This window comes from Roseburia zhanii (assembly GCF_014287635.1).
GTDB lineage: Bacteria > Bacillota > Clostridia > Lachnospirales > Lachnospiraceae > Roseburia_B > Roseburia_B zhanii.
In genome coordinates this window covers 288,357-346,027 of the sequence record NZ_JACOPH010000001.1, presented here as the reverse complement: position 1 = coordinate 346,027, position 57,671 = coordinate 288,357, and the positions used below count along the sequence as shown (strand labels likewise).

51 protein-coding genes, 1 pseudogene, 1 riboswitch and 1 other annotated feature (2 of these 54 cut by a window edge) are annotated in these 57,671 nt (G+C 40.7%); of the genes and pseudogenes, 5 read left to right on the top strand and 47 right to left on the bottom strand.

Translation table 11 applies throughout. The features are described from left to right. The 22 genes and pseudogenes from tilS to metK all read right to left on the bottom strand — a co-directional run. A protein-coding gene (tilS, locus tag H8S17_RS01615) for a tRNA lysidine(34) synthetase TilS (protein ID WP_186865949.1) crosses the window boundary here: on the bottom strand, positions 1-1,172 show its 5' portion. It extends 280 nt beyond the left edge of the window; only the first 1,172 of its 1,452 coding nucleotides appear in the window; the start codon lies at positions 1,170-1,172; its stop codon lies off the left edge, out of view. A gap of 5 nt (positions 1,173-1,177) precedes the next feature. Next, positions 1,178-3,085, bottom strand: coding sequence for a SpoIIE family protein phosphatase (locus H8S17_RS01610; RefSeq protein ID WP_186865948.1), 1,908 nt, complete (start codon positions 3,083-3,085; stop codon positions 1,178-1,180). A 160-nt stretch (positions 3,086-3,245) separates the two neighbouring features. Continuing rightward, positions 3,246-3,539: a septum formation initiator family protein gene (locus H8S17_RS01605; protein ID WP_186865947.1), complete on the bottom strand. Its 294-nt coding sequence runs from the start codon at positions 3,537-3,539 to the stop codon at positions 3,246-3,248. A 21-nt stretch (positions 3,540-3,560) separates the two neighbouring features. Beyond that, positions 3,561-4,007, bottom strand: coding sequence for a spore cortex biosynthesis protein YabQ (gene yabQ / locus H8S17_RS01600; RefSeq protein ID WP_178052421.1), 447 nt, complete (start codon positions 4,005-4,007; stop codon positions 3,561-3,563). Next, on the bottom strand, positions 4,004-4,291 hold the full coding sequence (gene yabP, locus H8S17_RS01595; RefSeq protein WP_178052420.1) for a sporulation protein YabP: 288 nt from the start codon (positions 4,289-4,291) through the stop codon (positions 4,004-4,006). The genes yabQ and yabP overlap by 4 nt, the downstream gene beginning before the upstream one ends. Before the next feature lie 81 nt (positions 4,292-4,372). Then, positions 4,373-4,612 (bottom strand): RNA-binding S4 domain-containing protein, encoded by a 240-nt coding sequence (locus H8S17_RS01590; protein ID WP_178052419.1) that lies wholly within the window; start codon positions 4,610-4,612, stop codon positions 4,373-4,375. A 126-nt stretch (positions 4,613-4,738) separates the two neighbouring features. After that, positions 4,739-5,014 (bottom strand): HU family DNA-binding protein, encoded by a 276-nt coding sequence (locus H8S17_RS01585; protein ID WP_186865946.1) that lies wholly within the window; start codon positions 5,012-5,014, stop codon positions 4,739-4,741. Between the two features lie 117 nt (positions 5,015-5,131). Continuing rightward, the gene (locus H8S17_RS01580; RefSeq protein ID WP_186865945.1) at positions 5,132-6,868 is read right to left on the bottom strand and encodes a phospho-sugar mutase; all 1,737 of its coding nucleotides are present in this window, start codon (positions 6,866-6,868) and stop codon (positions 5,132-5,134) included. Between the two features lie 18 nt (positions 6,869-6,886). After that, positions 6,887-8,329, bottom strand: a complete 1,443-nt coding sequence (locus tag H8S17_RS01575) for a PEGA domain-containing protein (protein ID WP_186865944.1) — start codon at positions 8,327-8,329, stop codon at positions 6,887-6,889. Between the two features lie 49 nt (positions 8,330-8,378). Next, positions 8,379-9,419: a CotS family spore coat protein gene (locus tag H8S17_RS01570; RefSeq protein ID WP_186865943.1), complete on the bottom strand. Its 1,041-nt coding sequence runs from the start codon at positions 9,417-9,419 to the stop codon at positions 8,379-8,381. A gap of 93 nt (positions 9,420-9,512) precedes the next feature. Further along, positions 9,513-10,850, bottom strand: coding sequence for a CCA tRNA nucleotidyltransferase (locus tag H8S17_RS01565; protein WP_186865942.1), 1,338 nt, complete (start codon positions 10,848-10,850; stop codon positions 9,513-9,515). After that, entirely contained in the window at positions 10,850-12,292 is a 1,443-nt protein-coding gene (gene proS, locus H8S17_RS01560; protein ID WP_186865941.1) for a proline--tRNA ligase, read from the bottom strand. Before proS ends, H8S17_RS01565 begins: the two co-directional genes overlap by 1 nt. 70 nt (positions 12,293-12,362) lie before the next feature. Continuing rightward, positions 12,363-12,589: a binding site (T-box leader), on the bottom strand. An 88-nt stretch (positions 12,590-12,677) separates the two neighbouring features. Further along, positions 12,678-12,914: a cysteine-rich small domain-containing protein gene (locus tag H8S17_RS01555; protein ID WP_186865940.1), complete on the bottom strand. Its 237-nt coding sequence runs from the start codon at positions 12,912-12,914 to the stop codon at positions 12,678-12,680. A 150-nt stretch (positions 12,915-13,064) separates the two neighbouring features. Further along, positions 13,065-13,424, bottom strand: a complete 360-nt coding sequence (locus H8S17_RS01550; protein ID WP_186865939.1) for a nucleoside/nucleotide kinase family protein — start codon at positions 13,422-13,424, stop codon at positions 13,065-13,067. A gap of 13 nt (positions 13,425-13,437) precedes the next feature. Next, positions 13,438-14,614, bottom strand: a pseudogene (locus H8S17_RS01545) (MATE family efflux transporter). A 272-nt stretch (positions 14,615-14,886) separates the two neighbouring features. Next, entirely contained in the window at positions 14,887-15,765 is an 879-nt protein-coding gene (locus H8S17_RS01540; RefSeq protein WP_186865938.1) for an Rpn family recombination-promoting nuclease/putative transposase, read from the bottom strand. Between the two features lie 199 nt (positions 15,766-15,964). Then, positions 15,965-17,332: an MATE family efflux transporter gene (locus H8S17_RS01535; RefSeq protein ID WP_186865937.1), complete on the bottom strand. Its 1,368-nt coding sequence runs from the start codon at positions 17,330-17,332 to the stop codon at positions 15,965-15,967. A 265-nt stretch (positions 17,333-17,597) separates the two neighbouring features. Next, positions 17,598-18,608, bottom strand: a complete 1,011-nt coding sequence (locus H8S17_RS01530) for an AI-2E family transporter (RefSeq protein ID WP_186865936.1) — start codon at positions 18,606-18,608, stop codon at positions 17,598-17,600. Between the two features lie 58 nt (positions 18,609-18,666). Further along, entirely contained in the window at positions 18,667-19,350 is a 684-nt protein-coding gene (locus tag H8S17_RS01525; protein WP_186865935.1) for an RluA family pseudouridine synthase, read from the bottom strand. Further along, complete coding sequence (locus tag H8S17_RS01520; RefSeq protein ID WP_178052416.1) at positions 19,350-20,039, bottom strand: response regulator transcription factor; 690 nt, start codon at positions 20,037-20,039, stop codon at positions 19,350-19,352. Before H8S17_RS01520 ends, H8S17_RS01525 begins: the two co-directional genes overlap by 1 nt. Next, entirely contained in the window at positions 20,032-21,522 is a 1,491-nt protein-coding gene (locus H8S17_RS01515; protein WP_186865934.1) for a sensor histidine kinase, read from the bottom strand. The genes H8S17_RS01520 and H8S17_RS01515 overlap by 8 nt, the downstream gene beginning before the upstream one ends. Before the next feature lie 135 nt (positions 21,523-21,657). Next, positions 21,658-22,848 (bottom strand): methionine adenosyltransferase, encoded by a 1,191-nt coding sequence (gene metK, locus H8S17_RS01510; protein ID WP_186865933.1) that lies wholly within the window; start codon positions 22,846-22,848, stop codon positions 21,658-21,660. Between the two features lie 181 nt (positions 22,849-23,029). Continuing rightward, a riboswitch (SAM riboswitch) is annotated at positions 23,030-23,127 on the bottom strand. A 282-nt stretch (positions 23,128-23,409) separates the two neighbouring features. Between metK and H8S17_RS01505 the strand changes: the two genes are divergently transcribed. After that, positions 23,410-24,516 (top strand): HD-GYP domain-containing protein, encoded by a 1,107-nt coding sequence (locus H8S17_RS01505; protein ID WP_186865932.1) that lies wholly within the window; start codon positions 23,410-23,412, stop codon positions 24,514-24,516. A gap of 110 nt (positions 24,517-24,626) precedes the next feature. Here H8S17_RS01505 and H8S17_RS01500 read toward each other — a convergent pair whose 3' ends face one another. From H8S17_RS01500 to H8S17_RS01440, 13 genes are all read right to left on the bottom strand, one after another. Next, positions 24,627-25,088, bottom strand: coding sequence for a MarR family winged helix-turn-helix transcriptional regulator (locus H8S17_RS01500; RefSeq protein ID WP_178052407.1), 462 nt, complete (start codon positions 25,086-25,088; stop codon positions 24,627-24,629). A gap of 49 nt (positions 25,089-25,137) precedes the next feature. Continuing rightward, positions 25,138-26,103, bottom strand: a complete 966-nt coding sequence (locus H8S17_RS01495) for a beta-ketoacyl-ACP synthase III (RefSeq protein ID WP_178052406.1) — start codon at positions 26,101-26,103, stop codon at positions 25,138-25,140. Positions 26,104-26,124: 21 nt separating this feature from the next. Continuing rightward, entirely contained in the window at positions 26,125-27,798 is a 1,674-nt protein-coding gene (locus H8S17_RS01490) for an acetyl-CoA carboxylase carboxyltransferase subunit alpha (RefSeq protein ID WP_186865931.1), read from the bottom strand. 2 nt (positions 27,799-27,800) lie between these two features. Beyond that, the gene (gene fabZ, locus H8S17_RS01485) at positions 27,801-28,238 is read right to left on the bottom strand and encodes a 3-hydroxyacyl-ACP dehydratase FabZ (protein ID WP_178052404.1); all 438 of its coding nucleotides are present in this window, start codon (positions 28,236-28,238) and stop codon (positions 27,801-27,803) included. Positions 28,239-28,241: 3 nt separating this feature from the next. Beyond that, positions 28,242-29,477, bottom strand: a complete 1,236-nt coding sequence (fabF, locus tag H8S17_RS01480) for a beta-ketoacyl-ACP synthase II (RefSeq protein ID WP_186865930.1) — start codon at positions 29,475-29,477, stop codon at positions 28,242-28,244. Between the two features lie 21 nt (positions 29,478-29,498). After that, positions 29,499-30,239, bottom strand: coding sequence for a 3-oxoacyl-[acyl-carrier-protein] reductase (fabG, locus tag H8S17_RS01475; protein WP_186865929.1), 741 nt, complete (start codon positions 30,237-30,239; stop codon positions 29,499-29,501). Continuing rightward, the gene (gene fabD, locus H8S17_RS01470) at positions 30,226-31,140 is read right to left on the bottom strand and encodes an ACP S-malonyltransferase (RefSeq protein WP_186865928.1); all 915 of its coding nucleotides are present in this window, start codon (positions 31,138-31,140) and stop codon (positions 30,226-30,228) included. The genes fabG and fabD overlap by 14 nt, the downstream gene beginning before the upstream one ends. A gap of 4 nt (positions 31,141-31,144) precedes the next feature. Further along, entirely contained in the window at positions 31,145-32,077 is a 933-nt protein-coding gene (gene fabK, locus H8S17_RS01465; protein ID WP_186865927.1) for an enoyl-[acyl-carrier-protein] reductase FabK, read from the bottom strand. A 2-nt stretch (positions 32,078-32,079) separates the two neighbouring features. Further along, positions 32,080-32,313, bottom strand: coding sequence for an acyl carrier protein (acpP, locus tag H8S17_RS01460; protein ID WP_186865926.1), 234 nt, complete (start codon positions 32,311-32,313; stop codon positions 32,080-32,082). 102 nt (positions 32,314-32,415) lie between these two features. Beyond that, on the bottom strand, positions 32,416-33,333 hold the full coding sequence (locus tag H8S17_RS01455) for a hypothetical protein (RefSeq protein ID WP_186865925.1): 918 nt from the start codon (positions 33,331-33,333) through the stop codon (positions 32,416-32,418). Next, the gene (locus H8S17_RS01450) at positions 33,330-33,887 is read right to left on the bottom strand and encodes an RNA polymerase sigma factor (RefSeq protein WP_186865924.1); all 558 of its coding nucleotides are present in this window, start codon (positions 33,885-33,887) and stop codon (positions 33,330-33,332) included. Before H8S17_RS01450 ends, H8S17_RS01455 begins: the two co-directional genes overlap by 4 nt. 253 nt (positions 33,888-34,140) lie before the next feature. Continuing rightward, positions 34,141-34,797 (bottom strand): hypothetical protein, encoded by a 657-nt coding sequence (locus tag H8S17_RS01445; protein ID WP_186865923.1) that lies wholly within the window; start codon positions 34,795-34,797, stop codon positions 34,141-34,143. A gap of 214 nt (positions 34,798-35,011) precedes the next feature. Further along, a complete protein-coding gene (locus H8S17_RS01440) occupies positions 35,012-35,188 on the bottom strand; it encodes a hypothetical protein (RefSeq protein WP_186865922.1) in 177 nt (58 codons plus the stop codon). Positions 35,189-35,580: 392 nt separating this feature from the next. Between H8S17_RS01440 and H8S17_RS01435 the strand changes: the two genes are divergently transcribed. Beyond that, positions 35,581-35,844: a type II toxin-antitoxin system Phd/YefM family antitoxin gene (locus H8S17_RS01435; RefSeq protein WP_186865921.1), complete on the top strand. Its 264-nt coding sequence runs from the start codon at positions 35,581-35,583 to the stop codon at positions 35,842-35,844. Beyond that, positions 35,841-36,173: a type II toxin-antitoxin system RelE/ParE family toxin gene (locus tag H8S17_RS01430; protein ID WP_186865920.1), complete on the top strand. Its 333-nt coding sequence runs from the start codon at positions 35,841-35,843 to the stop codon at positions 36,171-36,173. The genes H8S17_RS01435 and H8S17_RS01430 overlap by 4 nt, the downstream gene beginning before the upstream one ends. A gap of 869 nt (positions 36,174-37,042) precedes the next feature. Here the strand turns inward: H8S17_RS01430 and H8S17_RS01425 are convergent. The 5 genes from H8S17_RS01425 to H8S17_RS01405 all read right to left on the bottom strand — a co-directional run bounded on the left by H8S17_RS01425 (position 37,043) and on the right by H8S17_RS01405 (position 45,334). Beyond that, positions 37,043-39,910: a leucine-rich repeat domain-containing protein gene (locus H8S17_RS01425; RefSeq protein ID WP_186865919.1), complete on the bottom strand. Its 2,868-nt coding sequence runs from the start codon at positions 39,908-39,910 to the stop codon at positions 37,043-37,045. A gap of 376 nt (positions 39,911-40,286) precedes the next feature. After that, positions 40,287-41,576 carry an ATP-binding protein gene (locus H8S17_RS01420; RefSeq protein WP_186865918.1) on the bottom strand — a complete coding sequence of 430 codons (1,290 nt, stop codon included), beginning with the start codon at positions 41,574-41,576 and terminating at the stop codon, positions 40,287-40,289. Positions 41,577-42,204: 628 nt separating this feature from the next. Beyond that, complete coding sequence (pap, locus tag H8S17_RS01415; RefSeq protein WP_186865917.1) at positions 42,205-43,683, bottom strand: polyphosphate:AMP phosphotransferase; 1,479 nt, start codon at positions 43,681-43,683, stop codon at positions 42,205-42,207. A 30-nt stretch (positions 43,684-43,713) separates the two neighbouring features. After that, the gene (locus H8S17_RS01410) at positions 43,714-44,658 is read right to left on the bottom strand and encodes a hypothetical protein (RefSeq protein WP_186865916.1); all 945 of its coding nucleotides are present in this window, start codon (positions 44,656-44,658) and stop codon (positions 43,714-43,716) included. 61 nt (positions 44,659-44,719) lie between these two features. After that, positions 44,720-45,334: a sugar O-acetyltransferase gene (locus H8S17_RS01405; protein ID WP_186865915.1), complete on the bottom strand. Its 615-nt coding sequence runs from the start codon at positions 45,332-45,334 to the stop codon at positions 44,720-44,722. Positions 45,335-45,637: 303 nt separating this feature from the next. On the opposite strand from H8S17_RS01405, the gene H8S17_RS01400 reads away from it, so the two are divergent. Both H8S17_RS01400 and H8S17_RS01395 read left to right on the top strand, forming a co-directional pair. Then, positions 45,638-46,417, top strand: a complete 780-nt coding sequence (locus tag H8S17_RS01400; RefSeq protein WP_186865914.1) for a tRNA threonylcarbamoyladenosine dehydratase — start codon at positions 45,638-45,640, stop codon at positions 46,415-46,417. Between the two features lie 27 nt (positions 46,418-46,444). Beyond that, a complete protein-coding gene (locus H8S17_RS01395) occupies positions 46,445-47,707 on the top strand; it encodes a DUF4317 domain-containing protein (protein WP_186865913.1) in 1,263 nt (420 codons plus the stop codon). A gap of 129 nt (positions 47,708-47,836) precedes the next feature. Here H8S17_RS01395 and H8S17_RS01390 read toward each other — a convergent pair whose 3' ends face one another. The 7 genes from H8S17_RS01390 to mfd form a co-directional block, all read right to left on the bottom strand. Beyond that, entirely contained in the window at positions 47,837-49,129 is a 1,293-nt protein-coding gene (locus tag H8S17_RS01390) for a UDP-N-acetylglucosamine 1-carboxyvinyltransferase (protein WP_178050897.1), read from the bottom strand. 308 nt (positions 49,130-49,437) lie between these two features. Beyond that, entirely contained in the window at positions 49,438-49,620 is a 183-nt protein-coding gene (locus H8S17_RS01385) for a hypothetical protein (RefSeq protein ID WP_186865912.1), read from the bottom strand. A 75-nt stretch (positions 49,621-49,695) separates the two neighbouring features. Next, positions 49,696-50,196 (bottom strand): shikimate kinase, encoded by a 501-nt coding sequence (locus H8S17_RS01380; protein ID WP_186865911.1) that lies wholly within the window; start codon positions 50,194-50,196, stop codon positions 49,696-49,698. 14 nt (positions 50,197-50,210) lie between these two features. After that, complete coding sequence (locus H8S17_RS01375) at positions 50,211-51,980, bottom strand: ABC transporter ATP-binding protein (RefSeq protein WP_186865910.1); 1,770 nt, start codon at positions 51,978-51,980, stop codon at positions 50,211-50,213. Between the two features lies 1 nt (position 51,981). After that, positions 51,982-53,727: an ABC transporter ATP-binding protein gene (locus H8S17_RS01370; RefSeq protein WP_186865909.1), complete on the bottom strand. Its 1,746-nt coding sequence runs from the start codon at positions 53,725-53,727 to the stop codon at positions 51,982-51,984. 97 nt (positions 53,728-53,824) lie between these two features. Next, positions 53,825-54,907: a peptidyl-prolyl cis-trans isomerase gene (locus tag H8S17_RS01365; protein WP_186865908.1), complete on the bottom strand. Its 1,083-nt coding sequence runs from the start codon at positions 54,905-54,907 to the stop codon at positions 53,825-53,827. A gap of 98 nt (positions 54,908-55,005) precedes the next feature. Then, positions 55,006-57,671, bottom strand: the 3' portion of a protein-coding gene (mfd, locus tag H8S17_RS01360) for a transcription-repair coupling factor (protein WP_186865907.1). 853 nt of this gene lie beyond the right edge of the window; only the last 2,666 of its 3,519 coding nucleotides appear in the window; its start codon lies off the right edge, out of view — the gene reads right to left on this strand; the stop codon is at positions 55,006-55,008.

Genomic DNA, 57,671 nt, shown 5'->3' with positions numbered 1-57,671 from the left:
TACTGATTTTTGGGAATTTCTCTATCTTTTTTCTTCCTTTTAAAGATACGGCAACAGACCTTCCTGCCAAATACAGACAAATTACCTGACGTTTCTCCCTTTGCATTGATCTCTCTGAGTACTTCTTCCATTTCTATCCCCTGCCACAAAAAAACAGGTTCTTTTTTCTGCTGGTCTGCTGCAGATTTGTCTGTAAAAAGCAATGCTCCATATGTTTTTTCCGCTAATATCCCATATGGCAGAAACACTTTTTTCCCTACCTGATTGTTACTCAGCTTAAGCAGTGCTTCTGCATGTTCCCTTCCAAGGTCTTTTCTGCTTCCGGATATTTCCGCAAGCAACAGCAGCATAACCTGTCTTTGTAAAAATAAAGGATTCTTATCAAAGCTGTCCAATGAAAAACAGATACTGCCGGACGGCTCCTTACAAAGCCGTTCTTTTAATATACGTTTCGATTCTTCTGCCAGATAATCTGAAACTTCCCTGATATCTTCTGACAGACAGTTGATATGTGAAACTGCCCGCTCATTGATTCGCTCTAATTCCGGCATGACACAGTTACGAAGCCTGTTTCTGCTGTATGTGATATCTGCATTGGTCGCATCTGTCCGGTATTCCTGCCCGATTTCCGTTAAATAGGCTTTAATCTCACTTCTTGCCACACATAAAAGCGGACGTATGATCTGATCCCGCACCGGACGTATTCCGGCAAGTCCCTCGATCCCACTTCCGCGGCACATATGAAACAGAATGGTTTCTGCATTATCATCTGCATGATGGGCGAGTGCGGTCTTTACCGTCTGATGCTTTCCATATTTTTCTGCTTCTTTAGCAAATGCCTCATAACGCACTTTTCTTCCCGCTTCTTCGACAGACAGCCCTTCTTCTTTTGCGATCTGTTCCACCGGAAATGTATATGCGAAAAAAGGGATCTGATATGCATCTGCTAAATTTTTCACAAATTCCATATCTGATAAACTCTCTTTTCCGCGTATCCCATGCTCAATATGCACTACAGACATCGTAAATCCCATGGACTTTCGCAGATGTTCTAAGATGCGGAACAGACAGACGGAATCTGCCCCTCCTGATACGCCCACACAGATATGCTCTCCTGCGTTTATCATATGCTCTTTTCGGATATACTCTGCTATCTTATCTGTCATGTACATGTATCTTAATTCTCCCAAATAGCGGCAGCTAATACTGTCATATCATCCTGCACTTCTCCTTTTGTATATTCCATTACTTTTTCTAATATCTTTTTTGCAAGAAGTTTCGGATGATTTGTATGAATATCGGAAATGATCTCCTCTAAGACCTCCTCCGGCCGCTCTGTCTGCAGATATTCTAACACACCATCTGTAACCATGACAAGAAAATCTCCATTGGCAAGCTGCTTTTTCGCCTGCTCGATCTCCACTTCCACAGCAGCTCCGACCGGCAGGGACGTAGATACCAGACACTCTACCCTGCGGTCTTCATGGCGGATAAAAGTTGCCGATGCCCCGATCTTATAAAAATCTGTTTCACCGGTATACAGATTTACCGATGTAATATCGACAGTCGAATAGCCCTCATCTTCCCCGCAGATGACCATTGCCGAATTCAGCATTTTGATCGCAGTTTCTTTTGTAAATCCGACTTCAATAAACCGTTCTAACAGATCTAAGACCAGTTCACTTTCCCTGCACGCCCTGACACCGGAACCCATGCCGTCAGAAAGACTTAAGACTAATTCCCCATCCTCTTTTTCCATACATGAAAAATTATCTCCCGAAACTGCTGCTCCGTCTTTTGTAAGCTTGGCAACTCCATGGACCGCATGAAACATCGGCTCTTCTTCATAGATGACTTCTGTGCTGTCTTTTCCTATAAAGGTACGTGAATCTTTATGTGCCATGACAGAAAGATCGAGTGCTCCCGATACGGCTTTCGTCAGATCTTTCATTGCTACACAGTTGCCCCACTTTGATCTTACTTTTAAAACTGCCTGCATATGCCCATCATTTTTTCGATAAAGATGTACTTCCTCTGCCGTAATTCCTGCCTCTTTTGCCCGATAGCGTATCTCTGCGAGTTTCCGTTTTTCCTGACCATCTAAAATCTGTGTTTCATTCGCACAGTCCTGCATGATAAATGCCATCGCATCAAGCTGCTGTGCGATCACTTCCCGGTTTTCTAACAGCCGGTTGTACCATGCCTTATTTAATCTTGCCTGCTCAAAGACCATCATGGCTTCTCTTTCGATATGCCCTGCATAACAGCAGTTTCTCTCTAACTCTTTTCTAGTGATCTCATCTGCCTCTCCATTCTGCAAAAGCCCTGTGATAAGCCTGCCAAACAATTCATACATTGTCGGATCTGCCGGTGCCCAGCAGATCGCACAGGTATCACATCCACTACATATCCTGCCGGTCACTTCCTGCTGTATCCTGCCTAATTCCTCTGTCTGCATTTCAGATTTTTTGCTCATAGATAAAAATGTCTTTGAAAGTCCTTCAAAACTCTTTGCATAATTCAAAAGACGCTGTTCTTTGTATGCCCCCTGCAATCCTTCCTGTTGCAGAGGTTTTTCTTTTTCTTCCAAAAATAAATGGATTCCGCGGGCAGCTAAGACGACAAATCCAAAGATAAAAACAGCTTCGCAGATCGCAGCCCCTATGGAGATCTGGTTTCTAATATCAAATATCCCGCCAAAAATAGAAAGTGCAAAGGTTCCAAGTGATGCTGCGACTGCTCCTAATATGGTACTGCATTTCTTTTCCACCCACTCGGACATACGGACGGTAACTCCGATCACAAGCAATGCCATACCATATTTTGCGATCACCGATATTGGAAGAAATGCGACCATACCTGCTATCATTCCTACAGATAACAGCCATCTTCCATTTTCTTCTAAATAGACTGCTGCAAAAAATGCCGGTACTAATGGATAACAGCCCATGATCCCTATGCGGCATACCATTGCTCCCACAATACTAAGTGCAAATTGTTTCCAACCCATCTTTGTCATACAAACATCCTCCTGATCTGATCTTTCTGTACGCCCGAAATGCTCTAAACAGATCTTTTCGGTCATACACACTTTCCTGCCGGCTGTCTGCCGCAGGACTAAGAGGCATTATACGCATTGTGATCTGATATTTTTGTCAAACCCTTGGATACGATTTGAAAACTTTTCGCCAAAAATGCCCTCGAAATGTAGATTCGAGGGCATTCATCCATTTTAAGTAATTTTATTATTTCTCTTTGAAAACAATCTCATTATCATAAACTAAGCCTAGTTTACTCTTTGCAGTATCTTCCACATATTCCTGACTTCCTATGTATTCTTCATAATCTGCAATCTGATCCCGACGCTCTGTTTCCTGTTCTAACTGCTCATTCAGATCTGCTTCTTTTAGATCATAATCCTGATTTTTATCATACAACCGTACGATCTGTACGGACATAACGGCAAGTAACAGTATCACGATACAGGCTATGCTGAACCTGCCTGCCCGGTTCTTTTTCTTTCTCCGATATCTGCTCATAGTTCTATCCTCTTCCTGCACTTATTGTTTGTCTAATCCTATCTTAATCACTTTTCTTAATTTTTTCAATTCTTTTCGGAAAAATAAAAAAAGTTTTTTCCCCGGTCTTGCTGCAGCGCCGACTACTTTTCCACTGACTTTTAAGGAAAATCGTATGATCTTCACAAAGAACCGGATGATCCATGGACTAAATAAACCATTTTCCACTAACATTCCTATGGCAACACCGCCTAGGACAAACCATCGTAAAAGGCCATCATTTTCCCGATACAGCATGGCAAAGATCCCGATACCGCATATGATCCAATACAAGGCATCTTCCACTGCTAAAAGGATTGTTCTGTGTTTGACAATATGGCGGAATATCCGCAATATATCATAGAGCATCATTAGGGCGATTCCAAACAGAAATGAATAACAGAGCAGTCCTCCTTCCTGTAAGATCGTTTCGCTGACGGCTCCACTCATTTAAACAACCGTCCAAAAAAAGATTCTGCCTGCTTTCCATAATCTTTCACTTCGGAATATGCTAAAGAATCGATCCTGCCTTCAATATCGACCTCACCTTTTTCTAAGCTCAAACGGTTCACATGAAGGTCATTTCCCTTGATCAAAAGCATTCCCTGTTCGGTTTCTAATAAGATCTCTGCTACATCAAATGAAAGTACATCTACGACACCGCTGAAATTTCCCATCTTACGGTTGTTAAGGAGAACCTTATGTGCCTTGTTATTCACTGTTTTTTCTTCCATATTTACCTCCTGATATACAACCGCTCTGTTCTTAGAATGGTTGTCTTTCTTACATTATATTAGGAGGTTCATATATTTAGACTATAAATATTTGAACATCTCTTTCGCATCTTCTTTACGGATAGACTCTGTCAATGATAAGACTTCTACCTTCACCGTCTTTTGTCCGAATGCGATCTCAATGATATCTCCGACTTTGACATTTACGGATGCCTTTGCTGTTTTTCCGTTGACCATCACCCTGCCTGCATCACATGCTTCATTAGCTACGGTACGGCGTTTGATCAGTCTGGATACTTTTAAAAATTTATCTAATCTCATATGTTGTCCTCGTTGCTTTTTTATTATAAAAATAGATATCAAAAAAATACAGAGGACATCTTTCATGCCCTCTGTAAAATACGCTCTCTTCAGTAAACTGTTTCGTTTCTTCTTATCATTCACAAATTAAGCATTGATCAGATCTTTTAATGCTTTACCAGCTTTAAACTTAGGTGCTTTAGAAGCTGGAATCTTCATCTCTGCTCCTGTAGATGGATTTCTTCCGATTCTCTCAGCTCTTTCAGAAACTTCAAATGTTCCGAAACCTACTAACTGAATTTTCTCACCTTTTTTTAATTCTTCTGCTACAACATCTGTAAAAGCCTTTAATGCAGCTTCAGCGTCCTTTTTAGATAATTCAGTTTTTTCGGCCATAGCGGCAACTAATTCTGCTTTGTTCATTTAAAAATTCCTCCTGTGGATTTTCATATAATTAAGGCTCGTTTTCTCGATTACCTATAAAACTATTTATACTTGTTTTACCTATATTTGTCAAGGAAAATCAATGATTTTTGGCAATTAGATCAACTTTTGTACAATATCGAGCATCGTCTGTCCTAAACTCTTTGATTTTTCCAAAGAATCTTCCATGGAAGTACCCTTTACACCGATATAGAATTTTACTTTTGGTTCTGTACCGGATGGGCGGATGCATACCCATGCATCATCATTTAATTCATAATACAATACGTTTGATTTTGGAAGTCCTGTCGGAGTAACTTCTTTTGTCTTAAGGTCAACGATCGTATCTTTCTGGTAATCTCTTGCTTTTAATACGGTATAATCACCGATCTTAGTCAGCGGTTCATTTCTTAAGGTTTCAAGTACATTCTTAATCTTCTCTAAGCCTTCAATACCCTTTAAGGTAATGGATTCTACATGATCCTGATAATATCCGTAACGCTCATACATATCTAACATGGCATCCCATAAGGTCTTGCCCTGTGTCTTATAGAAAGCTGCTGCTTCACATAAGAACATGGTTGCTGCAACTGCGTCTTTATCTCTTGCATAAGTACCCGGCAGGCAGCCATAGCTTTCTTCCATACCAAACAGATAAGTACCTTTGCCTGTTGTTTCAAATTCTAAGATCTTCTGACCGATAAACTTAAATCCTGTCAACACTTCGATCAGATCTACACCATAGTAAGCTGCGATCGCATCTGCCATGTTTGTAGATACGATAGAACGGATAAATGCACCATCTGCCGGCAGACTTCCTTTGACTGCTTTTGTCTGTCCGATAATATAATCCCCGATCAGGCAGCCTGACATATTTCCTGTTAACATATGATATTCTTTTGTTTTCTGATCTTTGACATAAACACCTAAACGGTCAGCATCCGGATCGGTTGCCAATACAAGGTCAGCATCCTCTTTTTCTGCTAATGCAAGTGCAAGTTTGTATGCTGCCGGTGCTTCCGGATTCGGATAATCTACAGTTGGGAAATTGCCATCCGGAAGTTCCTGTTCTTTAACTACAAAAACATTTTTAAATCCTAATTCTTTTAAGATCGTACGCACCGGAATATTTCCTGTTCCATGAAGTGGTGTATAAACGATCTTTAAATCATCTTTTACTGCATCGATCGCATCCTGATGCAATACGAGTTTCTTGATCTCTTCCATATACGGACGGTCGATATCTTCTCCGATCGTCTGATAGAGGTCTTTTGCCTGTGCATCTGCCTTATCCATCGTAAGAACGGTATTATAATCTGTTACAGCCTTTACTTCTGCCATGATCCCTGTATCATGCGGTGGTGTGATCTGTGCACCATCTTCCCAGTATACCTTATATCCGTTATATTCTGCCGGATTGTGGCTGGCTGTCACGTTGATTCCTGCGATACAGTTTAACTTACGGACTGCATAAGATAATTCCGGTGTCGGACGGAGTGACTCAAACACATATGCTTTAATGCCGTTTGCTGCAAGACAGAGTGCTGCTTCGTCAGCAAATTCCGGTGACATTCTTCTTGAATCATAAGCGATCGCAACACCTCTTGACTGCTGATTTACTTTTTTGATGTAATTTGCAAGTCCCTGTGTTGCTTTTCTTACCGTATAGATATTCATACGGTTTGTTCCTGCCCCAATGACACCTCTAAGACCTGCTGTACCAAATTCTAATTCTGTATAGAATCTGTCTTCAATCTCTTTTTCGTCATTTGCAATTCCTTTTAACTCTGCTTTTGTGGCATCATCAAAATATGGGTTTGCAAGCCACGCTTCATAGATCTCTTTGTAACTCATAATTTTCTCCTCCTGCTCTTAGCCATCACTTAAATCATCAAAGTTATTGGCACTGCTGTTGCTGTTGTTACTGCTTGTACTGCTGTTACTTGTACTGCTGTTATTCGTATTATTGATCGACGTAAGTAGATTATACAATGTTGTCAGATAATCTGTCGATGACGAATCGTTATTATTGTTGGCAGAATTACTGCCTGTACCATTAGAGCTGCTATTGTTCGTATTACTGCCTGTATTATTGCCGGCATTGTTATGATTACTGTTAGTATTGTTATTCGTAATAGTGCTATGATTGCTATTGTTGTTATTATTCGAATTATTTGTGTTATTGCTGTTATTGTTATTATTTGTGTTGCTTGTATTATCCACATCAGAGCTGCTGCTGTCTGATTTTGAAGAATCTGATCCAGACGCTGAGGTAAGTGCGATCTCAATCTCTGCTTCTTCGGAATTGACCACTAATTTTTCTGTAATGGCTTCATAACCGTCTGCCTCGGCTATAATAGTATGGATACCATACTTGACTTTTACCGGCTTTGAATAATCTTTTTTCTTACCATCGATCTTAAGAACTGCGCCTTCGACACCTACATCAAAAGTGATCTTGCAGTACTTCGGCCCCTCACCCTTTAATTCATCTAAATTCAGGCTTGTTGTCTGCTCTCTTGTGATCGTTACTTCCTTACTGCCTCCGTAGCCATCATTCGCTACCGTGACAAGATAAGTTCCCTCCGGTACTTCCATCTGCATATTCGGTGTGACTTCCTCAAAAATCTTGTCTCCTACACAGATGAAACTGCCTTCAAACAGCTTTGTATTCGCAAGTGCTAAATATCCATGTCCTTTTGTGATCGCAAGGGAGATCAGCTTCTTATCCAAGCCGACTGCACGTAAGACATCTGCTTTTCCAAGGCTTGAAAAACTCACTCTTGCGTTTCCTGAAAAAATATCCATTTCAGGATCATAGGAATATTTTGTCTGTCCTATCGTAACCGCATGGATACTCTCATCTACTGTATAATTAGAAATATCTTCCTGCACCCAGACATCACCTGAAAGCTGCAGGCTGTTTAATTTCTGTTGATCTCTTGACACTGTGATCTCTGCTACATCTCCCGGAATAAAGGAATCGATCGATTTCGTATTTCCATATTTATCTAAGAAACGTGTACCTGCATCATATGTATATTCAGACTGTCTTGCACTCTTTACCTGCTGAAACGATGCAACCTTGCGGTTCTTATCTATTCCGGTAAGGATATACAGGCTTGAGGACGTACTATTTTCTGTATCTTCTAAGGCTTCTGTATCCTCTTGTACTGCATCTTCTGCTGTTTTCACACCTGTACCACGCCTGCGCTGCTCGATCCCACTGTCTGTACTCTGTGCACAGGCAGAGAGAAAAAGTCCCATAAAAACGGCGAAAAATACTACTTTTCCCAGATGTTTGTGTATCTTCATCGTATATTCTCCAATTTAACTCAAGTAATAACTGTCTAGTACTTCATCGTTACTTTATATCACTGTCCATGCCTATTATATCACACCCTGTTTCTCTTGTGAAATAAAATAACATTTTTAAGAATTGTTTTCTTTCTGTTTCCTGCCGGATCACCTTTTCTAATTTTTCAATGTCCCTGCCGGAAATCCATGATTTTCTGGAACTACAGTAGTGATTTGCTATTTTCCAGTACTTTTTCGGATACGCCAGACGAAGATAAAGCTGTTTTAATTCTTCCGGCAGAAGTTTTCTGACCTGATCATAGGCAGTGATCATTTCTATGCCAAGCCCTGTATTCCAGTTGTATTTTTCCAGGATCTTACGGATAAAATTTGCTAAATCCTGAACCAATACATCATACGACATCTGTTCAAAATTTAAAACCACCCATTCGCCTTGAAAATGAATGATATTATGCTGGTTATAATCGCCATGGCACAATCCCCACATCTGTGAAACAGCGGATCCTTCCATGCCATCAAGCTGCTCCTTTAACTGTGCTGTCACTTCAAATGCCTGTGTTTTATAGCTTTCGTAGACCTTCATAAACAATACTTCAAATTCATTTTTCTTATGCTTATTACGTATATAATTTTTAACTTTATTTAACTCCCGATTGTGTTTTTCATATTCCATCAAAAGACTTTCTTTGTCCATCTTTAAAAATCCGGGAATTTCTTTTTGATAATTTTTTGTCAGATTATGAAGCTGTGCTAATTTTCTGACTGCAAGTAAAATATCGTCACGATTCTTAACATCACATTCCCGTCCTAAATACCAGTTCTTTAAGATATACGTGATGTCTGTCAGTTCATCTTTTACTAAAATTTCCCCATCTTTTGCCGGCATGATCGTTTCCGCCAGAAAATCCTCCTCTGCCAAAAAATCCAGTATATCATGCAGAAAAACTGCTCGCTCTTTCGAGCCGCAAAACTCTTTTAACAAAATCGTCCCCTGATCCGTATCACAGATCAGAGCTCCGCGTCCTTTTGCCGTACTTTTTACTTCTACTTCATATTGTTCTATAATTTCTTCTTCCCGATTATACACAAAAACCCCTCCATACGAATCTTTTTCGTCACAGTTTCCAGATAATACTCTGTGTCTATTTAAGATATGAAAGGGTTTTTAAAAGTATGCAATTTAAACTTGTTTAATTTTTTTCCTGACTTCTTCCAGCAGATATTCCTTTGTATTTTTTGAGGGATCTTCCAGGACAAGTGCGAACAGTTCCTTTAGCTCTGCCCCAAGTGCAGTTCCAGACTTCATGCCTTCTGCGATCAGATCACCGCCATTGACAGCAAGATCTTTTAAGCATAAGCACTGTTTCTTCTCTAAAACCGTATGATAACAGGCTTCATATGCATTGACATAAGCTAACTTTTCTGCACGCTTATAACTGCTCTGTGCTAAAATATCTGCCCGCTTGACTGCAAAAAGGTCCGGATATGCTTCTATTCCAAGTCGTACGATCGCCCTTCGGACATTTTTTTCGCTGACTGGCGGATTATCATCATGTCCGCGTACCAGACGGCTGACTCTGCGTATCGTATCATTATCAAATTTCAGACGGCGTAAAATCTTTTCTGCCATTTCACTTCCCTTTGCGGGATGTCCATGAAAATGGTGGATACCATCTTCCCCCATTGTACGGCAGACCGGTTTTGCAACATCATGCAAAAGCATCGTCAGACGCAAGACTTTATCCTTTGGAATCTGGCAGAGTGCCACGATCGTATGTTCTCCAACTGTATACATATGATGCGGGTTATTCTGCTCTGTCTGCATCATCGCATCAAATTCCGGCAGCATAACGGCTGTGATCCCTGTTTCATAAAGTGTACGCATTTCTTCCGGATGATCGGATTCTAACAGTTTGACAAGTTCTACCTGAATCCGTTCGGCGCTGATATTTTTCAGGGTAGGAGCTAACTTACAGATAGCTTCTTTTGTATCCTCATCGATTGAAAATCCAAGCTGTGCTGCAAAACGGACTGCACGCATCATTCTGAGTGCATCCTCTTTAAAACGCTGCTCTGCTTCTCCCACGCATCGGATCACACCACGTTTTAAATCTCCGATACCGTCAAATTCATCGACAAGTCCGGTATTTTCATTATATGCCATCGCATTGATCGTAAAATCACGCCTTTTCAGGTCTTCTAACAAGTTCGGGGTAAAAGTCACCTCTTTCGGATGTCTGGAATCTTCGTATTTTCCATCAATCCGGTAAGTGGTCACTTCAAATCCCTCACGTCCTGACATGACTGTCACTGTCCCATGTAAGATACCGGTATCGATCGTTTTTGGAAACAGACGCTTGACTTCTTCCGGTTTTGCCGATGTGGTAATGTCCCAGTCTTTTGGTTCTTTTCCTAAAAGACTGTCACGCACACAGCCGCCTACGGCATATGCCTCATAGCCTGCCTGCATCAATGTCTGGATGATACCTTCTACTTTTTCGGGTAATTCGATCCTCATTAGTATGCTTTTCCCCAGTATACTAATTTGTGTGCAGGTTTTCCACAGCAGACACAGGTTGTTGCGATCTGCTCCTGATCGTTAAATGGCATACAACGGGAAGTTGCTGCAAAATCCTCTTTGATCTTATCTTCACATGCCTGATCTCCACACCACATACCACGGATGAATCCCGGTTTTGTATTAACGATCTCTGTAAATTCTGTGTAATTATGTGCATCATAAATATGTGCATCCCGATGTGCTTTTGCACGGGCAAACATTTCTGACTGGATCGTTTCTAATAATTCTGTTGTCTTTGCCTCTAAATCCTCTAATGCAACGACTGTCTTTTCTCTGGTATCACGTCTTACAAGTACACACTGACCTGCCTGTATATCCTTTGGTCCGATCTCGATACGGATTGGGATACCACGCATTTCCTGCTCAGAGAATTTGAATCCCGGACTCTTTTCAGAATTATCTGATTTTACACGGATACCACTTGCAGCTAAACGTGTCTTTAATTCTTCTGCTTTTTCTAATACGCCTTCTTTATGCTGCTGGATCGGAATGACCATTACCTGTGTCGGTGCGATCCTTGGTGGCAGCACTAAGCCGGAATCATCACCATGAACCATGATGACTGCACCGATCAGACGTGTGGTCATACCCCAGGAAGTCTGATGTACATACTGTAACTTATTATCTTTATCTGTATACTGAATACCGAATGCTTTTGCAAAACCATCTCCGAAATTATGACTAGTACCAGACTGCAATGCCTTACCATCATGCATCAGAGCCTCGATCGTGTAAGTTGCTTCGGCACCTGCAAATTTCTCTTTTTCTGTCTTCTGTCCGCGGACAACCGGCATTGCGAGCACTTCTTCGCAGAAATCTGCATACAGGTTTAACATCTGTACAGTTCTTGCTTCTGCTTCTTCTTCGGTTGCATGTGCTGTATGTCCTTCCTGCCATAAAAATTCTCTGGAACGTAAGAATGGTCTGGTTTCTTTCTCCCAGCGGACAACAGAACACCACTGGTTATATACCTTTGGCAGATCCCTGTAGGACTGGATGATATTTTTATAAAAATCACAGAATAAAGTTTCGGATGTCGGACGGACACAAAGACGTTCCTGTAATGGGTTTAAACCGCCATGTGTTACCCATGCAACTTCCGGTGCAAATCCTTCTACATGGTCTTTTTCTTTATTTAAAAGACTTTCCGGTATAAATAATGGCATGTATACATTTTCTACACCGGTTTCTTTAAATCTACGGTCTAACTCATGCTGAATATTCTCCCAGATCGCATATCCGGCTGGTTTTAAGATCATGCATCCTTTGACGGAGGAATAATCGATAAGTTCTGCTTTTTTTACAACATCTGTGTACCATTGTGCAAAATCCTCTTCCATAGAGGTAATGGCTTCTACTAATTTCTTTTCTTTTGCCATGATTGTTTCCTTTCTTCATATCTTATTATGTGAGTATCAAACAAAAACGCCGGATATATTCATCCCTATCTCTAGGGACCGAACTATATCCGGCGGTACCACCCTGATTTATGTATTCTGACCATATCAGTCTTACATACTCTCAATTTCCCATAACGCTGGGATCACGTCATACTTTCATATGAAAGCTCCAAGGCAGGTTCAAACAGGTTCAAACGAAGATCTTTCAGCCTGTAAGTACAGGATCTTCTCTCTTGGGAATGTTACTGTTTTACTAATCCTTTTCTCTGCTTTACTTTCTATTTGATTGCTCTTTGTTCACTTTTTCTATTTTAGACTGTGTCGTTTTCATTTGTCAAGAGGGGAATTTGTGTTATTTCTTTATTTATTCCCGTAAGATCTGCATGATCTTATCGTAATTTTCAGGCTGATGCGGAAAGGTACAATCTGAACAGTTTTTGATCTTCCGTCCGTTTGCTTCTATATACTTTGGGTTTCCGGGACAATGCTCTTTTGTATACATCGGACAATAACAAAACAGGCAGTTGAAATCTTTTAAGCCCTTATGACATGGAAAATATTTACAATCTATGTTCTCAAAATAACGGTATGAGTTTTGCATGATGCCTCCTGCATTTATCTTGTGGAGAAATTTCTCCCGATAACCCTCCACATATTTCTAAAAGATATAATTATCATTATATTTTATCATAAACTTTCCTGCAAGCCCATGAAACCATCTGATTTATTGTAACTAACCTGTCCCTTATCTTTATATTTTTGTACAATCCATTATCACTTTCTGACACATATCATATCCTAACACAGAACTATTCAACGACAACGTATAATTGCCAGCCATTCCCCATTTTTGTTCTGTATAAAAATTATAATTTGTTCTGCATCTTTTATCTGTATCATTGATCATTTTTTCTGCAATACCCAAGATCACTTTTCTCTGTGCCTCATATACCATATCCTCTATTGATCTTCCTGTGATATCACGACCCGAAAAAGCATAGGCAAATAATCCTTTCTTGGGAGATAATTCTGCATTTTCCTGAATATATTCCGGCGAAAATCCTGACTGTTCTGCAATCTCTCTGCTGATTGTAATGATTCTTTTTGCCATTGCCGGCTCCTCCTTAACTTAAACTATCTACTTTGTCTTTTCTGATCTTCTTTAGAAATACATAACCCACCATACAGGCTATAAACTCCGTGATTGGAAATGCCCACCAGATCAATGAAATTCCTGCCTGACCATTTCTTACAAAAATCGAAAATATTCCTGCCAGCGGCAATATGATCACAAATTGTCTGAGCAGTGAGATCACGAGTGACTCGATACCGCCATCTAATGCCTGATGAATTCCCTGATATGCTACATTGATCCCTGCAAAAATAAAACTGACAGATATAATTCTCATTGCTCCGATAAAATACATTCTGGATTCTCCTGCATTAAACAAAGCTGCAAAGAAATTCGGGAAAATTTCTGTAATCGCCACACCAGCAATCATAAGTATCATCGTGTAAAGTAATCCATATTTTATTCCATCTAAAATTCGCTTTTTGCTGTACATTCCATATGCATAAGCAATAATTGGTGTGATCGCATCCCTAAGTTCAAATGCAAGGAACAATACGAACTGCTGTACTTTGTAGAACAATCCATATGCAGTCTGTGCGGAAGGACTAAATTTCAAAATCAGATTCATCACATATACCATGATGGACATCAATGCCTGTGCAATGATCGCCGGAAGACCGATCGCATATATTTCTCTGATAATTTTACTGTCTGGTTTCATGTATTTTATACCATGTTCAAACTCTTTATTTAATTTTACATGGAAAATAAATAGCAATACTGCTGATGCAACCTGCCCGATCACCGTTGCATAGGCGGCTCCCTCCACTCCCATTTCCGGAACAGGACCTATACCATAGATCATGATCGGATCAAGGATAATATTTATCACTGCTCCTACTATCTGACCGATCGTGGAATAGAGGGAACGTCCTGTTGCCTGCAACCTTCGCTGCTTTTTTATTGTTTCCCTGTCTGAGTGTCCTCGCTAAAAGTGCATTTGTTCCCACACCTGTTCCGATTCCTGCTGCTACCATAAGCATTTGAACCGGAAACACAAGTGTAAGAGCATTTAATGCTGCTTCACTTCCCACTCTCATGTTTCCCACAAAGGCACTGTCTACAATATTATAGACCGCCTGCAATGCCATAGATAAGATCATCGGTATTCCCATCTGAACCATAAGCTTATTCACTGGCATTTCCTTCATCTTGTTACTTTCTGCCATTTTGATGAAATCCTCCTTTTCTGCATAAAAAAAGCGTGTGCTCATCTCATAAGTTGGACTTACGCTGATAAGCTACACACTTTTTAACGGTATAATATAAAAGAGCAGCAAAACTGGATTTACGCTGGTTTGCTACTCGTTCGAAAGCTATTATATTTCTCTTTTTCAAAAAAGTCAAACAAAAAATTCTTTTTTGCATACCATAATATGAACCCAGACTACTCCCACAATTTTCGTGATATCCTTCAAAAAATATATTGATCTGTGTGATTCTAAGCGTTGAATTGTTTTAAAAATTCTTCTGCATTCCTGCACGATATCGCAGTATGGCTCATTTTCTTTAATGTTTCCATATCAGATGTATGCTCAAGCAGATACTTTGTCGTGTCTGTCAGCATATTCCGCATATCTAAAACCTCTAAAACAACTGCCTTCAATGCATCCACGCCTGCTGCTATACCTTCTTCTCTTCCCTCTGCTTTTCCAGCTTGATATTCCTCTTGCATCAATTCTTCAATCATCATAAAACGTTCCTCCATTTTACGGCTTTTCTTTGTATCATTGACACTTTTCTGTAACTGCCTGACATAAGGATCACTATAATTTTCCGAAGATACTGATTCCCCTGCTCCGATATAATTTAGTAATTCAACTAATTCTTCTGGCACTTCGGATCGATTCATTCCCTTTGTACTTAAGAATATCGTATGTCTGCCGTTCTGTAAAGGTCTATTTGTTTCTTTACAGATTTCTTCAAAGGTATAACGATACTTTTTATCTCCAAATGGATCAAAGTCACACACAAAAATCACATATGCCTCTGGCAGTGCTTCATACCCTTCCGATGGCTGTAATTCACTCATATCGATCTGATCGTGATAGTAGCGCGTTCTACGTGGCAGGTTATGTTTTGGCTGAATCTGCATTTCGATATTAAATGCTTTTGAATTTCCCTTTGCATAGACATCCAGACGTATCCCATGATAGTCCGGATGATAGATAAGACTTTTCTCTTTGTCTACAACAACATGATCGATCTGCATGTCAAGTGCCCGTTCTAAAAATCTCAGACAGTTGGCTTCATCCATCATAACTGCTGTAAACATAAAATTATCTTTAATTGTAAGCTGCTGTAAAGTTCTTTTCCCCATAGATAGTTTCCTCCATATGAAGGATACCACAAAAGAACTTTATCACAGAGATCTGTTTTTTACAACTGATCCGCAGTACATTTCACAGAAATTTTTCTTTTCATGTTACTGTTCACGCCTAACAGTGTGATCAGCAACGATTACAGCCCATTTAAAATGCCTCTACGAGACAGGGGCTGTAATCACACGATAATTAACACTATGGCGCATAGCTTGACAGCGCGGTATCAAGCTTGCGTATGAACAGTAACCTTTTCATCCACAAGAATGCGATCACGCAGATAACCACCGATAACAACGAGCCTGCCGGTGCAGCCAATCCCATCGGATAGAGCGTGTCTGCAAAATACTTTGATGCGAGAAATGCACCCGGAATACGCACAAGTATAATGGATAAGGCATTATGTAAAAATGAAATCCCCGAAAAGCCATATGCACAAAAATATCCACTGAAACAAAAATGCACGCCTGCGATCATGCAGTCCCAAATATATGCCCGAAGATATTGTGTTCCCGGTAAAATAACTTCCGCATCTTTGGTAAAAATTCCTACAACAGAACTGCCACAAAACTGGACTATAAGTGAAACCACAAGTCCGAATCCTACTGCTATACTGACTGCATAACGCAGTGTAAGAGATGCCCTCTCATGCTTTCCGGCACCGATATTCTGTGCGGAAAGTGCAGAAACTGTCGAAAGCATCGTAGATGGAACAAGAAATACCACGCCGATGATCTTTTCCACAATGCCGACTGCAGCTGCATCATTTAATCCTCTGCGGTTTGCAATGATCGTAATCACGATAAATGCTATCTGGATAAATCCATCCTGTAATGCTACCGGAACTCCGATCTTTAGGATCTGCTCCATGATCTTTGTCTTTAACTTAAAATCCTCTTTTTTTAATGAAAAACCGGTTGTCCGTCTTAAGACTGCCACCAATGCCACGAACACACTGATCGTTTGTGATAAGGTTGTACCAAGTGCTGCTCCCGCTGCCCCAAAATGCAGACCACCGATAAACAGATAATCTAGCAGGATATTTGCCGCACAGGCAACTGCAATAAAATACATGGGACTTTTCGAATCACCTAAGCCGCGAAAAATCGAACTGATAATATTATATGCCGTAATAAAAGGAATCCCGATAAAACAGATCGTTAAATACTGTCTGGTTCCAACAACTGCTTCTGCCGGTGTCGATATCCATGAAACAATCGGATTTACAAGAAGCAGTAATAGCAGTGTCAGCACCATGGAAAGTCCCATAAACAATGTAACGGTATTGCCTACTGTAAGCGAAGCCTGCTTTTTTTGTTTTGCACCGACTGCTTTTCCAATCGTAACTGTAGAACCCATTGCCAGTCCGACGATCATCACTGTGAGCATATGCATGACCTGACTGCCGACAGATACCGCTGTAATACTTTCCACTCCGTTAAACTGCCCAACGATAAACAGATCTGCCATTCCATATAAAGTCTGCAAAAAATAGGATAATAAATATGGTAATGAAAAATATAAAATATTCTTTAAAACACTTCCTGTTGTTAAATCTTTTTCCATAGCACTTCTTAGCTGTCATTGATAAAAATGCCAGACATGACTCCCTTCCCGATCTGTGTAGTTTATTTTTACAGATCGATCCACAGCTATTATAAACGCCACTATAGTTGTGGTGTCAAGAATTATTTATCGTTTTGCTGTGTAAAAGAAAAACTTCAGTTACAGTTCACACAGCAGACAGACATTTACTGTCTGGCTGCGTAAGAAAGTGATTCATGTGGTGATTTTTGCTTCACAAAGCGAACTTTCATGCAAAAATCACGAGTTACTGCTCACGGAGTGAACAGTAACAAACTTCATATAGAATAAACGCCGACAACGGTCCAAGCAGTACCCCTTTTCCACCATAGACACATATTCCGATATAAATACTCACTAATACAAAAAGCGGTGGTACTCCTAACCGTTTTCCGACTAACCGCGGTTCTAAGATCTGGCGGATAAAACTACAGATAAGATAAATCACAAAACAGCCTGCGGCAATCCTATACTCCGAAAGCAGAATGGCAACAAGTGCCCATGGTACAAAGACAGTCCCTGTTCCCAAAAACGGAAGTGCATCACAGAGTCCGATCGCAAATCCGATTCCAAATGCACATGGTATCCGAAGCAGAAAAAGCCCTATGATACAGATGGTCGTAATTAAAAATATGATAAAAAGCTGTGCTTTAAAATATGCTCCGAATGCCTGTTTCATATGGGTACTCATCTGAGTGGCATATTTTCCTGCTGTTGTCTTTTTCACTCCTGCCGCAAGTCTTTCATAATCATTTAACATCAGAAATGTCGCAATAAATGACACAAACATCTTTGCAAAAAATCCCATTGCCAGGCAGCCTGCATTTTTCGAATACTGCATTGCATTTCCCGTCAGTTTTGTAACATCTGTATCTAAAATTTTCTGTATATTTTCTACGGATGTTCCTGTCATATGCTCCAGCCGCATACAGCAGGTGTGAAAAATACTTTTTGCATCACAAAGTATACTATCCATGTTTTTCATACAACTGCTGCCCAAACGATAACACAGATATAAAAGTCCTGCTGCAACAGCCGCTAAAATCAGCAGAAATAACACATAGACGATCGCTCTCGATACCGTTTTTGTCATCTTATATCTGTTTTCTAACTTTACAGCAAACGGATATAGCAGCCGTACAAACAGAATGGCAAACAAAAACGGCAGTACCATTGGAAACAGATATTGCATTCCAAGATAAACTGCCGCTATGGTCAATAACAACTTTGCAATTTTCGTTCCCTTTTCCCAATTCATTATTTTTTTCATAGAAAAATTATGTGTGGTTCTTTATTTTTCTATGCGTTAATGTTTCTTATAATAATTGGAAAATTCGATTCTCCGGTTCAATGGAAAATTCCATTTTTTTCTTAGTCTTCGGATGCATAAACTGAAGTTTCACTGAACAAAGTGCAATACCTGTCATGCCGGATACCATACTATCTGTTTTTCCATACTTTCTATCTCCGGCAAGCGGAAGATTCGCATGTGCCATCTGCACCCGGATCTGGTGATGCCGTCCAGTCTGAAGATGTATAAAAAGATCTGCACGATTCTCTTTCACCGTTAGCACTTCATATTCCAAAACGGCTTTTTTGGCTCCTTTTGTATCGGCATTTACTACTTTTGAAAGATTTGTCTTTCCGTCTTTTAACAGATAATCCGTCAGTGTTCCTTTCTCTCCTGCCGTCAAATCTTTTCCTGTCTGGTTTAAAACAACTGCCCGATAATATTTGCCGATCTGCCCTCCCTGCAGCTGCCTGCTTAAATCTGCTGCTGCCTCTTTTGTTTTAGCAAAAAGGACAAGCCCTTCCACCGGCTGGTCTAACCGGTTGATGACTGCCACATACGGCGGTTCTTTCTTTTTTACACGATCATTTTTCAACATGCTTACAAGATCTTTCTGACCCATTTTGCTTGTCTGGACTGCAAGATCAGACGGTTTGTAAGTGACGATCAGTTCTGCATCTTCATATATGATATTCCATTCTTTTTCCATTATATTTTAAACCTGTATCCTACGCCCCAGATGGTTTCAATATACTGTGGCTTTGCTGTGTTGATCTCGATCTTTTCCCTGATCTTCTTAATGTGAACCGTAACGGTTGCAATATCTCCAACAGATTCCATATCCCAGATCTCACGAAATAATTCTTCTTTGGTAAAAACATGATTTGGATGCTCTGCCAAAAAAGTCAAAAGGTCAAATTCTTTTGTCGTAAACTGTTTTTCCTCATTATTCACCCAGACGCGTCGTGCAGTCTTATCTATGCGTATACCGCGGATCTCTATGATATCATTTTCCTGCTGGCTGCTGCCGATCAGTCTTTCATATCGGGCAAGGTGTGCCTTTACTCTTGCAACAAGTTCACTAGGGGAAAACGGCTTTGTAATGTAATCATCTGCTCCAAGACCTAAGCCCCTGATCTTATCAATATCATCTTTTTTTGCTGACACCATAAGGATCGGTGTGTTTTTCACTTCCCGAATACGCTTGCAGATCTCAAATCCGTCAATCCCCGGCAGCATCAGATCTAAGATATACATATCAAATTCTTCTGCCAATGCCCGCTCTAAACCGACATCACCTGAATTTTCCACTTCCACTTCAAATCCACTGAGTTCTAAATAATCTTTCTCTAAATCGGCGATCGCCACTTCATCTTCGATAATCAGTACTTTACTCATCCTGTATAACCTCCTGATACTTTCTAATTACAAAATACATCACAGTGCCCACAGACTCTTTACTGGTTGCCCAGATCTTGCCCCCATGGTCTTCTATGATCTTCTTTACTATGGAAAGTCCGATACCACTTCCACCAGTTGCTGAATTTCTCGATGCATCTGCCCGGTAAAAACGTTCAAATATGTATGGCAGGTCTTTCGCTGCGATCCCCCGTCCGTTATCTTCGATCTCAACCTGTATGAAATCTCCGACATCTTTGATACGGATATTGATAAGTCCCTGCTTTTTATCTAAATATTTAATGGAATTTCCAACAATATTATTGACAACACGCTTTAACTGTTCCGGATCTGCTATGATCATGACGTCATTGTCTACATAATTAAAATACGCAAGACCGATATTCTTATTCTCTAAATCCATACCGATCTCCTCAATACAGTCATTAAAATATGCTGCTACATTTAATTTATTAAAATTATACGGAATACGGTTCGTATCGATCTTAGAATACAATGTCAGTTCATTTAACAGTGCATCCATCTCATTTGCCTTGCTGTTGATCGTCCGCAGATACTTCTCCCTTTTCTCCGGTGTATCTGCGACTCCGTCTAACAATCCCTCAGAATAACCTTTGACGGCTGTGATCGGTGTTTTTAGATCATGTGCGATATTACTGATCAGTTCTTTGTTCTCCCGTTCACTTGCCATCTGCTTTTCTGCGGATTCTTTCAGCCGTTTCCGCATTTCCTCAAAACTGGCACATAATTCACTGATCTCATCTTTTCCATCTGTTTCTAAAGTAAAATCGAGATTACCCTGCTGGATATTTAAGGTTGCCACTTCTAATTTTTTGATAGGACGGATGATCCCCTGATAGATCCAGATAATGAGCATTGCTGCCGTAAAGAGCAGGATCAGTATAATAGAAACAAATCCGTCTACGATCAGGCTCTGGATCTCCGGCAAAAGTTCATGGGAAGATGTAATGATAAATGCACTTCCCCGTTCCCCATCCGTAAACATAAAATCAATCTGTTTGATCAGCACCTGTTCATCGCCATCCACATATGTTCCTGCGATTGCATTTGGTGCTGTTTCCTCATATTCCGGCAGGTCATCTGCTGTCAGTCCCTCTGTTTTTTTCCCTACATAGATGAGTTTATCTTCTTTTCTTACGATCAGGTAAGAATATTTCTCATCTAATTCTTTATTTACTGACTCTAAATAAGCCCGATCCAAAAAATGATCCGGATTCTTAGACGTTTCACTTAACAGATATTCATAATTCTTTTTCGTATAACGATTTAACAACTGCACAGAATTCATCAGATAATTATAATTCTTGCTCTCGATCCCATATGTCTGCTCGATCGTCTTCATATGGCTCTTCTGGAAACCAAACAACACCAGACATGCCGATAAGATCGGTACAAAGATGATAATGCAGAAAGAAATCGTGAGCCTTGTCCGTAATTTCATCGTCTAATTCCTTTCAAAAATAAAAGTCATAGAAACTCATCAAAAGTTCCTATGACTCATTATAACATGAAAATCATCAAATCCACATGAAAAAATCATATAGATTCTAAACATTTCATAAAAATGTATGGAGCATTACGCTAAGTATTTTTTCAGTTCCTCTGCTTTATCCAACGCTTCCCATGGCAGATCTAAATCTGTTCTGCCAAAATGTCCATATGCTGCTGTCCCTTTGTAGATCGGTCTTCTAAGATCTAACATCTTAATGATTCCTGCCGGACGAAGATCAAAGTGTTTACGTACAATCTCATCTAATTTTTCCTCTGAGATCTTACCTGTTCCAAAGGTATCTACCATAACAGATGTCGGCTGTGCTACTCCGATTGCATATGCAAGCTGAATCTCACAACGCTCTGCAAGTCCTGCTGCAACGATATTTTTTGCTACATAACGTGCTGCATAAGCGGCTGAACGGTCTACTTTTGTGCAGTCTTTACCGGAGAAAGCTCCACCGCCATGACGTGCATATCCACCATAAGTATCTACGATGATCTTACGTCCTGTCAGTCCTGCATCTCCCTGTGGTCCACCGATCACGAAACGGCCGGTCGGATTGATAAACATTTTGGTATGTTCATCAATCATATCTGCCGGAAGGATCGGATCTAAAACATATTTCTTAATATCTTCATGGATCTGTTCCTGGGTTACTTTTTCATCATGCTGTGTAGAAATGACAACTGCCTCTAGGCGGCTTGGTTTGCCATTTTCATCATATTCTACAGATACCTGTGATTTTCCATCTGCTCTTAAATATGGCAGTGTTCCGTCTTTTCTGACTGCTGTAAGCTGTTTTGCCAACTTATGCGCTAAAGAGATCGGATATGGCATATATTCTTCTGTTTCATTTGTGGCATAGCCAAACATCATACCCTGATCGCCTGCACCGATCGCTTCGATCTGTGCATCTGTCATCTTATTTTCTTTTGCCTCTAATGCTTTGTCTACACCCATTGCAATATCCGGTGACTGCTTATCTAATGCCACCATGACTGCACAGGTATTTCCGTCAAATCCTTTTTCGGAACTGTCATAACCGATCTCGCAGATCGTCTTTCTTGCGATTGCCGGAATATCAAGTACCGCTTTTGTTGTGATCTCTCCTGTGATCAGGACAAAACCTGTACAGGCTGCTGTTTCACATGCTACACGGCTCATCGGGTCCTGTTCCATACATGCATCTAAGATTGCATCAGAGATCGCATCACAGATCTTGTCAGGATGTCCTTCTGTTACTGATTCGGATGTAAATAATCTTTTTTCCACTGTTGTTCTCCTCTCACATTGTTGATCCGATTTTATCCAAACACTGCTCTCTTAAGAGAAAATGTATATTACGCATCCTTGCGGAGCATTTTTATCATGTATCATTTTTTTACACAATAAAAATCCGCTTCATGTGAAACACATAAGCGGACAAGATTCTTTGCGATCGTAAGATCAAATCCTCTTATTGTTCGAATTACTCGCTCAGGCTGGCACCTTCCTCACAGGGGTTGCCGTGACTTCACAGATCCTATGTATCTCCATCACTCTGAATAAGAGAAAGCTATATGATTGAATTGTATCGTTTAATTTCTATACTGCGTATTAAGGGTACGCTCTTTTTTATATGTTGTCAAGTATTTTCCATTATAATTTAGCAATAAATCAACAATAACCATTGCGAAATTTACAGATTCGTTTTATAATTTTCTATGATACAAGGTGGCAAAAGGTCAGAAAGCGTTCCTGCTTGCAAGATAAGAGTTCTGACTTGTTGACTCTCATATCATTGTAAGGTATTATTTAGAAATTTGGCTGATTGATTAAGGGGGAGCTTTTCACATGCAGATTATAAAAACAACACAATTAGAAGAGGGTATGGTAACTGCCTTACCGGTAAAAACAAAACATGGTCAGTTAATTATCAATGACGGTGTTTCATTAACAGATCAGCTGATCGCACGTATCAGCTTTTACGGAATCCCCAGTGTTCCGATCGAAGGAGATGCAGTTGAAGCACCGGCACCGGAAGCACAAAAAACGATCCCTAAGGGAAATGTCCAGGAACCGACCTATTCCCAACGGGTAAAGAGTTCTTCACTTTTCCAGACTTTTCAATTTGATTATTCCCGTTCCACCGGAGATATTAAAAATTCTCTTTCATCCTTTATTTCCGGGAACGGATTAGAAGCGGTTGATCCATTATTTAAAACTGCAATGTCTTTACTGAAAGAAACCCGCAACTCTATTGAAATGTTCGATATGTTGCACAATATGCGTTCTGTTGATGACAGTATCTATGCACATTCGTTAAATGTAGCTTTAATCACAGGTATGTTAGGCAAGTGGCTTAAAATGTCAAAAGAAGATTTTGATGTACTGATCCTTGCAGCATTACTACATGATATCGGAAAAGCTAAGATCCCACCTGAGATTTTAAATAAACCGGGAAAATATACCGATGAAGAATTTGCACTTGTACGGAAACATCCTACCTTAGGATATGAGATTTTACTTCAGTATCCCCAGTTAGACAACCGTGTTAAGAATGCCGCACTTATGCACCATGAACGCTGCGATGGAAGCGGTTATCCACAAAATTTGAAGGGAACTGAGATTGACGACTTTGCACAGATCATTGCGATCGCAGATGTCTATGATGCAATGACCGCAGCAAGATCTTACCGTGCACCACTCTGCCCGTTTCAGGTTATTGCTGCTTTTGAAAAAGATGGTCTTGCAAAATACAATCCAAAATTTATCCTGACTTTCTTAGAGCATATCGCATCTACCTACCAGCAGAACCGTGTACTGCTCTCAGATGGCAGAGGTGCAAATATCATCATGCTAAATAAACAGTCTTTATCCAGACCGATCGTCCAGCTTGGTGACGGCAGCTGTCTTGATCTTTCCCGTACACCGGATATCACAATCCAGTCACTCTTATAAAAAATATTAAAAAGGCAGGACAACAGCGTCTTTGTATATCCTGCCTTTTATGTATCTGTTTTCTATCTGATTTATTATCAGATCCTATAGATTCTTTCTTACTGCTTCCCTTATGCTTTGTAGATCCGGTTAAAATAATCATTTAACTTCGCCAGCGCATACACCAGCACGGTTGTTTCATTTTCACTCAATCCATCTTTCATATGTTCGATCATTGTCCTGTGAAAATTCTCATGTCTTGCATAAGCTCTGCGTCCTTTTTCGGTCAGTGACACAAATACGATGCGTTTATCTTTTTTTCCACGCTCCCTGTCTACATAACCTTTTTCGGATAATGCATCCATCAGTTTTGTCAAGGTTCCTGTCGTAATGGACAACAGCTTTGCAACTGTAGACATGCTCTTTGGTTCTTCTTTTCCGACTGCTTCTATGATATGCATATCATTCACACTGATATCTTTAAATTCAGGTGTGATCAGACATCGTTCTTCTATTTCCATAATATTTTTGAAAAGCTTCACTAACAATTCATTGATCACTTCGTCAGTGCCTGGTCTTTTCTCTGTTTCCATCCTATCCTCCGTATATATGCATATCTGATTTATCCGTAACGTTCTTATTCTACCATGTCAATACCGATGCACCCCACGTCAGTCCTGCACCAAATCCGGCAAGTACGATCTTATCTCCCTGCCTGATCTTACCACTCCGGTTCACCTGATCCAACAGAACCGGCACACTTCCTGCAGAAATATTTCCACAATTTTCTAAGTTTGTAGGGAATTTCTCCATCGGAACTTTTAAACGTTTTGATACTGATTCAATGATACGGATATTTGCCTGATGGATCACAAACAGATCGATATCTTCTACCGTAAGCCCTGCTTTTTTAATGGCTTCTTCGATTGCTTTTGGAACTGTCCGTACTGCAAATTTGTAAACTTCCTGTCCGTTCATGGATACATACGAAGGCACACTTTTATTACTTACATAAGGATTGTTATTTTTACGGTTTTCACAGCAGAGTGCTTCACCTTTTGCCCCATCAGAGCCCTGCACACTCCCTAGTATACCATAGGTTTCATCTGCTGTCACGACTGCTGCTCCTGCACCGTCACCAAACAGGACGCAGGTGGAACGGTCATTCCAGTCCATCAGCTTTGACAAGATCTCGCCACCTACGATCAGTATATTTTTATACTGTCCACAACGGATATATGCATCTGCTGTCTGCAAGGCAAACATAAAACCTGAGCAGGCTGCATTGATATCAAAAGCAACTGCATTGACTGCCCCTAATTCTCTTTGCAGTTCACAGGATAAGGACGGACAGATCTTATCTGCGGAAAGTGTTGCCGCTATGATCATATCTAAAGCATCTGCCTGCATCCCTGCTTCTTTTAAAGCATTTTCTGCCGCCTGTACTGCCAGCGAAGTAAGTGTTTCTTCTACAGCAAGATGTCTGCGTTCAATTCCGGTACGGCTTCTGATCCATTCGTCAGAAGTATCCATGATCTGGCTTAGATCATCATTCGTTACTATTTTTTCCGGCAGTGCACTTCCTGTACCACATATTCGACTTCTCATCTTCCTACTCCTTCAAATCATTTAAAATCTGCGGAATCGTCTGTAACGTTCTTCGGCTAATTCTTCCCCTGTCATGTTACTGCATTTTTTCAAAAATTCGCAGATATGATATTTCATAAACATCGAAATATCATGCAGTGCGTCCTGATCTGCCCCGCCAAATTCCGGTATGATCTTTTCTACTACATGTAACTGGTATAGATCTTCTGCTGTGATCTTCATTACCTCAGCGGCTTCTTTTGCCCGTTTTCCATCTTTCCACAAAATAGAAGCAAAGCCTTCCGGTGATAGGATCGAATAGGTAGCATTTTCCATCATCCAGACCTCATTTCCAACGGCAAGTCCAAGTGCTCCACCGCTGCCGCCTTCTCCGATCATCAGAGAAAGGATCGGAACTTTTAAGTCTGACATTTCATACAGGTTTCTTGCGATCGCTTCGCCCTGTCCTCCTTCTTCTGCCTCCATACCGCAGAAAGCACCGGAAGTATTGACAAAGGTGATCACCGGTCTATGGAATTTTTCTGCCTGCTTCATCAGACGGAGTGCTTTCCGGTAACCTTCCGGTGATGGCATTCCATAATTATGCCGCATACAGTCTTTGATATCTTTTCCTTTATGAATACCGATCACAGTCACCGGCTGACCATTGATTGTTGCAATCCCACCGACAACTGCCGGATCATCCCTGAAATACCGGTCGCCATGAAGTTCCATAAAATCTTCAAATATTTCTCCCATATAATCTACCGAAGCAAGGCGTTCCACACCTCTGGCTGCCTTTACTTTTTCCCATGCACTCATGCTCTTGCTCTTTGCGGCACGCTCCCGCATCAGTTCACTCGGTATGAATTTATCTTCGCATTTTTCTGTAAAATTCGCATAGCCGTCTTTGACATGATGCAGTTTTAAGATCTGATACAATGTCTTTTTTAAATCTTTTCTTTCCACGATCGCATCTACAAATCCATGCTCTAACTGAAATTCTGCCCGCTGGAATCCTTCCGGCAGCTTCTCCCCGATCGTCTGCTCGATCACTCTTGGACCGGCAAAACCGATCAGTGCTTTTGGTTCTGCAAGTATGATATCTCCTAACATGGCAAAACTGGCAGTGACTCCTCCGGTTGTTGGATCTGTCAAAATCGGAATATATAATAAACCTGCATTGGAGTGGCGTTTCAGGGCGGCAGATGTCTTTTCCATCTGCATCAAAGAAATGATCCCTTCCTGCATTCTTGCTCCACCGGAACAGCAGAATAAGATGACCGGAAGTTTTTTCTCCGTTGCACGCTCTACGGATGCTGCGATCTTCTCTCCTACGATATGTCCCATGCTGCTCATCATAAATCTTGCATCACAGATACCGAGTACGACAGATTCTCCATAGATTTTTGCTTCTCCGATCGTAACCGCCTCATGCAGTTTTGTCTTTTCCTGTGCCGCTAGGATCTTTTCCTCATATCCCGGAAAATCTAAGGGATTCTGAAATTCCATCTCTTCAAACCACGGTGTAAAACTTTTAGGATCTGCTACCATTTTCAGACGGTTTGAAGTACGGACCCTGAAATAATTGCCACATTCATAGCAGACATATTTATTTGCCACAACTTCTGATTTTACCAGTTCTTTCTTACAGGACGGACAGATAATGACATCTGCTTTTTCTTCTGTTGTCTTTTTCTTAAATAAAGGTATCATTGCTATTTTCCATCTCCTATTGCAAATGTAAGTTCTGCGGATGCTGCAAGTTTTCCATCAACTTTTGCAGTCCCCCGTCCGACTCCGACCGGTCCTTTCTGCTTGATGATCTCAAGTTCTAAGGTCAACACATCACCCGGTATTACTTTCTGCTTAAATCTTGCCTGGCTGATGCCTGCAAAATATGCTGTTTTTCCTTTATTTTCCGGCTCTGAAAGAATAGCTACTGCCCCTGCCTGTGCCATTGCTTCAATGATCAGGACTCCCGGCATGACCGGTTCTTTTGGAAAATGTCCGGCAAAATAAGGTTCATTATAGCTGACGCATTTTTTCCCAACAGCTCTTACACCCGGTTCCAATTCTTCAATCGTATCTAACAGCAGAAACGGCTGTCTGTGCGGTATGATCTCCATGATCTGTTTTGTATTTAATAATGACATGTTCTATCCCTCATATTTTGCTAATAAAATACTGGCATTGTGTCCGCCAAATCCCAATGAGTTGCTGAGTGCATAAGAAAACGTTTCCGTGACTGCTTCTTTGCAGTAATCAAGGTCAATCTCCTCATCCGGGGTCGTATATCCGACGGTCCGGTGGATATAACCTTCTTCTAATTCTTTGACACAGGTCACAAATTCAATCGCTCCTGCTGCTCCGAGCAGATGTCCGACCATGGATTTTGTAGAGTTGATCTTGATATCTTTGGCATGTTCCCCAAAGGCAAGTTTGATCGCACGCGTTTCAAAAAGGTCATTATGATGTGTACCGGTTCCATGTGCATTGATATAGGTAATGTCTTCCGGTTTTAAGCCGGCATCTGCTACTGCTGATAACATGGCTTTTGCTGCACCTTCTCCATTCTCTGCCGGAGATGTGATATGGTAAGCATCTGAAGTACAGCCATAACCTGTCACTTCTGCATAGATCTTTGCACCACGTTTTTTTGCATGTTCTAATTCTTCTAAGATGACTACTGCTGCACCTTCTCCCATAACAAATCCACTGCGGTTTTTGTCGAATGGAAGAGAGCATTTTGTCGGATCATCCACGGTTGACAATGCGGTCAGTGCACTAAATCCGGCAATTCCGATCGGTGTCACACTTCCTTCTGTTCCACCTGCTGCCATAACATCTGCTTCTCCGTACTGGATCGAACGGAAAGCCTCTCCGATACTGTTTGTACCTGTTGCACAGGCTGTTACGACATTTAAACTCTTACCTTTTAAGCCAAACTGGATAGAAACATTTCCTGCCGCCATATTAGTGATCATAAGCGGTACTAACAGCGGATTCACCCGTCCCGGACCTTTTTCTAACAGTTTTATATGTTCACGTTCCATTGCCTGCAGACTTCCGATTCCGGAACCTATGGCACAGCCTATGCGGTATGGATCTTCTTTTTCCATATCAAGTTTTGCATCACTAATCGCTTCTTTTGCCGCTGCTACTGCATACTGTGAAAACAGTTCCATTCGTTTTGCGGCTTTAAAATCCATATAATTTTTTCCTTCAAAACCTTTTACTTCTGCTGCAATGTGACATTTATATTCTGATGTATCAAATTTTGTGATCGGTGCAAATCCGATCTTTCCTTCTTTGACGGACTGCCAAAATTCCTCTACACTAAGTCCGATCGGTGTGATGGCACCTAAACCGGTTACAACAACTCGTCTGCTCATAATATCCTCGCTCTCTTTCCTTTAGATGGTCATACCACCATCTACTGCAAATACCTGTCCTGTAATATAATCTGACTTATCAGATGCTAAAAACAGTGCCATTTCCGCAATTTCCTCCGGCTGTCCGATCCGTTTGAATGGAATAGATTCTGCTATTTTCTCTTTGGCTTCTTCTGTCATTGCATCTGTCATATCGGTTGCAATAAATCCCGGTGCAATGGCATTGACATTGATCCTTCTCGATGCTAATTCTCTCGCCACACTCTTTGTCAGTCCGATCACACCTGCTTTGCTTGCAGAATAATTTGCCTGACCTGCATTGCCTAAAATACCGGATACCGATGACATATTGATGATCTTTCCGCTTTTCTGTTTCAGAAAATAACGGGACATATGGCGTATTGTATGAAATGTTCCCTTCAAATTCGTATCCATGACTGCATCAAAATCTTCTTCTGACATTCTCATCAACAGGTCATCCCGTGTGATCCCTGCATTATTCACAAGAATATCGATCCTGCCATATGATTTAATGCAGGTATCGATCATTTCCTTACAGGCTGCATCATCTGCGACATTGCACTGATAAGTTTCTGCTTTTCCACCTGCTGCGATGATCTCTGCTGCCACTTTTTCGGCTCTCTCTTTTGATCCATTATAATTGATGATGACTGCAGCTCCTTCTCTTGCAAAAGTTCTTGCGATCTCTGCTCCGATCCCTCTGCCTGCTCCAGTCACTAAAGCAATCTTACCTGTCAACATATTTCAAAAAATCCTCCATCTTATCGATGTTATATACCGTTACATTCCGATCGATCTTTCTCATAAATCCTGACAATGTCCTGCCCGGCCCGATCTCTACAAACGTATCTGCACCGTCGGCGATCAGGTGCTCGATCGTCTGCTGCCAGCGGACGCTTGATGCTACCTGCTGTTCTAATAATGGTTTTACTTCTTTTGCATCTGTCACATAATCTGCGGTTACATTTGCCACATATGGGATAAATTTATCAGCGATCGCAACGTCTTTTAAAGCTGCTCCTAACTGTTCCCCGGCATGAATGAGCATCTTCGAATGAAACGGTCCGCTTACTTTAAGCGGTACAATACGTTTTGCCCCTGCCTCCTTTAAGGTCTCTCCTGCTTTATCGACTGCTGTTTTTTCTCCTGTGATAACAATCTGTCCCGGACAATTGTAATTAGCGATCGATACGATCCCTTCGGTATCTTCACAGATCTTTTCAATGATGTCTGCCCCAAGGCCTAAGACAGCACTCATTGCACCACCGGTGGGAACGGCATTCTGCATGTAAATTCCACGTTTCCTGATCACTGTAAATGCATCTTTCATGCTCATAACTCCTGATGCGATCAGTGCACCGTATTCGCCTAAACTCAGTCCTGCCGTAACATCGGGTATGATGCCCTTTTCTTTTATGGCTGCATAAATCGCCGCTTCTGTAGTCAGCATGGCGATCTGTGTATATTCTGTAATATTGATCTGATCATTTTCTTCAAAACAAAGTTTTGCCACATCAAGACCAGAAGCTTCACTTGCAAGGTCAAATACATTCCTGCACACCTGCATGGTATCGTAAAACTCTTTTCCCATTCCTATGTACTGGGAACCCTGTCCCGGAAACATGAATACCAGTTTACCCATTTTTCTATTTCTCCTTATTATATAAAAGCCCTTCTGCTTCCTGCATGATCTCCTCGATCATTTCTTTACAAGTCTGTTCTTTTTTTATCAGTCCTGCAATCTGTCCTGCCATCAGACTTCCATTAACTACATCACCATCCATGACAGCTTTTCTAAGAGAACCTAAGGTCAGCACTTCTAATTCTTCTAAGCTGACGCCTTCTGCTTCCATTTTCAGATATTCTCTTGTCATATGGTTGCGGAGTACGCGGATCGGATGTCCGGTACTTCGTCCGGTCACTTCCGAATCAATATCTTTTGCCTTGATGATCCGTTCTTTATAATTTTCATGTACGATGGATTCTTTTGCCACGACGAAACGTGTACCCATCTGAACGGCTTTTGCACCAAGCATCATGGCTGCTGCAAGCCCTCTGCCATCTCCGATGCCTCCGGCTGCAATGACCGGAATCTTTACCGCATCGACAACCTGCGGTACTAGTGTCATCGTTGTCGCAGAACCGATATGTCCGCCGGATTCTGTTCCTTCTGCTACGACTGCGTCTGCACCGGCTTTTTCCATCATTCTCGCCATTGCGACACTTGCAACGACCGGAATCACTTTGATGCCTGCCTCTTTCCACATCGGCATAAATTTTGCCGGATTTCCTGCACCTGTAGTAACGACTTTTACACCTTCTTCCACGATCACCTGTGCAACTTCCGGTGCATTCGGATTCATCAGCATGACATTGACACCAAATGGTTTCTCTGTCCGTTCTTTGACTTTACGGATCTGTTCCCGCACGACTTCCGGTGGTGCACTCGCTGCCCCGATGATACCAAGACCACCTGCTTCTGATACTGCAGAAGCAAGATGATATTCTGCAACCCATGCCATGCCTCCCTGAATGATCGGATATTCGATCCCCAGTAATTCTGTAATCTCGGTTTTCATTTCTATGCTTCCACACCTTTTGCTTTTAAATATTCGATAACATCATTTACAGTTGCGATCTTTTCTAAGTCATCAGATGGAATCTCGATTCCGTATTCTTCTTCTAAGCTCATCACAAGCTCAAATAAATCCAAAGAATCTGCTCCAAGGTCATCTTTGAAATTGCTTTCTTCCTTGATCTCGTCTTCATTTACGTTTAACTGCTCTGCAATGATTGTTTTTAAGTTCTCTAACATAATATTCTCCTTTTATTTACCCTTTAAAAATTATTTGCCTATCAAATAATTTGATTATCAAACTATTTGATAGGCAAAGTATATGACAGATGGTTCTATTTGTCAACTGTTATTTCTTATAATTCTCTCTATCTTCCTCATATCTTCGTCTGATAATGGTACATAATAATCCTCATCATTACTTACAAACGCTCCATAACTCTGTAAATAATATAGGATGATTTTCTGCCCATCTTTTAGTTGAAAATAAAATATACTAGATAATTTTTCATCTGATTTTCTTTTTCTTCGCTTTATTTTTTCCGTAGTCAGCTCTGGTGCCAATTCATCATCACCTACTACTTTCATGTCCTTTGTAATAGAATAGATTTCATGTATAACAGCCGGATCATCTATAGTACAGATATTTTTTTCTGATGGTTTTAGTAAAATTTGTGTAATGTCAGACTTATCTGATACACCATAGATTTCTTCTAAAACTGTTCCAAAAGTATATGCTGAATAATCATATTCATGACCCATAATATTAGTAAGTGCAGACTCCGATTCTGATGGTACGGTTTCAATTAAAAACGATAAAAACTCTGCTTCCCAATATTTTCCATCTACTTTTAATATGATTTTTGCGTAATTATCTTTTCCTTTCTCCTTATAAACTTTTTCCGGTACATACATTGAAACTGTATTTTTATTCTTATCATAATTTAAAATTTGTTCTCTATCAAAGATCAGCTCACCTAATCTTTTACTAAGATTCTTCTGTTCATAACGTCTTAATTCTGATAATTCATAAAAACACACTCTATTATTTGGCATCACGACTAATTGAATTTCTGATGCCGTCCCTTCTCCATGATATACATATGCCATCTCATATCGACATATAAATACTAAGAAAAAGCAAGCTGCCATTGTCAGAATTATATAATACTTTTTCCCTTTATTTTTATATTTTAATGCCTCATCAATAAATTCTTCATCTAAATCGTTAATTGCCCAAAACAATTCTTTTTTTGTCATATTTTTATTCCTTCCTTAGTCAAATATTCCTGCAGTTGTCTACGGGTTCGCATCAATATAACTTTAACATTACTCTTGCTACATCCTGTTTTCTTGGCAATTTGATGTATTGGTTCTAAATACCAATATCTTAGAATAAAAACAACTCTTTCACGTTGCCTTTGTTGTCTTAAGAAATTTGTTATGAGAATGACCAATTCCTTTTCATTTATGTGATCTTCAATAGATTCTCTTCCAGAAACACATTCTTCTAACTCTAAAAGTACCACTTCCAAATTAGGATTTCTTTTTTCTGCTGTCAGATATTCATATTTTTTTATTGCTAAATTTTTTGTAATCTTACATAAAAATGCTGAAAAAATATGCGGTTTCACAGGTGGTATCTTATTCCATACACTCAAATAGGTATCATTTATACATTCCTCAATATCTTCTCTTATCTTTAAAATATTTTCTGCAACATTGTTACATAGTCTGGAATATTTTTTGTCGGTTTCCAAAATTGCTAATTCTGAACGTTCAAAATATAACTTTATAATATTCTCGTCTGTCATATACATCTCCCCACTCATTTGTTTTTTGCATCAGAACAAAAAATTGTTCTGATGCAATTTTCTAATATAAATACGCACCTGTTCTCAACTGATTATTTACAATCTTACTTATATAACTATATGTAAAAGTATCTCCTGTCAAACTATTTCCTTTATATTTTTTTCCTGAAGGACTATACCAATACGCACGATATCCTGTACTCATTGAACTTGATGGTGTATATATTTTTCTACCAGGCCTCCAACCTGTTGTTTATGTTACCTGCTCCCCCTCCTCAAAAACAATACAGCTATCATCAGAAAATAATTCTTTAAAAGCCTCTACTTTCTGAGTATCCAGATCTTTTAATTCTATAACAATGTTATTATTTTCTTCATCCACATAATAACCCGTCATAGAATCTAACATTTCGGCATACTCTTCATCTTCGTCGGTTACAGCGTTCATTTCTTCGTTATCCACATATTCCTCGTAAGCCTCTTCATAGATATCACCAATAAAATCGTATAGATCCATGATATCATTGATATTTGTTTCCACCTCCTGAATAATAATGTCCTCATTATCTGCCACATCCATCATGTTCTCCGTAATTTCTGATGAATCATCAGTAACACATACAACCAAATTTCCATCATCATTCACATATGTTCCAGCATAATATTCCGGATATTCCCCTGTTTCTTCCTTGTATTCGTCTACATATTCTGTTATCATTTCATTATTTAAAACGGCTTCATTTTCATTTTCTAAATATTCCTCATCGATAACATTTTCTTCCCTTTTCTCAATTTCTGCAAGAATCTTTTCATCATTTGATTCTGTTGCATATGCCCTATCTGCTCCTCCTAATGCACTGGCACATAAAAGAATTCCAGCCAGACATAATGAAATCTTTTTTCTCTTCATGCTAATCTCCTTCCTTTTTCCCTTTTACTTCAGTTTAGTTGTTTCTCCTTTCACAATATAAGTACGATTTATTTTCTTCTGGTTACACCTTTTTTTATAATATTTCTGAGTAAAGAAAAAGCACCCTATAACAGGTGCTTAATCTTTATAATGATCTCTACAAACAATGATGTAACATGTATTCTATTGCATACATAATTTTTGAATATATCCCTTACACACCCCAGCTATCCATAATCTCCAGACAGATATCCACATCCATCTCCTCGATCGCATCAATCAGCTTCTTAGCTTTTTCGCTCTCTGCTCCAGTAAAGATACAGCTTTTCAGTTCATCGGCAACCTGCTGCATGCCATCCATGTCAAGATTGTCAACTGCCTCATTTATCATGCATGATTCCGTGTAGTTATTGGACTTCGACTTGGTGGGCAGCCTTATCCTCACGCATAACCTTATATGAGATTTCTGTTCGTCAGACCAGAGATTTGCCCATGAGTTAGTATGTTCCTCACTTCCAGCTTCCTTCAGATTCCATCTCACGATGGACACCCTTCGGCTATATCCTTCCCACTACCGGGCGGATTCGGGACTTTAACCCATTAGAAACGTGCGCCGCTAGGCGCACCCACACCGGGAACAACCCCGGCTGGTGCCCGGATTGCTCCCCAAAGGAAGTCAATCGAATATAATTACAAAAACTGACATATAATATTCTCACATTCCCATTGACTATATAACAAAATTTGTGTATAATTTTGTTATCAAATAAAGAGGTGTTCATTATGCCAACAATCAAATCAAGTGCTGATTTAAGGAATAACTACAACGAAATCTCAACATTTTGTCACAATTATCCTGAACCAGTTTTTATTACGAAGAATGGAAAAGGCGATCTTGCTGTTATGAGCATTGAAGCCTACGAAGAATTAACCAATCGCTTTGAATTATATAGCCAGATCAAAGAAGGTATGGATGATATTGCCTCTGGCAACACCCGACCATTCTCAGAAGCAATGGCTGATATTCGGAGTAAACGTCGCAGATGAGTTATATCATTCACATCACAGCTACCGCAGAACGTGATATCCTGCGTGCCGCTGACTGCATCGAATTTACTCTGAAAAAACCTACTGCCGCCGATCATCTGCTTGATGCAGCTACAGAACAAATCAACTCATTGGCAGATATACCCGAAAAGTTTCGTCTTGTAGATGACCCCGTTCTGGCAAGTTGGGAAATTCGTTTTATTATAGTTAATAATTACCTAGCCTTTTACACTATTGATAAAGAAAAGCAAATGGTAATTGTTATACGATTTCTATATCAGAAAAGCAACTGGAACTCCATTCTTCGTCAGGGTTTCTCCCTTATTTAGGAATCTGTCTCACAGATTCCTTTTTAATGTGTAGCTTTATATGCAACAACACCTGCCACAGAAAACAGCAGCTGTCTTGCAGTAAGTCCAAGTGCCACGGTCTCCTGATAGCGTTCAATGAGAAATCATTGTCATACCAGAAATGTCGTATATCTAACATGAATAACTGGCAATGTAGGTATAGATTTGTTCGGCGCCGTCCTGATCTTTACCTCAAATTGATAAAAAAATAGGACTTAAATCATTCAAAACCCTTTATTTATAAGGTTTCTCTTGATTTAGTCCTATTTTAACGCATGCTCCCTGTACCACAAGACATTTTTTCTCTTTCTATTGAATCCAATTTTCGATAAAAGCTGTTGCCTTTCTTTTTAGCATAACGCACCTCAAATCAACATTTTTTGTTTTTAAAATGTATGTATATCAACATTTTAGAATTATAAAATGTACGTTTATCAACATTTTGGAATCATTATATCATTTGATCCGGGATATGAAAAGCACTTTTCATCCTTTCACAAGCCACTCTTGCCGCCTCGATATCCATGTTGCAGCCAAGCCGGTAAACCGGCACTACTGACAGTATATGGTCTATGATGGCTTATACGCATAAATTGATACGTTTTCTCCATTATCTTCGTATTGAAAATCTCCATAATATTCTGCCGCATATACCTGTATACTTCCAAACAGGCAAAGGAAGCAAATACATACTGCTGTTAGAAAACGGCAGACACCACTCTAGCAAGATGTGGTACTGCCGCCTCTATAACATCATGATACTGCAACATCTTGATGCATGGGATTTGCCCGATAAATCGTCTCTGATTTGCCAACTTTGGTGCGATATCACCAACCCTCTTTTTGCATCAATATTTCAAAATTCGGACTTTCTTATTCAGTCCCTTTGCATAAAGCATCTTCTTGTATGCTTTATATTTACTTGTGGGAACTTTGATCACTGTCTTTTTGCCGATACGGCTAAAAGCATATTTCGCTACTGATTTTGAAGTCAGTTTCTCTGATTTAATCGTAATCTTCTTCAACTTCCCGCAGCCATAAAAAGCATTTTTTTCTATCTTTGTAACATTCTTTCCTATTACAATACTTGTTATATTTGTACACTTGGCAAACGCATTCTTTCCAATCGTAACAATGTTTGAGCCAATCACTACCTTTGTAATTTTCTTATTGTTCTTAAAGGCATTGTCCGCAATGGATGTTACTCTATAAGATACTCCATCAACCTTAACCTTTGCCGAAATGGTAACCGTTCCTTTTGCAGTACTCTTTGGAGCAGTGTACTGTACTGTCGGTGTTTTGCCCTTGCCACTCGTAACTATGTAGGCCGAACCATCGTTGCCCTTTATCTTCGTACCTTTTTTCGGTACAGACGGCTTATCGTTTTCTTCAGGCTGCTCTGTTGCTCCCGGCTTGTCGGTTGTTCCCGGCTTATCGGTTGTTCCCGATGATGTACCGCCGCCAGATGTACCATCACTTGATGAGCCTCCACTTGAGGCACCGCCACTGGATGAAGAACCACCTCCTGACGATGAACCACCTCCTGACGATGAACCACCTCCTGTAGCTGGAATGATAATGCTTGACTTATCGGTAATCTCCGTCTTCGCCGCATTATCCACAAAGTACTTGCCGCAGCCTGCATTCTCACATACATAGTATGCTATATTGCCTGCCACAGTCGCTGTCGCATCCTTTGCTGCTACTTCTCTTAACTGATGACCCGGATGCGTGATCACAAACCCTCGGGTCACTAATACGGTACAGTCCTTACAATAGACATCGCCACTGTATCCATCCTCGGTACAGGTAACATCTTTCTTATCTCTCACTTCCGTATTCTTATGGTCACATACTCTTCTTGTGATCGTAATACTTACACTTTCTGTCTCGTAATTACCCTTGTCAGCTCCTGTATAAACTGCTGTTGCTGTCACAGCCACACCCTCTGTAAGTACTGTGTCCTTATCGTTATCAGACCAGTTCCAGCCATCCGGAAGCGTAATGTCACCAACCTTCTTTGTACTGTGCGCCGGTGCCATCGCAGCTTCCGGCATGTTTAGTGGTGAAGCTGCTTTTTCAATCGTAAAATTTATCTCAATAGAAACTATGTTATTTCCTGTGCCTAATGTAAGCTTTGCTTTGTATGTACCAGCATTTTTCGGTGCTGTTGTACTATAAGTAGATGGTGTGCCATTTGTTACCGTTGCATAGGTAATGGCATTTTCAGGAATTATCTCTATACCTGTGTTGCCAGAGTCTATTGCTGTTCCGGCTTTCTTTTCTGTTCCATCATAGACAATTTTTTCATCTGATGTTGCTGCCGGCCGTGTAAGTTTTACGGTGTAGGTTGCACCACACTCGTTACAAGTTGCCTTAATAGCATTACCATTTTCTACAGGCTCATAAGCAAAAGAATGTTCTTCATATATTGACGTACTCTGATTGGAATATACCTTTGTTGAACTGCCCGGTTTTCCTTCACAGCCGTCATATTTATCTACCTGATAAACTCTTTTTGTGCTATCAAGAACAGGATATGTATCACCATTTCCGCCAAGTGCCTGTCCCCATACAGAACCACTGTAAGTTACGGCATCTTCACCTTCACCTACTGTACAACCTTGTGAGAGAAGATACGCAACTTCACCGCTTGCAAATTGTGCGGTGGTTTTGCCGCCATTTTCATCTTCTGTGTCTGCGAGGTGATAGCAATGTTTGATTGGCCCATAATAGTATCCACATATACCGCTTATATCAGAATCTGAGCTGGTAGCGGTAACAGTTCCTATGTTATAACAGTTTGAAATTGGTGCAATACTACAGCCACACACACCACCCACAGAAGCTACTGAGTCGGTAGCGGTAACAGTTCCTGTGTTATAACAGTTTGTGATTGTGCCACCATTGTATCCACATATACCGCCTATAGTAGCAGCTGACTCAATAGCGGTAAGATTCCCTGCATTATAACAGTTTGTGATTGTGCCGTCATTGCGTCCACACACACCGCCCACAAAATTATTCCCCTTGAAATAGGAATCAACAACTCCAACATTTTTTATGTTGCCATCAGCTTCTGAACTTCCGAATAATCCAATACGTATTGAATTACCATTAAAGTACAAACCACTTACGGTTTTATTATTTCCGTCAAACGTTCCTGAATACTGTGTTATATGATCTTCCATACAATCTGCAATCGGTGTCCAGCTTATAAAATCACTTCCGTTGGAAACGTTGCCCTCTGTATCGTATTGTAAGGATTCAAGAAGATTTTCATTTACTGTGATGTTGGCTGTCAGAACTGCATTGGCTAATCTGTTTTGTTTAACTCCATCAAGAGTGCCGTTTACAAGCCCTGCAAACCAGTACAGCTGACCTGCATTGCTGATTTCGTAAACATTCTCTTTCATGCTGTCATCGTCAATGTCATATTTGTCAGTTGTTTCAACAGCAGGCTGATATACGGTTGCATTGCATTTCGGGCAGTTTCCGAAACCGTTGCTGTTGAAAGTTATTTCAACACCCTCATGCTTACACTCTTCTTCATCCGTGGATTGCTGTTCAGTCTTTCCAGCACTATCATTTGCCTGCACTGCAATTTCTGAATCATTTTCCTCTGCCCCTGCCTGAATCGGTGCCACACCGAATACCATGCAGACAGATAGCATTACCGCCAGACCTCTTTTTATCCGGCTTATCTTTTTTCTCATAGACTGCCTCCTCTCTTATATCTGTGGATTAAACTGCTTTTGGCTAGCAGCCGTATGGCAGTTCGTGTATCCTATCATCTGCGTCTATCATATATGTCATTGATAGAAGATTCTCTATCATATATTTGGAATTATTTTACCATACCCCCCACTTTATTCAAGGTTCATGTGGTAATTTGCTCGATTTCCACATGAAATTTCTCAAAAAAATGCCATTTTGCCACTTTTTTTTGATGAAATGACATTTTTTAGTCCATTTATGCAGTTCGTCACAGCATTTATTCCTGCGTTAGCAGTTAATCCTTCCATATCTGTGACAGCTCATCTTGTTTTTGTGCACAGTGTATCTCATCCAACAATCGCTATATGCTCTTTTTTATATAAGTTCCTTATCCAAAAGGAAATCAATCACATTGATATTTAAAATACCATTATCATCATACCAACGCTTTCCAATATCTTTCCTTACAACAATTTTAGGAAAAGAATCTCCTGTAAGCGTAAATGGTCTGAGTTCTGCTTCTGCTTTTTCATCCGTAGGCATCGCATACGCTGACTGGATATAAGTTCGTTTTCCTCCTGAATTTACGACAAAATCAATTTCCCTTGGAGTGCGGATTGAATTGCCTTTTTCACTAAGTGTCCTTGCATAAACAACACCAACATCAACGGAAAACTGTCTGATATTTAACTCATTATATAGGATATTCTCCATTATATGCGTCATTTCCTGCTGACGAAAACCTATTCTTGCATTTCTAAGTCCAATATCCTCGCAGTAATATTTATTTGGCGAATCAAAATAGGATTTCCCTTTTACATCATATCGCTTACTTTCTAAAAAAAGGAACGCATCCTCCAAATGCCCGATATATGCTCGAATCGTATTGGCAGACACACCGACGCCTTGTTTAGATTTCAGAGTATTCGCAATTTTAGTCGGATTTGTTAATGAACCTACCGATGAACAGAGCAAATCTAAAACCTGCTCCAGAACATCTTGTCTTTCGATTCTCTTACGTTCAACAATGTCCTTAATATACACTTCTGAGAAAAGCAATTTCAAATAATTCATCTTAGCCGTATCATTAGGTCTTGACAAGATAAGTGGCATGCCACCATAAAATGCGTATTCATCAAATGCTTCATTTTTATCCCCACCAACAGCAGAGTAATATTCCGCAAAACTAAGTGGATGTACTCTTATTTCATCACTTCGTCCTCTAAACTCAGTAAGGATGTCGCTGGAAAGCATTTTTGAATTGCTTCCTGTCACATAAACATCTAAATTCGATAAACCTCTCAAATCATTAAGAGCATCGTAAAAAGTAATTTTCTTACCGTCCGGATTATATGGATTAGTCACCTCATCAGACATTTGAATTTCATCAACAAAAAGATAATACTCGTCTTTGCTCTTTTCCACATTCTCTCTTACATAAGATGAAAGAATAAGCGGATTACGATATTTAATGTCTTTCGCAAGGTCAAGCTCAATCGTAATAATCTGTTCTTCTTTTATACCATTTTCAATTAAGTAATCTCGGTATATCTTTTTAAGAAGATAGGATTTTCCGCATCTCCTGATACCGGTAATTACTTTCACTAATCCATCAAAACGATATGAAATCAACTGCTCAAGGTAACTATCACGCTTAATTTCCATAAAGCCCACTCCATTTCATTGAAAATTTCTGCCTATTTAGGCTTTTTCATTCAATATTATATATGTTATCTATCAGGTTTTCAAGTTACCATTGAAAATTATAGCCCAAAAAGGCTAAAGTATTCAGTGAAAATATTTTTATCTTTCTCTAAAAAATGCCATTCCACCACTTTTTTGTGATGAGATGACATTATTTAGTCCTTTTATGCAGTTCGTCACAGTATTTATTCCTGCGTTAGCAGATAATTCTTCCATATCTGTGACAGCTCATCCTGTTTTTGTGCACAGTGTATCTCCTCCAACGGGAATAACATACATCCGCAGTGTCCCAAAAATGTCGGGAAACAGCCATTTATCATCCATATTAGAGAAGATACTCCCAAAAGTATTCCCGATCAGTTTTTTCTGCTTTTCCCGCAACTGGGCAAGGATTTCTTTTTTCCTGCGGGTTGCGTAGTTCAGCTTTGAACGGTATCCTTATCGTTACAGTTCACAGGCATCCCTGCGAACTGCAACTTCGCAGCCCCATTTAAATTTTGCTGCGCAAAAGGGGGGCTGCTCACGCCCGAATCACGGTCATACGCACCTAAACAGCAAGGTGTTTAGGTGCTGTCTGAACAGTAACTCCTTATCTTCCATTCAATTTTTTCTCAATCTCATCGATCACCGTCCGGATTGCCTGGATCCTCGCATAATATTTGTTATTAGACTGAATGATAAACCATGGTGCATTTTCTGTGGAAGTTTTAGCGATCATTTCATCGATCGCAGCTTCATAGTCATCCCACTTTTCACGGTTACGCCAGTCCTCATCTGTGATCTTCCACTGTTTCTCCGGTGTATTCTGCCGCTCTGTAAAACGTGCAAGCTGGGTATCTTTGTCGATCTGGATCCAGAATTTAATGACAACGGCTCCCCAGTCTGAGAGATCTTTTTCAAATTCATTGATCTCATTATAGGCACGTTTCCAGTCATTTTCTGTACAGAAACCTTCTAACCGCTCTACCATGACTCTGCCGTACCATGTACGGTCAAAGATTGCGATATGTCCGTCTTTTGGCAGTCTGTGATAAAAACGCCACAGATAATGTCTGGCTTTTTCATGCGGTTCCGGTGCTGCGATCGGGTACACTTCAAATCCTCTTGGATCTAGGGCACTTGTCAGACGTTTGATATTACCGCCTTTTCCGGCTGCGTCCCAGCCTTCATATGCGATAATGACAGGGATCCGTTTCCGGTAGATCTTATTATGGAGTTTCTTTAATTTCTTTTGCAGTTTTTTCAGTTCAATCTCATATTCTTCTTTTGACATTTCCTGATCTAATGGGACTTCTGCAAGTTTTGGCATCTTTAAAAGCGGATAATCTTTATGCAGGATCTCCGGCAGTATCTTAAAATTCTCAACTGCCTGATTGATCTGATTAGTCAATAAGTGCAGTACCTGAAGAAGTGCCTGCTTTTCATCTACAGCATCCACGATATTCCATGGTACATAACCGGTATTGGTTGCTTCTAAGATCCTGTCATAGACTTTTTCAAATTTTTCCCGCTTCTTTACCTGCAGGATATCATCCTCATCTACACGCCAGCTGGTATCTTTGTTCTCTAACAGTTTATCTAAGCGATGCTTCTGTTCCTTTGGCGGAATCTGTAAGAACAGTTTTACGACTAAGTAGCCGTTATCTTTTAACTGTCTTTCAAAAGTACGGATCTGACGAAGCCGTTTTTCCAATGCCACATCATCGATCTTATCATGCATGACATCATCGACTGTTTCATCTAACCAGCCGGAATCCAAAAAAACGAATTTTCCTGCCTCTGGGATTTTCTCCATGTAACGCCACAGGAACGGTTTTCTTTTTTCATCTTCATTTGCCTTCTGCATCTTGACTACCTGAAAAAATCTCGGATCAAGCTCTTTGATCAGATTCCCGATCAGTGTTCCCTTTCCGGCCGCTCCCCAGCCTTCGATCAAAACAAATACCGGCAGCTTATGTTCTTTGATAACCTGCTGCTGTCTGACGAGTTCCTCTCTTTTTTCCCTGACTGATTCTTTGATTTCTTCCGGTTCCATCTGGTATTTACGGATTTCATAATTTTTTAGCATACTTATCTTCCCCCTTCTGTTGTTGGTTGATTATAGTGCTTCTCCAAGAAAGTGATAATTATCATTTTGCATATCACGTTCCATGTCATTTGTTAAAATTGCTGTTCCTTCGTAGTTATCTAAACTGTCAAGTGCCGTTCCTTCTTCTAAGGTCTGGTATCTTTCACCCTGAAATACTAACAGTCTGTAGCCAACTCCCATAGAAGCTGTACCTGCCGGCTGTTCTGTACCATTTTCAGATGTGGTAACGGCTGTGTCTTCCTGTGCGGTATCTGTTGTATCTGCCTGGGCATCACCTGTCTGTGCTGCAGCGGCATTTTTCGGCTGTACCTGATTGCGTGCCTGCACTGTATCCGGATTATCTGCCTGTGTATTTCCATTAGCATTTCCGGCTGCCTCATCTGCGGCATCTGTATAATTAGCAAGGATCAGATCACGATATCCTTCTGTCATGTGATTGCTGATAAATACCGGAGCACTGACATTTGCAAAAGACTGTTTTACAGAATCTTTTGTAAAATTATCATCATCTGCACCATCGATCCAGAGAAGGACATTACCATCAATACCCGTTACATTTTCTCCAAAGACCAATGCTAAGATCTCATTTTTACTGTCGCCGTTTAAATCTGCATAATTGTAATAATAGCGTACATTCGTATAATCTTCCTGTGCAACGCCACAGTAATCAGCGATCACACGCTCTAACTGTCCATTCGGTTCTGTTTCTGCAAGCTGTCCGTCAAATCCCTGTGGGATCTCCACAGCACTTCCAAGCTGCATCTGGCTGCCGGCATTTTCGGTATCGTTGATCGTTTCCGTTCCGAATTCCTCCTGTGTCATTTCCTCTGTGCCATTGATATTCGTATTATCATTTGTATTACCGCCTGTATTGCCACGACCACAGCCGCAGCCGGTTAAAGCTGATGTTAAAATTGCTGATGCAAAAAACAAGATCATCACTTTCTTCTTCATATCAAGAAATCTCCTTCACATATTAGTTTTATTGTGCTAATATGCTCTAAAGTTTCTTTTTTTATTCAATTTCTTCATAATTGATTTTTTTATCTTTATAATAATATTCCCTGTCATGCTCTCCGATTTTGCGAAGTACCCGGCATGGATTTCCGACTGCAACAACATTTGCCGGTATATCTTTCGTTACAATACTTCCAGCACCGATCACACTATTGTCCCCGATCGTTACTCCCGGCATGACCACAACTCCTGCCCCAAGCCAGCAGTTTTTTCCAATATGTACCGGCATATTAAATTGCAGCCCTTTTACTCTAAGTTCCGGCAGGATCGGATGTCCGGCAGTTGCTAAAGTCACATTTGGTCCGATCATTGTATAGTCACCGATATAAATATGGGTATCATCTACCAATGTCAGATGAGAATTCGCATAGACCTGTTTTCCTAAATGTACATGTTTTCCCCCAAAATTCGCATAAAATGGCTGCTCTATGTAACAGTTTTCCCCTACTTCTGCAAAAATGTCTTTTAACATCTCTGCGCGCTTTGCTTCTTCCGATGGGCGCGTTGCATTATAGTCATACACTTTCTCTTTGCAACGTGCCTGTTCTTCCATGATTGCTTTATCTCCCGGATTGTAGATCTTCCCGCTGTGCACCTGTTCATATGGTGTCATTGCTCTTCCTCCTTTTCAGTTACTGTTCACTCCGTGAGCAGTAACTCGTGATTTTTGCATGAAAGTTCGCTTTGCGAAGCAAAAATCACCACCTGAATCACTTTCTTACGCAGCCAGACAGTAAATGTCTGTCTGCTGTGTGAACTGTAACCCTTTTCATTGCTGATATAGCCTTATTATATCACATAACTTGCGATTTTTCTTTCTTTTGCTTATAATTAACTCAAACTTTCCACCTCGTAACTATTTCATATTTTCAAGTTGCAGTTGTGGAAAACAGACGAATCAAGGAGAACCATATACATGTTGACACAGTTTTCAAGAACAGAATTATTGTTAGGAAAAGAAGCAATGGAAAAATTAGCAAATGCACGCATTGCCGTATTTGGCATAGGCGGTGTGGGCGGCTATGTATGTGAAGCATTAGTCCGCAGCGGTGTAGGTGCATTTGACCTGATAGACGATGATAAAGTATGTCTGACGAATTTAAACCGTCAGATCATAGCCACAAGAAAAACCATCGGCAAATACAAAACAGATGTGATGAAAGAACGGATCCTTGAGATCAACCCGGATGCCAACGTAACGATCCATCAGTGTTTCTTCCTGCCTGAAAATGCAGAAGAATTTCCATTTGAAGAATATGATTATATCGTAGATGCAGTCGATACCGTAACTGCAAAGATCGCACTTGTCATGAAAGCAGATGAACTTAAGATACCGATCATCAGCAGCATGGGAGCCGGAAATAAACTAGACGGCAGCCAGTTTAAAGTTTCTGATATTTATAAGACAAAAGTCTGCCCGTTAGCAAAAGTCATGCGCAGGGAGTTAAAAAAACGCGGCATCAAAAAATTAAAGGTCGTATATTCCGAAGAACAACCGACAAGACCGGTCGAAGATATGGCGATCAGCTGCCGGACAAACTGTATCTGCCCACCGGAAGCTGCCCATAAGTGTACAGAACGCCGGGACATTCCGGGAAGTGTTGCATTTGTTCCATCGGTTGCCGGACTGATCATTGCCGGCGAAGTCATCAAAGACCTGACTGCCCCGTATGCCAGAAAGCAGCAGTCTGTCTGATATCATTATCGAAAGAGGGAATCACTTATGAATAAAAAAGAAGTATTAGAGATCAAACGCCGGTTCAAAAAAGAAGAATGTACTTTTACGAGAATGTGCGGCTGTTACGTGGACGGAGAACGCAACCGCGTCGTCGAACTTGAAGAAACATTTTTAAACTTAGAAGATGAAGAATTCTATAAATACTTAGAGATTGCAAGGAAAGTCCTTTCCGGTACGATCGGTAACAATCTTTTAGAATTGGAATTTCCGATCGAGGAAGAATCTGTCGGAGGCAGACAGCAGTTCTTAACTGCCTTACGTCAGAGTGCCTTGCAAAATGACGATCTGTTAGAACGTTTTTATGATCTGATCATTGAAAATTATGAATATGCCGGAAATTATCTGATCTTAATTTTTCATGATGCTTATGATGTTATGACAAAGACCAGCGATAATAATAAGTTAGATGAATCCGAAGAAGTCTATGAATATCTTCTCTGTGCGATCTGTCCGGTTGCATTAAGCAAGCCGGGACTTGGATATCGTGCCGATGAAAACCGCATTGGTCCAAGGATCCGTGACTGGGTTGTCTGTGCACCGGAAAGCGGATTTATTTTCCCTGCATTTACTGACCGGAGTGCCGACCTTCATTCTGTGATGACTTATCACAAAAATGCCAAAGAGCCTCATGTGGAATTTATGGAAGGTGCATTAGGCTGTAATGCCAGACGTACCGCTACAGAACAGAAGATGGCTTTTGAATCGATCGTAAAACAGGCGTTTGGCGGTGATGAAGATGCTTCAAGGGAAGTTTTTTATGATATCCAGCAGAGCCTGTCTGATATGGCAGAACAGGAATCTTCTGATGATGAAGAAAACGCCCCTGTTGTTTTAACCGCAGAAAACATCGGAGAGCTCATGGCAGAATCGGACATTCCTGAAACTGCGGCTGCCATGATCGAAGAATCTTACCGGCAGGAATTTGCAGATGAGGCTCCTGCGCTTTCCCATCTGCTTGATACCAAAGCGGTAGAAGCCGCCGGCAGGATCAAACAGGAAAAAGAACTTGTGCAAAAAGTTGCCGTATTAGAGCAGCAGTTAGAAGATACCCGTATGTTAGCAGGTCTTCCGGAAACAGAGGAAGATGCCCCGACCGGTGATATCAAAACCTATGATGTTATCTTACGTGTAAAACCAGAAAAAGCATCTCTGATCAAATCGCAGGTGATCAATGGGCAGAAATGTTTAGTCATTCCTATGGAAGAAAATGAACATGCTGCGATCAATGGTGTAAATACGACTGTTTAAATAACCATTTTGGCTATACATAAAAAAGACTGTGATAAGTTCTATCTTCCATTCAGAAAACATAACTTATCACAGTCTTTTCTTAATAATTCTTATTCTAAATCAAAATTTCTTACGAATCTCCTGTTCTTAAGACACTTTCAATGTGAACTTCTGGATTTCCTTATCTGTAGATACTTTCTCGATCTGTGCACCTAACTGCGCCAACTTCTTCTCGAAATCCTCATATCCACGTTCAATATAATAAATATCATCTACAACCGTAATGCCCTCTGCTGCAAGTCCGGCAATGACTAAGGCTGCCCCTGCACGCAGATCCGGTGCACTGACTCTTGCTCCGGTATACTTCTCAATGCCGGTAATAATTGCAATATTGCTCTCGACCTTGATAGACGCACCCATACGTGTCAGCTCATCCACATATTTGAAACGGTTTTCAAAGATACTCTCTGTTACTGTGCTCGTGCCTTGGGAAATGGCTAATACTGCTGACATCTGCGGCTGCATATCTGTCGGGAATCCCGGATATGGCAATGTTGTCACCTGCGTATGTGTCAATGGCTTTGATGCCACAACACGTACTGCATCATCTAATTCTTCAATCTCACAGCCAATCTCTAATAATTTGGCAGTCGTTGCCTCTAAATGCTTCGGAATTACGTTCTTAACTGTAACGTCACCTCTTGTAGCTGCTGCTGCAAACATAAATGTACCTGCTTCAATCTGGTCTGGAATGATCGAATATTCTGTCTTATGCAGCTTTTCCACACCCGAAATACGGATCACATCTGTTCCTGCACCGCGGATATTTGCACCCATGCTGTTTAAACAGTTTGCGACATCTACGACATGCGGTTCTTTTGCCGCATTCTCAATCGTTGTCTTGCCCTCTGCCATGGCTGCTGCCATCATAATGTTGATCGTAGCTCCTACAGATACTTTATCTAAATAAATATGCGTACCTTTTAATTCTTCTGCGGCTGCTGCGATCAGACCATGCTGGATATCGACATTCGCACCTAATGCACGGAATCCCTTCAGATGCAGGTCGATTGGTCTGCTTCCGATATCACATCCGCCCGGAAGTGCCACTTCTGCACGTTTATATTTTCCAAGTAATGCACCCAACAGATAGTAAGATGCACGTATCTTCTTGATATATTCATAATCTACGCTTAAATCACTGATCATCGAACCGTTGATCTTGACCGTATGCGCATCGATTCTTTCTACTTTTCCCCCGATTCCCTCGATTGCATTCAGCATCACATTGATGTCCCTGACATTCGGGAGATTCTCTATTGTGACGGTTTCATCTGTCATAATTGCCGTCGCTAATATAGCAAGTGCTGCATTTTTTGCTCCGCCTATTTCCACTTCTCCAACCAGCGGATTACCACCTTTAATAATATACTGTTCCATATCGCACCTCTATGTCATCTACTAACTCCACAACTTCACATACAAACACTAATTATAGTTACCTACACTTTCTTTTGTCAAGATTTTTCTATATATGTAACAAGTGTAATATTTTGGTAATATTCATATAGTACTATTTTATCACACTTAGTTCATATAATTCAATGGATTTACTTAAGAACCGTCGATCAGAATATCTTTCGTGTTACAGTTCACAGGTATCCCTGCGAACTGCAACTTCGCAGCCCCATTTAAATTTTGCTGCGCAAAAGGGGGGCTGCTCACGCCCGAATCACGGTCATACGCACCTAAACAACAAGGTGTTTAGGTGCTGTCTGAACAGTAACTCTTTCTGACAACACAACTTCTACTTCATATATTGTATTCGTTTCTTTTTCTTTTGTTACTTCTTCTACTGCTGTATCTGCCGTGGCAAATACAGCTGCATCGACGAAATGCCCATATCCATACATAGTATCTGTAAATTTCACCGCAAGCATACCTGTCTGATTCTGGTATTCCGGATATATACCTCTGTCTTTCGTTTTTTCTGCTGTCCTCTTATATCAGTCTTTTAACTGCTCTATCAATGCTTCTACCGTATCTTCTACACCCATATGTTCTTCTTCAACGATAATATCCGCATATTTTTCGTACAAAGGTGTCCGTTCTTCGTACAGTGCCTTAAGATCCTGTCCGTCTTTTAAGACAACGCCTCTGCCTTTGATATCGCTCAGCCGCTGTTCTAAGATTGGATAGGAGACATGCAGATAAACAATCTTTCCGATCTCCTTAAAATGTTCCATCGCATTCTGTTCGTATACAACACTTCCACCTGTTGCGATAATCGCATGTGTTGCTGTAATCTGGCTGTTGATCCTGCCTTCGATCTCTAAAAATCCATCGGTGCCTGCTTCTGCTATGATCTCATGCAGTAGCTTTCCTTCTTTTTCCTGGATCACAAGATCTGTGTCTATAAACTGATAACCGAGCACTTTTGCTAATACGACACCGATCGTACTCTTTCCAACGCCCGGCATACCGATCAGAATAATATTTTCTTTCATAACCACTCCTTCTATTAGTTTGCTGCGTCCTCACTCTGGATAAACTGGCTGTTATATAACGTTGCATAAAATCCATTTTTTGCAAGCAGTGTTTCATGATTGCCCTGTTCAATGATATGACCGTCTTTCATCACTAAGATAATATCTGCTTCTTTGATTGTAGACAAACGGTGTGCCACGATAAAACTGGTTCTGCCCTGCATCATTTTTGCAAAGGCATTCTGTATCCTGATCTCCGTTCTTGTATCAATGGAAGATGTTGCTTCATCTAAGATCAGCATTGGCGGCAGGGACAGCATGACTCTTGTGATACATAAAAGCTGTTTTTGTCCCTGTGAAAGTCCTCCGCCATCTTCTGTGATGACCGTATCATATCCCTGTGGCAGACGTTTGATAAAACTGTGTGCATGGGATGCTTTGGCGGCTTCGATCACCTGTTCTCTGGTGGCATCTTTCACACCCATTTTAATATTCTCTAAGATCGTGCCTTCCCTGAGCCATGTTTCCTGCAATACCATACCATAAGATGTACGCAGGCTCTTTCTGGTAAGATGACGGATATCTTCTCCATCGACCTTGATACTGCCACCTTCCGCATCATAAAAACGCATCAGAAGGTTGATCAGCGTTGTCTTTCCACAGCCGGTAGGTCCTACGATCGCAACACGCTCACCCGGTTTTACCACAAGATTAAAATCTTCGATCAGATGCTGGTCTTTGACATAGGAAAAATCCACATGCTCTAAGGTCACATTTCCTTTTGCATGGTCTAATGTGACTGCATCTGCATCTTCTTCTACCTGCGGTGTTTCTTCGATCAGATCTAAAATACGTCCTGCACAGGCTAAGGCATTCTGTAATTCTGTGACTACACCGGAAATCTCATTAAACGGCTTCGTATACTGGTTTGCATAACTTAAAAAACTTGCTAACTGACCAACCGTGATCCTGCCCATGACCGCAGAAACTGCACCGAAAATACCTACTCCGGTATAGACTAAGCTGTTGATAAAACGGGTAGACGGATTGGTGATCGAGGAAAAAAATGTTGCTTTTAAGGAATACTCCCCTAACCGTTCATTGATCTTGTCAAACTGGGATAATACATTATCTTCCTGCCGGAATGCCTGTACAACTTTCTGGTTTGAGATCATTTCTTCGATCAGTGCGGTCTGCTCTCCTCTTGTTTCAGACTGCATACGGAACATGGAAAATGTCCGTTTAGCGATAAATGCTGCTACAAATAAAGAAATCGGGGTAATACAGATCACCACTAATGCAATCTTATAATTGATCGTCACCATAAAGATCAGTGTTCCGACGATTGTAATGATACCGGTAAATAACTGCGTAAATCCCATCAGAAGTCCTTCAGCGACCTGATCGGCATCTGCAATCACACGGCTTACCAATTCTCCATAGGAATGTGCATCTAAATACTTTAATGGAAGGATCTCGATTTTTGAAAATGCATCCATACGCATATCCCTGACCACCTGATATGTGATCCGGTTATTGCAGATGTTCATAAGCCACTGTGCTGCTGCCGTTAAAAGGATCACGATTATGATCTGGCGGATCACTCCAAAGATTCCTGCAAAATTAACATTTCCCGCTGATACGATACAGTCCACTGCCCGTCCGGTCAGAATCGGCACATATAATGTCAGGATTGAAGAAACTGCTGCAAAGATCAAGGATAGAGTGATCAGTGGTGTATATTTTTTAATATAGGAAAGCAGCTTCTTTAAGGTTGTCATTTGCTTATCATTCATTTTCGACATATTATTCTGCCCCTTTCTGCTTTTTTTCAGGGAACTGTGAATAATAGATCTCCTGATATACTCCACAAGTCTGCAGTAATTCTTTGTGCGTTCCGATGCCTGCTAATTCCCCATCATCTAAAACTAAGATCTTATCTGCATACTGAATGGAAGAAGCTCTCTGTGATACGATAAATACAGTCGGCTGTTCTTTCATGCCTGCGATCGCACGTCTTAATGCTGCATCAGTTGCATAGTCGAGTGCTGATGCACTGTCGTCTAGGATCAGTATCTTCGGTTTCTTGACTAAAGCCCTTGCGATCGTAAGACGCTGTTTCTGTCCACCGGAGAAATTCTTACCGCCCTGTGCCACTTCGGCTTCTAATTTTCCTTCTTTCTTCTCTACCACTTCATATGCCTGTGCAATCCGTAATGCTTCTGTCAATTCTTCCTCTGTTGCGTCCGTTTTACCCCAGCAGAGATTCTTTCTGATGCTGCCTGCAAACAGTACGGCTTTCTGCATAACGATGCCGACCATATCCCGCAGTTCTTCACTGCTGTAGGATTCGATCTGTTTTCCATCAATACGGATACTACCGGCTGTATGCGGATAAAAGCCCGGTATCAGATGTACCAGAGAAGTTTTTCCTGAACCGGTTCCACCGATAATACCGATCGTTTCTCCTTTCTTTGCAGAAAATGTAATATCTGTTAAAGACTCTGCACCTGCATTCTCATAGGTAAGTCCGACATGGGAAAAAACAACCATTTCATCTGCTTCCTGTGGAAGTTCTTCACGAACTTCCCGTTTCAGTTCCCGCTCGCCTTCCGGTATCTCTAAGATACTCTCAATACGGTTACAGCAGGCAATGGCTTTCGTAACGGTTACGATCAGGTTTGCTAACTTGATCAGTTCGACTAAGATCTGTGACATATAGTTGACTAAAGCAACGACTTCACCCTGCGTGATCACACCGGTGTCGACCTGTAACGCTCCCACATAGATCAGATAAGCGGTTGCACCATTGATGATCACATAGGTAACAGGATTCATCAGACCGGAGATCTTGCCGACAAACATCTGCATCTTCGTCAGTTCCTGATTCTTCTCCTGATACTTTTCTTTTTCTTCTTCCTCTAAATGAAATGCACGGATCACTCTGACACCGGTTAGATTTTCCCTTGTGGAAAGTGTGACCGAATCCAGACGGTTCTGTACTTTTTTATAGAGAGGGATACTGACATACATCACACCAAATACGACGATGGAAAGAAGCGGGATCGTAATCACAAATACCATCGCTGACCTTACATCGATCGTAAACGCCATGATCATCGCACCAAATACGATAAATGGGGAACGTAAGAACAGACGCAGCACCATATTGACACCATTCTGCGCCTGATTGACATCACTTGTCATTCTTGTGATCAGTGTAGCTGTACCTGCTTTATCTAAATTGGTAAAAGATAACCTCTGGATATGGGAAAACAGTGCATGACGTACACCTGTTCCAAATCCTGTGGCTGCTTTTGCCGCAAAATACTGTGCTGTCACAGACGAAATCAGTCCGATGATTCCAAGGAATACCATAACTAAACACATTTTAACGATATATGGGATGTCATGGTTTGCAATTCCCTTGTCAATGACTGCTGCCATGACAAGCGGTACCAGCAATTCAAAAATTGCTTCCAGCATTTTAAAAAGAGGTGCAAATACACACTCTTTTTTGTAATTTTTTAAATAGGCTAATAATTGTTTCACGATCAATCCTCTCCATCATCTGCTATTGTTTAGAATGAAAATGCTGCAAAACGAAGAATTTCTTCTCCGTATGCAGCATAGATCCGTTCACTTTCTGTTATTCTGCTTCTGTAGTATTTACGCTTTCTGTATCTGCTATACTTTCATCTGCAGCTTCTGTATTATCTGTTTCAGGCTGCTTAAAGTGATCGTCAAAATTAACCTTTGCCCACTCTTTTTCATTGAGTGTCCATTTTACTTCTTCTTTCCAGCCATCTAAGATGTCATTATAATAATCTTCCTGCTTCTGGGAGATCATGCTCTCTTTTTTCTTTGCAGTTGCTTCTTCGTCAAACTCACTGTCTAAACGAAGTACATACAGTGCACTGTCTGTTTCGATCACACCGGAAACCTGTCCTGCGCTTAACTGGTCTGCTGCTTCTAATACGGATTTATCCATGGTAGAATCTTCATCATCAGCAGAACCATAAGAAGCGGTACTTACGGTATATCCTGCATCGGTAACGGCTGTATCAAAATCTTCTGCCGCTGCGATCGATGCTGCTGTTTCTTTTAAACCTGCGATATCATCTTCTGTATATTCTACATAGTTAGAATCTGAATCTGTATAGCCACTGGTGTTGATCACAACATAGCTGAATGTTCTCTGTGCTGCTTCTTCATCAGTTACTTTGGTATCTGCATCTTTTATGATACGGTCATGCATCTTACTCTGGATCGTATTCAGGCGAAGCATTTCTTTGACATTCTCGATATCCTCTGCACCGATCTGTTTGATCGCTTCCTTAGAATTACCTGCGATAAAATCCTCCGCTGCCTTTGTGATCTTTGCTTCGTCATCATCACTTAAAGAAATATCATAATCGCCCATATGTGCTTTTAACAGATACATTTCCTCTAAATTATCGGCAACGTCTTTCTTAACGTCCTCTGTCATAGTACTTCCATTGCCATAAACATCTTTGCTCCACATATCCTCACCAAAATAACTCATGTAAAATGAATCATACATTGCCTGCTGATATTTCGCACAGAAATTTGCAACTCCCATGGTGATCGTTGTATCATCTAATGTTGCAAATGTTGCATCCTCATTGATCTTATTCCCGCATCCGGTTAATGTCATTCCCATAATGGCTGCTGTTGTAAGCAGTAACGCCATGATCTTCTTACTTCTCATATGTTATCTGTTCCTCCTAGATTCCTCTCTAACCAATTTCGTTAGTCACTCTTTCTATTATAATTCCTTTTTGTATATGCCGCAAGAGGTTTTTCGATTTAGATCAGCATTTCTGCATGATCTAACACATCAGCGATCACATCCATTGCACTCTCTTTCTGCCGGCTGTTTAATTTGAGATGATATGCAAAATATGGCAGACGTTTATCTGCATAGAATTTCAGTTTTCCCTGATATAAGGCAACAAATCCCGGTATCTTTACCGGATCGATCTTTGCCTTTTCATACAGGACGAACTTGACTAAATCCCCCCGCTGTGCGACTTCGGTAAAATAATAGCGGTGTGCTTTCGCTTTGTATTCTGCGAGATTTAACAGATTCTCTACAGATTTTGGCGGTTCCCCGAAACGGTCGATCAGTTCTTCTAGCATTTCTTCTTTTTCATCTGCATTTTCGATACCTGCGATCCGTTTATAGATATCTAACTTCTGCATCTCATTCGGGATATACCGTGGCGGGATATAAGCATCTATATCCACATCGATCGTCGTTTCAAAATTCTCTGCGGTTTCAATCCCTTTTGCCTGCTTGACTGCTTCGTTTAACATCTTACAATAAAGATCATATCCGACCGCCTCCATATGTCCATGCTGCTCTGCTCCAAGCAGATTTCCTGCTCCGCGTATCTCAAGGTCACGCATGGCGATCTTAAATCCGCTGCCTAATTCCGTATATTCTTTGATCGCAGCCAAACGTTTTTCTGCGATTTCTTTTAACATCTTATCCCTTTTGTACATTAAGAATGCATAGGAAGTCCTTGTCGAACGTCCGACTCTTCCCCTTAACTGGTAAAGCTGGGAAAGCCCCATATTATCTGCATCGTGGATAATGATCGTATTGACATTGGAAATATCCAGGCCGGTTTCGATGATCGTCGTTGAAACTAAGACATCGATTTCTCCATTGATAAAACGGTACATGATATTTTCAAGTTCCCGTTCTTTCATCTGCCCATGTGCAAATTCTACAGCTGCATCCGGCACTAACGCTGCGATCTTTGCCGTGATATCTTCGATCTGTTTCACCCGGTTAAAGACATAATATACCTGACCGCCTCTTGCTAATTCCCTTGCGATCGCTTCTCTTACCATTTCTTCATTATATTCCATGACATAAGTCTGGATCGGCAGACGATCCATCGGCGGTTCTTCAAGCACACTCATGTCACGTATCCCGATCAGGCTCATATGCAGTGTCCTTGGGATCGGCGTTGCAGTCAGTGTCAGTACATCGACGTTATTTTTAAGCTGTTTGATCTTCTCTTTATGTGCCACACCAAACCGCTGTTCCTCATCGATGATCAAAAGTCCTAAATCTTTAAAAACAACATCTTTAGAAAGTACCCTGTGCGTTCCGATCACGATATCCACCATACCACGTTTTAACTCTGCGATCGTTTTTTTCTGTTCTGCTGCGCTCTTAAACCGGCAGAGAAGATCAACTGTCACGGGGAAATCCTTCATACGCTGGGCAAATGTATTATAATGCTGCTGGGCTAAAATCGTCGTCGGTACCAGATAAACAACCTGCTTGCCTTCCTGTACTGCCTTAAATGCGGCACGTATTGCGATCTCTGTCTTGCCATAACCGACATCCCCGCAGATCAGACGGTCCATAATTTTTTTGCTCTCCATATCCCGTTTAGCTGCTTCGATCGCAGCCTCCTGATCTTCTGTTTCCTCAAACGGAAACATTTCTTCAAACTCTTTCTGCCAGACCGTATCCGGTCCATATTCATATCCTTCGTTCTGCTGGCGTTTTGCATACAGTTCCACTAAATCGGCCGCAATCTCTTTGACGGCTCCACGCACCCTGCTCTTTGTCTTATTCCATTCCTGTCCGCCTAAACGGTTCAGTTTTGGTTTCTTCGCATCTGCACTTGCATACTTCTGGATCATATCTAACTGTGTTGCAAGAATATAGAGATTGCCACCTTTATCATATTCGATCTTAATATAATCTTTGACCGTCTTGTCTACTTCGATCTTTTCAATTCCACGATAAATACCCAGTCCATGATTTTCATGCACCACATAATCTCCGATGGAAAGTTCTGTAAAACTTGAGATCTTTTCGCCTTCGTATGCTTTTTTCTTTTTCTTTCTCTTTTTCTGCGAACCAAAGATATCACTTTCCGAAATAACGGCAAACGATAATAACGGATATTCATAACCACGTTTCACTTTTCCATAAAGTACCATGACTTCTCCGGCCTTTGCCACATGGTCATAATCTTCTGTATAATAACAGTTCAATTCTTCCGCTAACAGATCTTCCGCTAACCGCTTTGCCCTTGTCCTCGAACCAGACAGTAAAATGACAGCATAGCCTTTTTTCTTATATTGTTTTAAGTCTTTGACTAAAAGTTCAAAACTGTTATTATATGCCCCGATACTTCTCGCCTGAATGGAAAAATGGTTTGCAATGCTAAGATCCTGCACTTTCATCTCTAATGCCACTAAAGCCACACAGCTTTGGCGTTCTAATCTTGCCGCTGTTTCTTCACAGGTATAGAGTGCCTGCATCTGTCCAGGCAGGATATATCCTTTTTCTAAGCGGTGCTTCATGCTTTCTGAAAATTCCTGTTCGGTCGTGTGTCCCCGCTCCATACATCTTACCGCTTCATCTAAAAATACAACGGTATCTTTTTTATCAAAATAATCTAATAACGATACCGTATGCTCATCGAAATATGTCAGGTAGG

What these genes read in the sequence shown, in the direction of transcription:
- H8S17_RS01540 (WP_186865938.1), bottom strand. Translation starts at nt 15,765, where the DNA reads ATGGGGAAAAGAACTTTACAGCAGCTTACAATTAAAGATAATTTTATG.
- H8S17_RS01390 (WP_178050897.1), bottom strand. Translation starts at nt 49,129, where the DNA reads ATGGAACAGTATATTATTAAAGGTGGTAATCCGCTGGTTGGAGAAGTG.
- H8S17_RS01455 (WP_186865925.1), bottom strand. Translation starts at nt 33,333, where the DNA reads ATGACAAAAAAAGAATTGTTTTGGGCAATTAACGATTTAGATGAAGAA.
- yabP (WP_178052420.1), bottom strand. Translation starts at nt 4,291, where the DNA reads ATGGAAGAAAAAACAGTGAATAACAAGGCACATAAGGTTCTCCTTAAC.
- H8S17_RS01500 (WP_178052407.1), bottom strand. Translation starts at nt 25,088, where the DNA reads ATGGAAACAGAGAAAAGACCAGGCACTGACGAAGTGATCAATGAATTG.
- H8S17_RS01535 (WP_186865937.1), bottom strand. Translation starts at nt 17,332, where the DNA reads ATGGAAAAAGATTTAACAACAGGAAGTGTTTTAAAGAATATTTTATAT.
- H8S17_RS01550 (WP_186865939.1), bottom strand. Translation starts at nt 13,424, where the DNA reads ATGGCAAAAAGAATCATTACAATCAGCAGAGAGATTGCAGAACAGTCA.
- H8S17_RS01450 (WP_186865924.1), bottom strand. Translation starts at nt 33,887, where the DNA reads ATGACAGACGAGAATATTATAAAGTTATATTTTGAACGTTCAGAATTA.
- H8S17_RS01440 (WP_186865922.1), bottom strand. Translation starts at nt 35,188, where the DNA reads ATGATAAATGAGGCAGTTGACAATCTTGACATGGATGGCATGCAGCAG.
- yabQ (WP_178052421.1), bottom strand. Translation starts at nt 4,007, where the DNA reads ATGAGTGGAGCCGTCAGCGAAACGATCTTACAGGAAGGAGGACTGCTC.
- H8S17_RS01590 (WP_178052419.1), bottom strand. Translation starts at nt 4,612, where the DNA reads ATGAGATTAGATAAATTTTTAAAAGTATCCAGACTGATCAAACGCCGT.
- fabK (WP_186865927.1), bottom strand. Translation starts at nt 32,077, where the DNA reads ATGAAAACCGAGATTACAGAATTACTGGGGATCGAATATCCGATCATT.
- fabG (WP_186865929.1), bottom strand. Translation starts at nt 30,239, where the DNA reads ATGTTGACAGGTAAGATTGCTTTAGTGACTGGAGCAGGCAGAGGGATC.
- H8S17_RS01435 (WP_186865921.1), top strand. Translation starts at nt 35,581, where the DNA reads ATGCCAACAATCAAATCAAGTGCTGATTTAAGGAATAACTACAACGAA.
- H8S17_RS01610 (WP_186865948.1), bottom strand. Translation starts at nt 3,085, where the DNA reads ATGACCGAAAAGATCTGTTTAGAGCATTTCGGGCGTACAGAAAGATCA.
- H8S17_RS01395 (WP_186865913.1), top strand. Translation starts at nt 46,445, where the DNA reads ATGAATAAAAAAGAAGTATTAGAGATCAAACGCCGGTTCAAAAAAGAA.
- H8S17_RS01520 (WP_178052416.1), bottom strand. Translation starts at nt 20,039, where the DNA reads ATGAGTAAAGTACTGATTATCGAAGATGAAGTGGCGATCGCCGATTTA.
- H8S17_RS01525 (WP_186865935.1), bottom strand. Translation starts at nt 19,350, where the DNA reads ATGGAAAAAGAATGGAATATCATATATGAAGATGCAGAACTGATCGTC.
- fabF (WP_186865930.1), bottom strand. Translation starts at nt 29,477, where the DNA reads ATGAGCAGACGAGTTGTTGTAACCGGTTTAGGTGCCATCACACCGATC.
- pap (WP_186865917.1), bottom strand. Translation starts at nt 43,683, where the DNA reads ATGCTAAAAAATTATGAAATCCGTAAATACCAGATGGAACCGGAAGAA.
- H8S17_RS01430 (WP_186865920.1), top strand. Translation starts at nt 35,841, where the DNA reads ATGAGTTATATCATTCACATCACAGCTACCGCAGAACGTGATATCCTG.
- H8S17_RS01530 (WP_186865936.1), bottom strand. Translation starts at nt 18,608, where the DNA reads ATGAATTGGGAAAAGGGAACGAAAATTGCAAAGTTGTTATTGACCATA.
- H8S17_RS01580 (WP_186865945.1), bottom strand. Translation starts at nt 6,868, where the DNA reads ATGAGTTACAAAGAGATCTATGAAGCGTGGCTTGCAAACCCATATTTT.
- H8S17_RS01490 (WP_186865931.1), bottom strand. Translation starts at nt 27,798, where the DNA reads ATGATACCTTTATTTAAGAAAAAGACAACAGAAGAAAAAGCAGATGTC.
- H8S17_RS01555 (WP_186865940.1), bottom strand. Translation starts at nt 12,914, where the DNA reads ATGCAAAACTCATACCGTTATTTTGAGAACATAGATTGTAAATATTTT.
- H8S17_RS01585 (WP_186865946.1), bottom strand. Translation starts at nt 5,014, where the DNA reads ATGAACAAAGCAGAATTAGTTGCCGCTATGGCCGAAAAAACTGAATTA.
- H8S17_RS01365 (WP_186865908.1), bottom strand. Translation starts at nt 54,907, where the DNA reads ATGAGAAGTAAGAAGATCATGGCGTTACTGCTTACAACAGCAGCCATT.
- fabZ (WP_178052404.1), bottom strand. Translation starts at nt 28,238, where the DNA reads ATGTCATTATTAAATACAAAACAGATCATGGAGATCATACCGCACAGA.
- acpP (WP_186865926.1), bottom strand. Translation starts at nt 32,313, where the DNA reads ATGTTAGAGAACTTAAAAACAATCATTGCAGAGCAGTTAAACGTAAAT.
- H8S17_RS01405 (WP_186865915.1), bottom strand. Translation starts at nt 45,334, where the DNA reads ATGACACCATATGAACAGGTGCACAGCGGGAAGATCTACAATCCGGGA.
- H8S17_RS01605 (WP_186865947.1), bottom strand. Translation starts at nt 3,539, where the DNA reads ATGAGCAGATATCGGAGAAAGAAAAAGAACCGGGCAGGCAGGTTCAGC.
- H8S17_RS01410 (WP_186865916.1), bottom strand. Translation starts at nt 44,658, where the DNA reads ATGAAGAAGAAAGTGATGATCTTGTTTTTTGCATCAGCAATTTTAACA.
- H8S17_RS01380 (WP_186865911.1), bottom strand. Translation starts at nt 50,196, where the DNA reads ATGAAAGAAAATATTATTCTGATCGGTATGCCGGGCGTTGGAAAGAGT.
- H8S17_RS01375 (WP_186865910.1), bottom strand. Translation starts at nt 51,980, where the DNA reads ATGTCGAAAATGAATGATAAGCAAATGACAACCTTAAAGAAGCTGCTT.
- fabD (WP_186865928.1), bottom strand. Translation starts at nt 31,140, where the DNA reads ATGGGTAAACTGGTATTCATGTTTCCGGGACAGGGTTCCCAGTACATA.
- H8S17_RS01425 (WP_186865919.1), bottom strand. Translation starts at nt 39,910, where the DNA reads ATGAGAAAAAAGATAAGCCGGATAAAAAGAGGTCTGGCGGTAATGCTA.
- proS (WP_186865941.1), bottom strand. Translation starts at nt 12,292, where the DNA reads ATGGCAAAAGAAAAGAAATTAGTAGAAGCCATTACCTCTATGGAAGAG.
- H8S17_RS01565 (WP_186865942.1), bottom strand. Translation starts at nt 10,850, where the DNA reads ATGAGGATCGAATTACCCGAAAAAGTAGAAGGTATCATCCAGACATTG.
- H8S17_RS01505 (WP_186865932.1), top strand. Translation starts at nt 23,410, where the DNA reads ATGCAGATTATAAAAACAACACAATTAGAAGAGGGTATGGTAACTGCC.
- H8S17_RS01495 (WP_178052406.1), bottom strand. Translation starts at nt 26,103, where the DNA reads ATGAGAAGTCGAATATGTGGTACAGGAAGTGCACTGCCGGAAAAAATA.
- H8S17_RS01445 (WP_186865923.1), bottom strand. Translation starts at nt 34,797, where the DNA reads ATGAAGAGAAAAAAGATTTCATTATGTCTGGCTGGAATTCTTTTATGT.
- H8S17_RS01515 (WP_186865934.1), bottom strand. Translation starts at nt 21,522, where the DNA reads ATGAAATTACGGACAAGGCTCACGATTTCTTTCTGCATTATCATCTTT.
- H8S17_RS01575 (WP_186865944.1), bottom strand. Translation starts at nt 8,329, where the DNA reads ATGAAGATACACAAACATCTGGGAAAAGTAGTATTTTTCGCCGTTTTT.
- H8S17_RS01420 (WP_186865918.1), bottom strand. Translation starts at nt 41,576, where the DNA reads ATGGAAATTAAGCGTGATAGTTACCTTGAGCAGTTGATTTCATATCGT.
- H8S17_RS01400 (WP_186865914.1), top strand. Translation starts at nt 45,638, where the DNA reads ATGTTGACACAGTTTTCAAGAACAGAATTATTGTTAGGAAAAGAAGCA.